Source organism: Flavobacterium sp. KH_035 (assembly GCF_057839565.1).
On sequence record NZ_CM174492.1, the window covers coordinates 1,555,920 to 1,613,590 of the forward strand.

Genomic DNA, 57,671 nt, shown 5'->3' on the forward strand with positions numbered 1-57,671 from the left:
CACGCGTAGTAATGAAAAGTCATTCCGTTGCTCATGGCTACAAACAGACCGTTTTTAAAATTGCCTCCCAAATTTATGCTGGTCATATCGGCACCATCGCATTCAATAGTCGATGTTGGGATTTCTGCTAATAGAGGATAGTTATTTGGGTTTCCATTTGCCCCTTCTCTCGGATAGACCATAAAGGTATTCGCTTGTTGGTTTGAAACGAGAATGTATCCGGTAGAATCCGTTTTTTTGTAAATTGCGATTCCTTCATTATCCGCTTTAAAACCTGTTTTACCAAAAAGAGCAAGTTCTTTGTTGTCGTTAAGAGCCGGATCGGCTTTGTATTTTCTGATTCCGAATTGTTCGTCACAATACAAAACAGTTCCTAGTTCATTGTCAACCGCAATAGCTTCGATTTCTTTCTTTCCGCTGTATGCGCCAAACTTTCGAACGACTTTTGCTGTAGCAAACTTTTCATTCCCCGAAAGTTCATATTGCCATAAGTAGCTTCCTGATGGTCCTGATTTTCGGCCTACGATAGCAAAAATTTTACCGTCGCTTTTTCGTGTATACAAAGCAATTCCCATTGGGTCGCGCAACGCTTCGCCTTCAAAAACAGAAATTCCGCCATTATCAATAGCTTTTAAATCTGGTAGACTAAAGATTCTTATTTTATTTGATTCCCGTTCTGTAGTTACGGCAACGTCAACTTTTTTTCCATCTACGACTAAACCGTAAGCGATATCAACATTATTCGGGCGTTTTAAAACTTCAGATTTTGCAATGATTTTTCCTTTTAAATCAAAAGCGTACAAAGCGCCGTCTGAATCTTTATCGGTGCCTACAATGATGCTTTTAGAAGGATCAGTTGGGTGAATCCAGATCGAAGGATCGTCGGTGTCGTGAGGTAAGGCCTCGGTAATAACGGTTGGTTTTACAGCATTTGCTGCAACGGGTGCCAGTTTATCCTCTTTACAGGCGATAAATAAAGTGCTTAAAAGCAAAAAGGCCAGTATCGTTTTATTTTTCATTATAGATTTATTTTAATAAAATTAGACAGAACCGTTAAGTTCTGTCCAATGTAAGGATTTTTAAATAGCGTATTACAAGTCGAGTTTCAAACCAAAATTGTATCGGGCCTGATAGTATTCGGCTTGTTTGGTATGTGCTTCAACACCCTGATAGTAACGTAATGGCTGATTGGTTAAATTATTCGCTTCAGCAAAAAGACGAAGCTTAGGTGTGATTTTGAAAGAAGCATTTGCATCTACAAAAAATTGTTTGTCATAGTAACTGTCTTTGTAAGATTCTGAACCTAATTCATCTAAATAATCGGAAGTGAAATTGGTTGAAACTCTGGCAGAAAAACGTTTGTTTTCCCAAGATAAAGAGCCGTTAAACATATGTGGAGTGGTCCCCGGAAGACTGATGTTGCTTCTTTCGTTTCCATCTTCATCTGCAATTCCTTTTGCTTTAGATTTGGTATAAGTGTAATTCAGATAGATACCAAATCCTTTAAGAAATTTGCCGGGAAGGAAATCTAATTGACGTTGAAAAGCGACTTCAAAACCATAAACATCAACGGTTTCTCCGTTTCTGGATTGTAAAAATGACCAGTTTTCACCCGTCGGAATTGGATTTACCTGATTTGGGAAATCAGCAGCAAATTCTGCAGCAGTGTATTGGTTGTCGCTGTAATTGTAAATAAAATTGTCTAGTTTTTTGTAGAAAACACCTCCCGAAATTAATCCAACCGACTTGAAATAGTTTTCGGCCATAAAATCATAATTATAAGAATAAGTGGCGTCAAGATCCGGATTTCCGGCCATAATTTCTTTTTCGGCAGCGATATTGTTTACATACGGAGCTAGTGCATAGTAGTCTGGTCTTGCCAAAGCTGTAGTAGCAGCCGCTCTTAAAACTAAATCTTTGGTGGCGTTGTATTGAAAAGAGATGCTTGGCAATAAATTAGTGTAAGAGTTGGTAGTATTGATTTGGCTTTCTAATTTTTCTTCATCCAAAACGCGGTTTCCGGTATAATCAATACGAGTGTTTTCTACACGAAAACCTAAAACCATAGATAGCTTATCGTTAAAATCCTGATCCCATCTTACATAAGCGGCATAAATGTTTTCTTTAGCATTATAATTTACAGCCAGAAATTCTGCGGGATCCGCTTTTTTGTTAAATAATGCAGTATTGTTTAAATCTAAACTTCCCAAAAAGTTAGCCGAAGCAAAACTTCCCGGTACATATTTGCTTCCCGGATTAAAGTTTTGACCGTCGTAATTACTATTTGAAATTTGCGACAGTAAAGCCATATCGGTGTTGATGGGTGTGTAAGCAAAGAAATTGTTGTTTCTTTCTTTTTCTTTCAATCGAAGTCTAACTCCGGTTCTCAATCTTCCTTTTTCAGACGGAATAATTGTAAAAGGGAAACGAATATTAATTTTTGCCCCAAATTCACTTTCGCTGGTTTCATCTGTATTTTCAGTAGCGGTTTGAAATTTGAATTTGTTTAGAGCCTCTCCGGTTGTTGAGATTAACGGAAATCTAATGTCTGATAAATCCTGAGTCATATCCAAACCTTTTTGACGGTATTCTATATAACGCTCTTCCGGACGGTATTCTCTGGCTTTTGCATAATTGGCAGACCAGTCTAAGTCCAGTTTAGAGTTGATTAAATGCTCTCCACGAATCGAATAATTCTGAACGCGCTGATCTTCTAATCTTCTGTTTTTGTTGCGGTCGTTATCTACTCCGCCTTTCGTCTGGCGTTTTACACGTCCTTTAAATGCAGTAATTTGCTGACCGTTATAAATTGGCTGAATATCGTCGTAAGTAGTTCTGAAACGGTTTTCTCTGTCGTCTCTCCAGTTGTAAATAGCGTTGGCAAAAATGGTATTATTTTCATCAAATTTATAGTCTAACGCTACAGATCCGCTGCGACGAATACGCTGTACATCGTACTTTCTAATCTCTGATGCCTGTAAATATTCATTTCCGAATTTATCTTTTACCCATTCGTTTTCAATATTATCAGATCCGTAATCTACATTGTTATATGATCCGCTAAAAACAGCTCCCAGTTTATTGTCTAAAAAACGATTTCCATAAACCAATCCAGCGGTATAGGAAGCGTGTTCGCGAATTGGTAAATAACCTCCTGCCAGTGTTGCTGAGATTCTCTCTCCATTTGGCGTAGCTCTTGTAATTAGATTTACAGAACCTCCAATAGCATCTGCGTCCATATCGGGAGTCAGGGTTTTGTTGACTTCAATTGTCGAGATCATATCAGACGGAATCAAATCCATTTGTACATTTCTGTTGTCTCCTTCTGCTGATGGAATTCGGTCTCCGTTCAAAGTAACCGAGTTCAATGATGGAGCAAGACCTCGGATAATGATGTTACGTGCTTCACCCTGATCGTTTTGCATGGTGATTCCCGGAACACGCTTTAAAGCATCTCCAACGTTAGCATCCGGAAAACGTCCCATTTGGTCAGATGAAATTACGTTTCCGATATTTTTGTTGTTTTTTTGCTGATTTAAAGCTTTTGCCTGACCTTTTAGGATGTCTCCAACCACTACTTCGTTCAACTCGGTTCCGGAAGTTTTAAGCGCAAAATCAAGTACATTATTTTTGCCCTGTTCAACCGTAATTTCTTTTGTGATGGCAGTGTATCCAATATATTTTACCTGTAACTGGTAGGTACCAGCATTAATGTTAAGCAGTTCAAAATGACCATTGTAATCTGAAACGGTATATTTATTTTCACCTACAATTTGAATCATTGCTCCCGGTAAAGGAAGCTTATCATCAGTATCTAATACTTTTCCTGAGATTATAGCCTTTTGGGCATAACCTGACAAGGCTAAAAACAGGAATGTTACTATTAAGTAAATCTTTTTCATTTGTGTTTTAGTTTGATTTGCTGCGAAACTAGAACCTAAATGTTATTAAAGGACTTGAAAAGAATTAACATAGTGTTATGATTCGTATCCAACATTAAAAATAGATTAATGTTAAAGTAACATTTATTGTAAAAATGTTTTTTAGGAAGCCAACTCAAAACAAATGAACTATTTAACTTAGAATTTAATTTTTTGGCGTTAAATTTGCCGTATCACACAAGTCCAAAGGACGAGTTGATAAAATAATCATCAATCAAAAATCATCAATCATGTTAAAACAATTTTTTATCCTCTGTTCAGGAGCCGATCGGGACCTGCTCGAAGGCTGTTCAGAAGGCGAACAAACCAAATATGTTGGTATTGGCGCCACCGTTTTTTTTACTGCAGTTATGGCTTTTCTGGCCAGTGCTTATGCACTTTTTACTGTTTTTGACTCTATTTATCCAGCTTTAATTTTTGGATTTGTGTGGAGTTTACTCATTTTTAATCTGGACCGATTTATAGTTTCGACGATTAAAAAAAGAGATCGTTTTATGGATGAGTTTATTCAGGCGACTCCCAGAATCCTACTGGCAATTATTATTGCAATTGTAATTTCGAAGCCTTTGGAGATTAAAATCTTCGAAAAAGAAATCAATACTGTTTTATTGAAAGAAAAAAATGAAATGGAATTGGCAAACAAAAAGCAGGTAGGTAATTATTTCAAATCGGATTTAGATAAAAATAAGGCTGAGATTGCAGTGTTGAAAAATGATATTGTCAAAAAGGAAAAAGAAGTAAATGCTTTGTATTCGACTTATATCACAGAAGCCGAAGGAACTTCAGGAACCAAAAAGCTTGGAAAAGGACCGGTTTATAAAGAAAAACGAGAGAAACACGATGCAGCTCTAAAAGAATTTGCAGCATTAAAGACTACTAACGAAGCCAAAATTGCTGAGAAAGAAAAAGCAGGAAAACAATTGCAGGCAGATTTAGATAAAAAAGTCACTCAAACGCAGCCCATCATTGAAGGCTTTGACGGTTTAATGGCGCGTATTAATGCACTGAATAAATTGCCGTGGCTCCCGTCTTTTTTTATAATGTTATTGTTTTTAGCAATCGAAACTTCCCCGATTATAGCGAAATTATTAGCCCCTAAAGGCGAGTTTGATTTTAAACAGGGAGAAGCCGAAACAGCAATGAAAGCCACTTTGGAGCAAAACAAATACCAACGTGAATTATTGGTTAGAACCAGCGCCGAAATGCACGATAAGGTTTATGCTGATATTGCCGGAGATAGAGGCCTCTACGATTTGCAGCGTAAAAACGCAAAGGAATTACTCGAATTGCAGTCTAATAGTTTTGTAGAGAAACAGAAAGCTACTTTGTAAAATGTGATCTGTAAGAAGTAAAATGTGAAAAGTAAGATGTAAAAATGATCTTTAAAACGTAAAAAAGCCTTAAGTTCAGATAGAACTTAAGGCTTTTTTATTTTGAGTAAGAAGTCAACTAATATCTTACAGTTTACTTTTCACATTTTACAAACTACATCTTACATATAGCTTAAAATTTCTTTCTTATAAGTGTCATATTCTCCCTGCATGATTAAACCATTGTCAAGCAGTTTTTTATAATTCTGCAGTTTGTCAAAAAGTTCCTCTTTAGACAAGTCGCTCAATTTACGATCTCCGGTGGAAGCCTGAGTAGGTTGAATAGGCTCAAAAGTTTCATAAGGAGTTGTTGCAGGTAAAATTTCGGCAAAACTGGTAACTTCTTCCGTTTCAACTTCTTCTACGTCGTCTTCAAAATCATCTTCGACGATTTGCACTGGTTCTACTGCAGGAGCTTCAGTAGCAACAGGGTTTTTCAATAAATCCAATTGTTCCTTAGCATAAGTATAAATTTTTCTTGCCTGAGTTTTCGGAATATAATCTATTGAAATTGCCAGATCTGTTTTGGTGCCAAATGAAAATTCAGAACCTAAAATGTTTTCTTTTACAAAAGTGCTTGCAATATCATCCCAGGTATAATCTGTAAAATCCATCGAAAGACCTAAGTTTTTAGGTTTGCAAATAATGATACGTTTATTGGTTAAGATTATGCTATCCGGAAAAACAGTAATTGCTGGTTTTTTTTGAACCGCGATGTACCCAACTTCTTCGTTTTTCATCAATAAATCATTGAGTTTTGAAGTGATTTTTTCAATCGCTTTAGGGTCTTGTTCTTCGTTCAGAAATTTTTTAAATTGTTCTTTCATGATTGATAAATTGCTAAGTTACACTGTAACTGTGTTGCTAAGTTTTTTGTCTTATGCTGCAAATGTAATGCCTAATTTTCTAATTCGATAATTTCATTCTGAATTTTCTTTGTCAAACTTTTGAAAACCAACTCATACGAGTGATCGATCAATTCTTTGATGAAAGAGGTCGGTAAATTGCCATTAAGAGCAATGGTATTCCAATGCACTTTACTCATGTGAAATCCGGGTTTGATCTCGTCATATTCGGCTCTTAGTTCCTGAGCGCGTTCCGGATCACATTTTAAATTAACCGACGGTTCGTTTTTTTCCCATTGTGATAAGGAGGATAATGCAAACATTTTTCCGCCAACTTTAAAAACCAAAGTGTCTTCGTCAAAAGGAAAATGTTCGCTAACACCTTTTTTTGAAAGACAATATTCGTAGTACGTTTCCAGATTCATATTATTTTTTATTTACCGATTTCACCTAAATGTGTATACTTAAAACCTTTTTGATATTTCAAACCATAACCAAAAAAACGATCCATTGCAGCATGCGAGAATAAAATAACTCCGATAAGCTGAATGTATTCAAATTTTAAATAACAACCCACTATATAAACTAAGATCGCGAGTCCTTTGTGATGGAATAAGTTGTACAAAAAAGCTCCAATTTTAGAATTAAATACATAGCCGATCATCGAAAGATCCGGAGCCAAAATGAAGACTAAAAACCACCACCACTGATAGTTTAAAAGGCTAAACAGATAGATTCCGAGAACGAACATTCCTAATTCTTCAAGTTTGATTATTGTTTTCATACTATTTTCTTTTCCATCATTTTTTCGGGATGCTGTAAGGCGGTAAAACCAAATTTCTCATATAAAAAATGAGCGTCAGTAGTCGCTAATCTCCATATTTGAATGTCTTTTAAAATAGGTTCATTCATCATCGCTTCTATTAAAACAGACGAATACCCTTTGCCACGCTGTTCTTCGGTAATAAAAACATCCATTACATATCCAAAAACCACATAATCTGTAATAACTCTTGCAAAGCCAATTTGTTTGTAGTTAAGGTAAATTCCAAAACAAACAGAAGCGGCTATGGTAGTTTGAACTTCTTCAATAGTTCTTCCGGCAGCCCAGTAAATATCCTTCAGGAAATTTTGTATAAACGGAACATCAAGTTTAGTTTTATCGGTCGAAACGGTTATCATAAGCTGTCGTTTTTTGCCATGAATTACACTAATTTTTATGCTTATCAAAAAAAGAATTAATTCGAGGGAATTTGTATAATTCGGGGCAAATTTTAAATTTTATATAAAATTGGTTTACTTGGACTTGCATCGTTTTCAAACGAAGCAATTTGAAGATTTAGTATATAGTCGCCATCTTTGATTTCATCAGAAACAAAAATCATTTCGGTAATCGTTGCATTTAATCTTGCGTCAGCGTTCAGATGAAGCGTATCTTTTACATTCCAAAAAGCTTTGTGAGCCAGTAATTTTCCCTCATCATGTTCTTTGTCCACACTTGGTAAGTCAATTAACAAATGCTGAATTTTGCTTTCGCGAATGAAAATTGCCGCTTCTTCAGATAAATAGGGCGGGTTTGTATTCGAGTATTTTCTTGATTTTTTATCTTTTTGGTTTGGAAGTGTTCTGATAAGTAAAGCCTCAGTTGTTCCACTAAGAACATCTAAAATCTGATTTTTGGTAATCACGAAATCATCACCAATTTTTTCAGGTTCAATGGTAATTAGTTGGGCCAAAAAGAAAAACTGTTTTAAGCACTCATTGATACTATAAAAGTCATTTGTGATATGCCCCAAACATTCCGTATGTGTTCCATGACCATGTGGATTGAAGAAGATATTGTTGAAATTAGTAGATGATTTTCCTTCCGAAACCTTTCCGATCCAATCGCCAAAAACTACGGGCTCAATAACTGGTTTTTCGATATACCAGGCAATTGGGTTTTCGTCTGTATTCGTTAACGGGATTGAAATATCAATGGGCTTTGATAAGTCGATTTCGAAGGTGTTTATTTTTGCTTTCATTTTACCGCAAGGTTCGCTAAGGTTTACGCAAAAGATCGCAAGGTTTTTTGCTTAAAATTATTGCGTTTTTAATTTTTATTCAAGAAATACTAAAGTTTGTTTACAACTCTGCGTATCCCATTTTTTATTAAAACTACATTAAAGTTTATTAATAAACCTAATTTAAAATTTGTTAATTTTAAATAGGTCAATAGTTGGGCGAAATGAATTTCATTTAAAGCATCGACGGATTTTATTTCCAAAATTACTTTATTTTCAATTATTATATCTAGTCGATAACCAATATCTAACTTTACTTTTTCGTGAATTAAAGGTAAAGGTTTTTGTTTTTCAATTTCTAAACCAGTCTTTTTTAATTCATAGACCAGACATTCTTCGTAAGCACTTTCCAAGAGTCCGGGACCTAAAGTTTGATGAACTTTTAAAGCACAATCAAACACAATTCTTGATAATTCATTTTCTGACATGAGTTTTAATTTTAAATAGTAAAACTCAAATGTAGTATAAAAAAATAAAAGTAATTTTATTCTTACATTAATTATGTTGTGCTCTTTGCGTAAACCTTAGCGAACCTTGCGGTTAAACTTCTTATTCCAAATTTAAGTAAAAGAGATCACTTGCAATTCCATCCGTTAAAAATTTTCCTTTTGCGGTTGGTTTTAGAATGTTGTTTTCAATAAAAAGTAAATCATCGTTTAGGAATTTCTGAGATTGTTTTTGGAGATAATCCAGATAATCTGAGCCAAATTCAGCATCAATCCGATCTAAGGAAACGCCCCAAATCGTTCTTAACCCCGTCATAATATATTCGTTATAACGATCAGATTTAGACAGAATTTCAGTTTCTATGGGAAGTTCGTCATTCTGAATTGATTTGATGTAAAGGGAATTGTTCGCCACATTCCAACCTCTTTTTTCACCATCGTAGCTGTGCGCCGAAGGGCCAATTCCGATGTATTTTTTACCGAGCCAGTAAGCCGAATTGTTTTTGGAGAAATAATTTTCCTTTCCGAAATTGGATAATTCGTAATGAATAAAACCATTTTTTTGAAGGGTGTCGACCAGAATCGTAAAATGATTGGATGTGGCTTCGTCTTGGGGTTCTGCAATTTTTCCCGTATCGATTAGTTTTTTTAAGGCTGTTTTGGGTTCTACCGTCAGAGCATAACTCGAGATGTGTGGAATGCCAAAGGACAACGCTGTCTCAATATTTTTTTTCCACATTTCGTCAGTAAGACCGGGAATTCCGTAGATGAGATCGAGTGAAATGTTATCGAAATATTTGGTCGCTTCTTTTAAGCAATTTATCGCTTCTGCGGAATTATGAGCACGGTTCATCATTTTTAGATCTTCTTCGTAGAATGACTGGATCCCAATACTTAAGCGGTTTATAGGGCTTTTAGATAATTCGAGAATTCGCTCGGGAGACAAATCATCGGGATTTGCTTCAAGTGTTATCTCCGGATTTTCAACAACATTATAATTGTTGTAAACGGTATCGATTAAAAAGTTTATCTCGTCATTACTCAAAACCGAAGGAGTTCCCCCTCCAAAATAAATAGTCTCAATCTGGTCGTCATTTTGAGCAGAGTCAATAAATTTCAACTCATTTTTTCGCATAATAATTTCTTTGGCTAAAGCCAAAACCATCTCGTCTTTCTTTTTCATTGAAGTCGAAAAATGAAAGTCGCAATAGTGACAAGCCTGCTTGCAAAAAGGAATATGGATATAAATACCGCTCATTTTTAGTCTCAGTTTTCGGTCCCGGTTTTCAGTCTCAGTATTTTTTTAGTTGTAAACTGTGACTGAAAACTATTTTTTAATTCGTTCTTCATTTTGTTTTACAAAGGCATCCCAACCCGAATAACTTTTGCCGGCAACGACTTTTCCGGAATTAAAAAAGTGACAAACGGCAGCTGCCAAACCATCTGTTGAATCGAGATTTTTAGGTAATTCTTTCAGTCCTAGAAGCTGTTGCAGCATTTTTGCTACCTGTTCTTTACTGGCGTTTCCGTTTCCGGTAATTGCCATTTTAATTTTTTTTGGTTCGTATTCTGTGATCGGAATATCTCTCGAAAGCCCTGCTGCCATTGCTACGCCTTGTGCGCGGCCTAACTTTAGCATTGACTGAACGTTTTTACCAAAGAAAGGAGCTTCAATCGCAATTTCGTCCGGATGGTGCGTTTCTATTAATTCGATCGTACGCTCAAATATGATTTTTAATTTTTGGTAATGATTGTCGTATTTAGAAAGTTGCAACTCGTTAAGCTGCAGAAATTCCATTTTTTTATTGGTGACTTTTATCAGTCCAAAACCCATAATTGTGGTTCCGGGGTCAATACCTAATATGATGCGTTCTTTTGTCAATTTTTTTGTTTTGGTTACATAAAGTCGCACTAAGTTAACACAGAGATTCACAAAGTTTTTTTGATTCTCTTTGTGTGTCTTTGTGGATGCTCAGAGAATCTTTGTGAAATAGCTTTTTCGTAATAGTTTGCTTTACTTTGCAGCATGATTTCAATTCCTCACAAAACTAAGCAATTCCTTGTTCTTCTAATCAAACTTTTGATTGTAGGTGGTGCATTTTACTTTATTTATAATCAGTTGGCACATAATGATAAGCTCGACTGGCAAAAATTCATTGTACTGTTTCGTAAAAATCAGTCCGTATTAGGAATTGGTTTTATCTTGCTTTTGAGCGTTTTGAATCGTTATTTTGAAATTCTGAAATGGCAGAATCTGGCTAAAGTAATTCATGAAATTTCTTTGGGAGAGGCGACAAAACAAGTTCTGGCGGCTTTAACAGCAGGAATTTTCACGCCAAACGGAGTAGGAGAGTACGCTGGAAAAGCATTGTATTATTCGAAATCTGAAGCTAAAAAAGTAATTTTTTTAAACCTTATTTGTAACGGAATCCAGATGATCTTAACGGTGATTTTTGGGATTTTTGGCTTGTTGTATTTTAATGCCAAACATGAGATTATTACGACGCAAACCGTTGCTGTTTTGTTTGGGATTTTTGTATTGCTTTTTATTGTTTTGTTTTCCCTGAAGAAAATAAAAATTAAAGGATATTCGATCGAGAAATTAGTACATAAGATTAACGAAATCCCTAAACCAATTCACCGTAAAAATATTCTTTTAGGAGTTTTGCGTTATTTGGTTTTTTCGCATCAATACTACTTTTTGTTTTTGGCATTTGATGTCGATTTGCCTTATCTTACTTTAATTGCTACCATTGCTGTAGTATACTTTTTGGCTTCGTCACTGCCTACTTTTCAGTTTCTTGATTTTGCGGTAAAAGGAAGCGTTGCGATTTATTTCTTTGGAATTTTAGGAGTAAACGAATGGATTGTAGTTTTTATCAGCACTTTGATGTGGTTTCTTAATGTGGTTTTACCCGTCGTTATAGGTGCTTATTACGTTTTGAATTTTAAAACCAGAACTGTCGAATGATTTTGGTTTTGTATACCATATTAGGGATTTACGTGATTACTATTGGTTGGCTTATTTATGGTTTTGCTAAAGTAAAAAAGTATCAAAGCACAGATTTAAAACCTCAAACGAGTTTTACAATTATAGTTCCGTTTCGGAATGAAGATGAGAATTTGCCTAACCTTTTAGAGAGTTTTTCAAAACTGAATTACCCTAATGATTTGTTTGAAGTTATTTTGGTAGATGATAATTCTAAGGAGAAATTTCAAATCTCACATTTCGCATTTCACATTTCACAAATTGATAATATTCGGGTTTCGAATTCTCCGAAAAAAGATGCTATTTCGACTGCTATGGAACAGTTAAAAACCGAATGGGTTATTACTACTGATGCCGATTGTTTGGTGTCTAAAAATTGGTTGTTAACCTTCGATAATTACATTCAGCAAAATAAGGTTTCGATGCTTGCGGGGGCGGTGAGTTATGCAGGTGAAGACTCATTTTTGCATCATTTTCAGCAATTGGATTTGACAAGTTTACAAGGAGCAACAATTGGAAGCTTTGGACTTCAAAAAGCCTTTATGTGTAACGGAGCCAATTTTGCCTATACTAAATCAATATTCGAAGTTTTAAATGGATTTGAAGGGAATGATAAAATTGCCAGTGGAGATGATGTTTTTTTATTGCAAAAAGCTGTTGAAGAATTTCGTGATGAAGTTCACTATTTAAAAGCAACGGAAGCAATTGTTACGACCAAACCAACGGAAGACTGGAAGACCTTATTTTATCAGAGAGTACGTTGGGCGGCCAAAACAAGTTCGTATCAAAGTCGTTTTGGAAAGATTTTAGGGGTAATCGTTTTCTTGGGAAACTTGAGTTTTGTAACAGTTTTTTTTTGGGTACTCTTTTCGATCTGGCCCTATTATTTTTTCGTTTGCTTTGCCTTTTTAAAATTTACAATCGATTTTATTTTACTCAGCTCTACCAATCAATTTTTGACAAAAGACCGTATAAAAAGTTTGTTTTTAAGTAGCCTGTTGTATCCCTTTTTTAGCTCGACTGTGGCTTTGTACAGTTTGTTCGGCTCTTATGAATGGAGAGGAAGAAAGTTCACGAAATAAACTATTTTTTTTCTTTAGCTTTAAGAATAACAGGTAGGATAAACTGAGTTTTTACGGGGATTCCGCGTTTAAAGGCCGGATTTATTTTTGGAAAATCGACTAAACGGGCATGTAGAATACTATCAATTTTAATCGTATCGTAAGCAACAGAATCGTTCGGAAATTGTGGTTCGAATTTCATGGTTGAATTAGGGAAAACCGTCACTTTTACTTCAATTGTGTCGAGTTCAGGATATAATATTGCAAGGGTGTCAATATCCAGTTTTTCTTGAATGAGCTGTGACATTACTTCAAAGAAGCACTGTTGGCGTTGTTTTTTATCGGCGATCTTTTCGCAATTGGCTACGGAGGGAAATTCGTCAACTTCTTTCCAGTTAATTGATTTTAGTTCTTTTTGAAGTAATTCTTTTTCAGAGGGAACCTGCTTCTCAAAATATTGACAAGAATTGAAAAATAGAACAATTAATAAAAGGAAAAATTGCTTCAAGAGTTTGATGTTGAATTGAACGATCATATTAAGGCATAAAAATACGATTATTTTTTTTGGGAAGCTTTGAATTGCAAATAATCTTCGTAGTTTTCTGACAACCATTTTTCTTTGTTTTGCGCTGCAACTTCTTTTTGCTCAGGATATAAAGAAGCCAGTCGATCAGAAAAAACAGCAATCCGGACGGTATAATTGTAGAATTCCGTTTTATTTAATACAATATTTGGATCATTTTTGCGATTAAAATATTCGAAGAATAGGGCGTCAAAATCTTTCATCGAAAAATTTAGTACTTTTTTCTTGTTACTTTTATAAATGCTGTCTTGCACAAGCTTGTCGTTGATGGATGGTTTTTTAGTTTGGGCATGTAAATTGCTATTGATTGCGAGGATCAAAAAACTACAGGAGATAAAGTGCAAAAATTGACGCATTAATTCGTTCCTTTAGAAAGTTTGTAGCTCAAATTTACAAAAAAAGATATGGATTTACTATTGTTACTACTTGGTTTTATATGTATGATTGTTGGGGTTTTTGGTAGTTTTTTACCTGTGTTACCTGGATTGTCATCTTGTTGGATGGGCTTATTATTGCTTTATCTGACAGAAGCAGTTGAAAATAATTATTGGGTTTTGGGAATTACACTTTTGCTAACCATTGTAATTACAGTTCTTGATTATATAATTCCGGCAAAAGGGACTAAGAAGTTTGGTGGTAGTTCGTATGGAGTCTGGGGGACGAACATTGGTTTAATCCTTGGTATTGTTGCTCCTATTCCGTTTGGGGTTATCATTGGACCTTTTGTTGGGGCTCTTGTTGGAGAATTGATTTATGATTCAGCCAACCACCAACGTGCATTAAAAGCAGCTACAGGATCAGTTTTGGGTTTTCTTGCTTCAAGTTTTGTAAATTTTTTATTCTGTATCATCTTTCTGGGCATTTTCATTAGCATTGTCTGGCAAAATCGCCTGTTACTGTTTTAAATCGCGTATTTATCCTTAAGCTTTTTCTTATTTTTTCATTTTTTATTAAAAATAACTGTATTTTTTTCTAACCAGTTTTTATTTGTTTTGATAACGAATGGGTTATGTTTACTGGAACTTCAGGATTTTTATGCTCAACAATTGTTAAAGCTACAATTGACTATTTAACTTATTTTTTGGAAATGTTAAAATATTTTATATTTTTATCCTGATAAACGATAAAAAGCCTCACTTTGTCGATTATTTTTAATGGATTTAAATAATTTTAAACAAGTTAAGTATGACTCCAAACCTACAAATTGAACTTAGACGTTTTATTTCTTCTAATGTTGTTTCAAAGTTGAACAAGTTTTATTTTGAAAATGATGCACTTTTAATTAAGGGAATTGATGTTTCGATAGGTACAGTTTTAATGGGGTTGTATAACAGGGCCGAGGAGTCGGATTTTTACAAAGGAATTGCTTCATTAATACAAGATGATTCTACTTTTTATCAGGAAGTTGATTTTACATCAGGACGTATTTTATCAGTTGATGATTGCTATCGTTTAGAAGGAAATGGTTTGTTGAAAGAAATTTTTACTAATAAAAAAGGCAGGATTTCTGAAATGATTTCTAACGAAGTCGGAATAAAAAGCGAAACTGCCAGGGAAATTCTTAATTTTTCAGCCTTATTAGTTGTCTCTTATCTTAAGAATAATATTCAAATAGTAGAGAGTTTAAAATTACTTTTGGAAGATCAAAAAAGAGACATTTTAAATAGTATTCCACCCGGAATCAAGATTATCCTGGGATTTTCATGCTACGAATCGGTAGAAGAAAAAAACCAATCTATAGGAAGATCTATTTTTACATTATTCGGTCATAACTTTTTTAGCTTCTAAATAAAAAATCCCGTCTTACAAAAGTAAAACAGGATCTATATTTAATTCAATTTGAATGGCTTCTTAAACATTTTTCAAGTTGATGATTTCCTGGTCGGTTAAAAAACGCCAGTTACCTCTAGGTAAATTTTTCTTGGTTAAACCTGCAAATGATACACGATCAATACGTAGTACATCATAATCAAAGTTTTCGAAAATAGCACGTACCACTTTTACATTCGAAGAACGTAATTTAAGACCTACTTCGCTTTTCGCTTCTTTTTCAATATAGCTGATCTCTTCAACAAAAACACGGTGTCCGTCAAGAACCAAGCCTTTGCTTATTTTTTCTAAATCTTCAAATTTTAAGTTTTTATCTAAAGAAACCTGGTAGATTTTAGATGACTTTTGACTTGGTAAAGTGAATTTACGAATCATGTCAGTATCGTTCGTAAACAATAATAAACCAGTTGTGTTTTTGTCCATTCTTCCAATCGGAGCAATTTTTGCCGTAGTAGAACCGCGAACTAATTCTAAAACATTACGATATTCCTGACCTTCGTCAAGAGCGGTTGTAAAGTTTTTAGGTTTGTTTAATAAGATGTATTCTTTCTTTTCAGGAGTCAAAGTAACACCGTCAAAATTCACAACATCATTTAATTTTACTAAATAACCCATTTCAGTTACCGGAACACCATTTACTTTGACATTTCCGGACTGAATGTATATATCAGCATCACGACGTGAACAAACACCTGAATTAGAGATGTATTTATTCAAACGAATTTCGTCTGCAGCTTTTTGTCTTTTTGGAGCCTGATTCTGTTTTTTGATTTTTTCTGCCTTTTCTTCTTCGGCAGCCTTCACAGCAGGTTTCACTTTTTTCGGCCCTTGAGCACGTTTTGCCATAGGAGGTTTTGGCTTGTTAGAGTTTGGCCTAGAGCTATTTGGTCTCGATCCGCCTCTTTTATTATTGCCTTCCTTATTGTTCATAAATTCTGTAATTTGTGCAAAGATAGTTTATTCTTGCTAAATAATCCTAAGTTCATTGTTCTTAGATTAATAGCTGTTATTTTTTAGAGTTGCCGAAGCATAACAATTGGCTTTTTTACAGGCATTTTTTCCCGCTTTTCGTTTCAATCTTTTATTTGAAAAAAATAAAAGGATTTCCACTTCAATCGGGGCTACTTTCAAACAATCGGCTTCTTTTGAGCATTTTGAAAAAAGTTATCCCCCAAAGATTTAAGAAAGAAAAAGCAAAAGGTAAAAAAAGACGTGAAAATCTGTATCATCTGTGTGCAGTCTTTTAAAACTTCAGTAGTAAGTTTTTTCCATGCCATAAAACACTCGGATTAATCAGTACGATGCAAAAAACACCCGAAACGATCAAAAATTTCAAAACATTGTGGAGTAATAAAAATTGTTCTTTCGAATTTGATTTCCATAAATAAATCAGGAAGAAAAGCAATACGACAAAACAGATATAAAAGTAAATATCCATATAGCCCACATCATAAATGTTGATTAGAATGTAAACCGGAACCACAGTTAAGAGGGTTAAAACGGTAATGATCTGTTTTGAGACTTTTTCATTGTAAAGTATCGGAATCGTTCTGTAATTATTCACTAAATCGCCTTTTAGGTTCTCTAAATCTTTGATCATTTCCCGAATCAGTAATAATAAAAACAGGAAAACGGCATGAGATGAAATAACCATAAAATGACTCATGTGGTCTTCGATTTCTTCAAATGAAATTTTGTTATAGAAATATAAGAGAATAGCAAAAAATGGGACTACTGCCAGGAAGGCTGCAGTAAGATTGCCTACAATGGGATACTTTTTTACTTTATGGGAATAAAACCAGATTAGGAAAATATAAACCGAAAAGAAAAGGAAAGCGCGCCAGGAAACAATCAGAGCCATTAAAGCGGCGATAAAATTGAGCGTGAAATAAACCGATAGTTTTGTTTTTTGGCTGACTAATCTGTCCAGCATTGATTTGTTAGGCCTGTTGATTAGATCTTTTTGGCTATCGTAGAAATTATTAATGATATAACCCGAGGCAATAGTGATCGCAGAGGCAAAAACGATTAGAAACAAATTAAAATCCAGTAAAATATCCAGTGCTCTTTTTTCAGGGGCGAGTATAAAAATCGCTGATAAGTATTGTGCCAAAACAATAATCGGAATGTTATAGCCTCTCACTACTGAGAACAAGCTAACAATTTTCATGACTAAAAGTTTGTGCTGTCTGCTTAACATTTTTTGATTTTGGTTTCGGATTTTAATTCTAGACTTGTTTGTAGGTTCTCGTTCTGTAAAACATAGAAAGGCTCCCTGTAAATTTGGAGCTTTAGGAGTCGAAAACAAAAAGTTTTGATCCGGTTGCAGAGCAGATAAAGACAGCAATCTCTTTAATAACCAGTCCTGAAAACTTTGCTTTTGTGGAGTGAACGGTAATACTAAAGCTTTTTTCTAAAAGTACGAATAATGAGATTAAAGGGGCTAAAAATAGAAAGCCTCCTAAAAAAGTCGCTTTGATAATCTTTAAAGTACTATTCATACGCCATAACTTTTAAGGTTCTTTTAAAGACTATCCAAATAAGACCGGTTTTTTGAGGTTGGCTTTAAAACTGGTAAACTACCTCTAATTTATAATCTTTTAAAGAGGCTTTAGCGCGTTCCAGATCCTCGGTAAAACCCAAAATATAACCGCCTCCGCCCGAACCGCAAAGCTTTAAATAATAGTCATTCGTATCAATTCCGTTCTGCCAGATTCCATGAAATTGTTCCGGGATCATTGGTTTGAAGTTGTTTAAAACGACTTTTGAAAGCTTTTTAGTATTGGTAAATAACGATTTCATGTCACCATGTAAAAAGTTTTCTACACAAGCATCGGTATATTTTACAAACTGATTTTTAAGCATGGTACGGAAACCCTTGTCTTTCAGGTTTTCCATAAAAATATTGACCATCGGAGCAGTTTCACCTACAATTCCTGAATCTAATAAAAATACAGCACCTTTTCCGTCAAAACTCTGAGTCGGAATTCCGGTTGCTTCAATGTTATCTTTAGAGTTGATTAAGATTGGAATGCTTAAATAGCTGTTTAAAGGATCTAAACCAGAACTTTTTCCGTGGAAAAAACTCTCCATTTGAGCAAATATGTTTTTTAACTGCAACAGTTTTTCACGAGTTAGATTCTCTAAAACAGTTATTTTATGAGTAGCGTATTTATCGTAAATAGCGGCGACAAGTGCACCGCTGCTTCCAACTCCGTATCCTTGCGGAATACTGGAATCAAAATACATTCCGGTTTCAACATCATTTTTTAAAGTAGTCAAATCAAAAGCAACCAGGTCCGGTTGTTCTGTTTGTAACGTTTCAAGGTAAGATGCAAAACGCTTTAAACTTGCATTGGATGCCATTGCTTCTGCTGAAGGATCTTCGGTTTTCTTTAAAGCTCCGTTGTAAAAATTATAAGGAATAGAAAGTCCTTTAGAGTCACGGATGATTCCGTATTCTCCAAAGAGTAATATTTTTGAGTAAAATAAGGGTCCTTTCATAATTGAAAATGAATAATTAACAATTGATAATTATATGTTTTTAGAAGTTTTTATGATACTCGTAAGTAGTCTTAATAACTCAATGATTTTAGGTTTAATATTTTGAAATTCGATATCGGAAAGATATTTTGTTTCATACAGCAAATCTAACCAATATTCTGTTTCGTTTGCTTCTTTTAATGAAATAGACAACTTATGGATAAAATCTGCTTTACTTTGGGCATGTTCAGATTCTCTTACATTTGCACCAATTGATGTTCCTGAACGCAAAATTTGTCTAGATAAAATAAATTCTTTTTTCTCACTTAGAGCTTTGTAAAGGTTTACAATATCAATTGCAAAAGCAAAGGACTTCTCTTTTATAACGTTTTTCTTTTCCATAAAGTTACTAATTATTAATTGACAATTGTTAATTATCAATTAATAAAGCACCTGCTCCAATTTTGTCGCAAATGTACTGACCATTCTGGCAAAATACAACTAATTCGTCCTGAATAAATTGTAGTACTTTGTCGGTAACATTTTCGGGATATAAAACGTGAACATTTGCTCCTGCATCAAGTGTAAAACAAACTGGTATTTGTGTTTCGTTTCTGAACTTCCAGATGGCATTGATGATTTGCAACGTGTTAGGTTTCATTAAAATGAAATATGGCATTGATGTCATCATCATCGCATGCAAAGTCAATGCTTCGCTTTCTACAACTTTGATAAATTCATTTAAATTACCATTTTCAAAAATGGCAATTAACTGGTCCAGATTGTTGTGTGCCTGAGCAAAACGTCTTTCAGCATAGGGATGGTCGTGCATCAAATCGTGTCCAACGGTACTCGAAACCTGTTTTTCACCTTTATCAACCAGTAAAATAGTATCCTGATAGTTGTTGAAATTCTCATGTAAAGTATATGGGAATTCTACGCCAAACAAATCCGAACTTCCTTCAATGTTGGCCTGGTTTCCCCAAACTACGACATTTCCTTTTACACTTCGACAGGCGCTTCCAGATCCCAAACGAGCTAAGAAAGAAGCTTTTTGATAAAAGTATGCATCACTCATTTCAGGGTTTAACATCTTCTCTAAACTCATAAAATTCATTGCCAAAGCAGCCATCCCTGAAGCCGAAGAAGCAATTCCTGAGCTGTGGGGAAATGTATTTTGAGTATCAATTGTAAAATGATATTCTTTCAGGAAAGGTAAATAAATTGCAATTCGTTCTAAAAACTTTTGAATTTTTGGTTTAAAATCTTCCTTTGGTTTTCCTTCAAAAAGTAAATCAAAAGAAAAAGAATCCTGATTTTTTTTCTTTGCAAAACCTAATTTCGTAATCGTTTTGCAATTATTTAAAGTAAAACTTACCGAAGGATTTGCCGGAATTTGATTGTCTTTTTTGCCCCAATATTTTACTAATGCAATATTGCTGGGAGCGCTCCATTCAAAGTTTCCGCTTTCGACGGATGAAGTATAGGTATTAGGAATAAAATCAGTTGCTGTAAACATGAAATATAAAATTTTGGCAAAGATAGTTTTTAAAATATTTCGCCATGTAAGTTATATCAGAAAATGTAAGTCAGATTCCAACTAAAATGAACTTGAGAGCGCTTATAGGATTTACATTTTCTTTTTGATTATTTTTGGACAAAAATCAAAGCAAAATGAACAAGATCGTCAAAATCGCAATTGCATTAGTTATTTGTTTAATGGTGGGGTATTCTGCAAGTGTAGTAACAAGGCCAAGTGTTGAAACATGGTATCCGACTCTTATAAAACCGGTTTTTAATCCGCCCAATTGGATTTTTATGCCTGTTTGGACTTTGCTTTATATCTTAATGGCGGTTGCAGCCGGATTGGTTTGGGATAAAGTAAAGGAGCAAAAAGAGACAGTGAAAATTGCCTTAGGCTTCTTTTTAATTCAGTTAATATTAAATGCGATCTGGTCGTATTTGTTCTTCGAATTGAAGAATCCGATGCTGGCCTTAATCGAAATTGTGCTTTTGTGGCTTATGATTTATGAGACGTATCTAAAATTTATAAAAATTAATAAAATTGCCGGATATTTATTGATTCCATACATGGCTTGGGTAGCATTTGCAGGAGTTTTAAATGCCAGTATCTGGTGGTTGAATAAGTAGTGTTTTTGTTTCAGGTTACAAGCTTTTTTTGTTTCAAGTTAATTCTATGATAAATCTGCTTTATGAATAAATTTAAGCTCACTTTAGTTGTTTTGTTTTTAATTTCATTTAAGTGTTTTGCCTGCTTGAATGGCGAGACTAAAACATTAAAAAATGGGTATTTAATTTACATCGATTACAGAGGAATTGTTCCTCGTGGTCATAATTTTGACGCAGGAGTTTCTTCCCGGTTGCTTTTTGAACTCGATAGTATCTATAAAAAGACAAAGGATATAGATTATTTATCTGATAAAGGGTATGTTTTAATCGTTCTGAAAAAGTATGAGGAAGCATTAAAATTGTATCTAAATATTGAAAAGATTAAGCCGAATAAGTATTCTACAGCATCAAATCTTGGAACGCTCTACGAATTAATGGGAGAAAATGAGAAAGCTTATGATTGGATTAAGAAATCAATTGAAATAAATCCCGAATCTCATGAAGGATCAGAATGGATACATTTAAAAATATTAGAGGCCAAAATTAAGAATTTAAGCAGTGTTTCCGGGGAGTTTTTAATAGGTACAAGTTTTGGTACAGCTGAGATTCCTAAAAGTAGTTTTTCAAAATCTGAATTAGAGAGATTAAGTAAATCTATTTATTATCAGTTGAATGAACGTATAACCTTTATAAAACCAAAGGACAAAATAATTTCGATCTTGTTTTTCGAATTGGCTAATATTGTCAAAATAATTGAAAAGAATAAAACGGCAATTGAAATATATGAACGTGCAAAAGAGTACGGACTAGATAATGAATTGATTAATAAAAGGCTGCAATATTGCTATCAATTTGAGATTAATTATTGTGAAAGTCGAAATCTAAGACTTTATGATGCAAATCGCGATTTAAGATCTAAAATGAATGGAATCGATAGAGGCTATGTAAATCAAATCGAAATAACTTTAATTATTTTATCTATTGTTATAGCAATCTTAATAATTGCTTTGGTTGTTTTTTATATTAAGTGGAAGAGTTTAAAAGATTACATTTTTCTGAATGATTCAAAAACGAATGTTTAATTCTTATTCTCCGTTTTCAGCTTTTTGAACATCTCATTTTTGGCATACATAAAATCCATTGTAGTGAGAATGTTGCTGTTTGTTAAAAGCGTTTTAGATCTGGGATCAGCATCACAAAATTCAATAAAAAGATCTTTCTCTTCCGGTTTTAGTTTTAAATTTTTGCTAAAAAAATCATCTGGAATTGATGTCGACACAAGTTTTTTGAAATTAGTTTCCGGAGTTTTAGTTTTGACAGGCTCATCGTCTTCTGTTTTAAATAAATTAACCAAACCTTTTCCCAACCTTGCAAAATCGATCCCATTTGGAATGGTTCCGTTATAAACACCCGTATATTTTTGTAAAGAGGCTGCATCTTTTGCCAATTTTATATCGTCTATTTCTTGTTGAGAGATTTTTACCGGATCAAATTTGATATTGGTAATAACGACTTCCTCTAATTCTTCCGGTTTTATAACCATATTCACGGTGATGTTGTTTTGGTCTATGTTTTCCTGGGTTATTTTTAGCCTGGTAAAAAAATAATCTTTGGAAAAAAACAGTAAACTATCCCGGCTTTTGACTAAAATAGAGAACTCACCCAGATTATTTGTCTGCGTACTTGTTTTGGCTGTTTTGTTTATGACTTCGACTTTGTTTAGTGGATAGTTATTGGATATTACTTTTCCGTGAAGTAATTTTTCTGATTGTGAAACAGACAGCTGATAGGTGAAAAAAGAAATTGTGGTAAGTAGTTTTACTTTCATTTAATGGTATTTAGTTGAAAGTAAAATTATTAGAATTGTCTTAACTAAAACTTAGTAAACCTGTAAATTCTTGTTAATTATAGTTTGCTTACAAAGTTTTTCCGAGCTAGTCCTTTAATAATAAAAAAGAGTTTGTTGTTGATTTTTGCAATAGAAATAAAGGCTGTTTTAGCATCAAATTTTTCATACTCAAAAAAAACAATTGCCTCCATTTCATTTTCAGAAAAAGAGGCAATTGCCGTGATTTGTTTTGTAATGAAGAATATCTTTTATCAATTAGATTAGATGTAATAGGTTATTGAGTACTTATTTTTTCTATTGCCCATTCTTTGGCTAAACCTGCTCCGGTTGCTTTTACAATTACAAATAAATTATTTCCGACAGAATTACTAAATACAAAAAAAGGTTCGGCATCGTAAAATACTTTATTTGATTCACTTTTTGATACAAGAAACTGCTCTAACGGTATCTTGTTTTTAAAAGTAAGATTTGAGTCATTATATACATAAATGTATGGAGGTTTCTTTTGATTCCAATTATCAGCTACTAGTAGTAGATATAGATTGTTTTTTACTGATGAATGATCTAACCATTGAATAGGAGAGTATGCGTTCGTTTCAGTATTGATTGTGCCGTTATATAACATATCCTGACTTTTAAGTTCGGAAGTTTTAAATACAGTTTTTCCTCTTGTAAATATTCTATTCCCATCTTCAGAAAACCATAGATTTCCGTTCATGATATAATCTCCATGATAGGGAGAATCGTAGCTATATTCTGCATTTCCATTTTGAATGTTGTATTTCTCTATATCCATTGGAGATAACCCATTTTCTGCGCCATATATATATTTGCCTGAAGGATGTAATCGTGCTTTATTTCCTTCGTAAATTTTTTCACCAATATGTTCATATTCATTATCATTCGCCAAGCTTAAATTTATAGATCTTATGAAGGTCGATTGACCTTTCGCAGGGAAAACGTATGCCCATTTATTATTTCCAAGCACAATATCATTTGCGTAACAAGATACAGGATATGTTTTTGTAATAGTTTTGTTAGTTAAATTGATGTAAGAAATATGTTTATCATGTCCAGCAACTGCTGTTTTTCCATCAGGAGATATTGAGATACATGTAGGGGCATATAATAATGGTATACTTTCAATCAAGCCTGTATTTGTAGATAGAATATTTACTGCAGCGGGACTTGCCGAGACATATACAAGCTGATCAGTAACTTTAGAAAACTCCGCATCGACAACATCAGAGTTTAAAACTACTTTCTGTTCTACAAAATTGGTTACACTTACAACAATTGAATCTTTTTTATTGTTGATATTTAGATATAATTTTGAATAAGATTTACCATTTGGCAAGGTCTTTTTATCAACAGTGACCATAATTCCATCATGATTTAGCGAAGTTACAACCCCTTCTTTCTTAGAAAGTTCGATATAGTTTTTTGAACTTACGAGAGTATAATTTAAAGAGGTTTCACCTTGATTCTCAATGTTAAGAACAAGTTTGTTATTGAAAACAGTAAAATTTAAGGTATCCGGTACCGAGTAATTTGCGTCTTTAATTTGTTCATTTGAATCGTTACTCGAACAGCCGATAAGTGTTAACAATGCGATTAATGTAAATGCAATTTTTTTCATATTATTTATTCATTTTGTATCTCATGACTTTTATAGTTTATCATAACTATAAAAAAGGAAATGTAAATAGTAAGTGGTTTTTATTAAAAGAAATAATTATTAGTTAATATTGATTTTTTGAATTGCCCATTTATTAACTAAATCAGAATCAAGTGCTTTTGTTACTACAAATAAACGATTCCCAGTTGAATTGCTAAAGACAAAATAAGGTACCGCATCATAAGTTTCTACATTGTTTTTTTTTGTTTGATTGAAATATTTTTCCAAATCAAATTTATTTACATAGCTAAGATCTGAATCGTTAAAAACATAAATGTTATTTGATTTTATCGGATTCCATTTATCGTCATTTGAAAAGATTACATATAATTTTCCTTTTGAAGAAGAATGATCCAGCCAATCAATTTTATAATTGCTTTCAGAAGGAATTTTACCATTATATACAGCATCTAAATTATTAAGTTCGGAAGTCTTTAAAACACTTCTCTCTCTAGTAAAGAGCCTATTGCCGTCTTCTGAAAACCATATGCTGGGGATAGTGTAGTTTTCTTCTTCAAAGTTGGATTCGTATTGATCGTCAATATCTCCTTTTTTAATTGTAAGTCGTTGAATTTTAGCTCTTGATAGTGGACTTTGTGAATAAATATATTTACCTGATGGATGTAGTCTTCCTTTAGTTCCTGCGCTTATTTGATTGTATATACTTCTGGGCATTTCGTAATTATATTCCAAATTCATATTTACGCTTTTTATATACGTCCACTGATCTTTTTCTGGAAAAACATATGCCCATCTATTATTTCCAAGAACAATATCGAGTGCAGAACAAGAAATATCATAGGTTTGGATTATGGATGGATTTTTTAAATTAAGATGTGTGATGTGACCATCATGACCTACTACAGCTGTATTACCATTTTGTGAAATGGAAATACATGTAGGGGTATACGCCAGCGAAATTTTTTGTAATGATTCGGTACTGGAATTAAAAATATTTACTTGGGAAGGATTTGATGATACATATACTAATTGATCCGTTTTTTTTGAATATTCAGCATCTATAACATTTGTTTGTAATGTTATTTTCTCTTCTTTGATTTTTTTAGAATTGTTAGAGTCATTTTCACAACTATAGATTGTAAATAAAAGTACAGCTCCTAATAATATTTTTCGCATTTTTTTTGTAAGTCTTGTCTTGTTTTTCGGGTGCAAATATAAAAAGTCTTTTAAAAAATTAACTATAGAATTTCAATTAATTCCGAAGCTTTGTTTACAACCAATTTTGCACCACTTGTTTTTAGTTCTTCTTCGGTTCTGTAGCTCCAGGAAACTCCAACTGGAAACATATTAGAGTTTATTGCTGTCTGCATATAAATATCTGAATAGCCAACAAAAAGAATTTCTTTAAATTTCATTTTATTAAATAGCATTCGCCAAAATAAACCCGCTTGTCCAGGCATTTTGAAAATTGAAACCACCTGTAATAGCATCAATATTGACAATTTCACCTGCAAAATAAAGATTTTGATGCAGTTTGCTTTCCATGGTTTTAAAGTTGATTTCTTTTAAATCGATTCCGCCTGCTGTAACAAATTCTTCTTTAAAAGTACTTTTTCCGTTGACCTGAAACGTTGCTTTCGTGAGTTGAGAAGCGAGTTGCTGCAATTGATTTTTAGACAAATCAGCCCATTTAGTTTCGGTGTCAATGCCCGAAGCCAGAACTAAACTTTCCCACAAACGATTCGGAAAGTCGAAAGGTGATTTTTTTGAAACGGCTTTCTTCGCATGTTCCTGTTTTATCTCTTTCAGTTTTTTTTCAGCATCTTCTGTGTCAACATCATTTAACCAATTAACGAAAATAGTGAACTGATAATTTTTATCGAACAGGGTACGGGCTCCCCAGGCCGAAAGTTTTAGAATGGCCGGGCCGCTCATTCCCCAATGTGTAATTAACAAAGGTCCGGTCGATTCAAGTTTGGTATCTTTTACGGTAACAGTAACTTGTGCTGCAACACCAGGTAATTCTTTTATTCGGGGATCTTTAATATTAAAAGTAAAAAGGGAAGGAACAGGGCTTACAACTGCATGTCCTTGGTTTTGCAGCATTTCCCATATTTTAGGATTGCTTCCGGTGGCCATTACTAATTTTTCGGCAGCGAAATTTTCATTTTGAGTATCAATTTTCCAGCAATCTTCTTTTTTAAAAATCGATTGTACACTTTGCCCTGTTAGTACTTTTATACCTAGTTTTTCGGTGGCATTTAAAAAACAATCAATAATCGTTTGTGAGGAATTGGAAACGGGAAACATTCTGCCATCTTCTTCGATTTTAAGTTCAACGCCATGTTTTTCGAACCATTCGATTGTATCTCCGGAACAGAATTGATGAAAAGGACCACGAAGTTCTTTTTCGCCACGCGGATAAAACTTAACCAGTTCGTTTGGTTCAAAACAGGCGTGGGTTACGTTGCATCTTCCGCCGCCCGAAACACGAACCTTAGAGAGTACTTCCTTTCCTCTTTCTAAAATGGCAATTTTCAGTTTGGTATTTTTCTCTGCAATATTAATCGCAGTAAAAAAACCTGCAGCGCCTCCGCCAACAATGATTATGTCGAAATTTTTGATCATATTATTTTGATTTGCCACGAATTACACGAATTGGCACTAATTTTTTTGCCACAGATTATAAGAATTATAAGAATTTTAAAATCTGTGTAAATCCTCTAATCTGTGGCTAAAATTTTAAACTTATATTTTATCTGGATTGTCAGAGATAATTCCGTTTACGTTATAACTTTTTACTTTTTGTATGTCTTCATCTGAATTTACCGTCCAGGGTAAAACTAAGAATCCTTTTTCCTGAATCTCTTTTACATTATTTGTATTCAATAATTGAAAATCAGGATGAATTGCTCTTGCTTTTATCGTTTCGGCAAAAGCCAAAGCAGTATCAAGATTTTCTTCTGTTAAAACACCAATTAAAATTTTTGGATTTAAACGGGATGTTTCCTGCAGCATATTCCAATCGAAACTTGAAACAATAAATTGATTGTAATTCCAGTTTTTTTCTGAGATATATTGTTCAATTAACGCGACAACTTTACTGGGTGTTCCTAAGCTTTTTAATTCGATATTGATCAGACATTCTTTGTCAACCAAATCAAAAACCTCGTTTAAAGTGGGGATTTGGTATTTTTCATCAATCAGAAACGATTTTAAATCAGCTAAAGAAAAAGTATTTACGAAACCTTTTGCGTTAGTCGTTCTGTCTATAGTTTCATCGTGAATGACAATTAAGTGCCCGTCAGCGCTCAACTGAACGTCAAGTTCGATTCCGTCAGCATTTAGATCTAACGCCTTCTGAAAAGCTTGCAGTGTATTTTCGGGTTCGTAAGCTTTTGCGCCTCTGTGTGCTATTTTTAGCATTTTGCCGTGTTTTTTCTAACCGCAAAGGTCGCAAAGTTTTACGCAAGGTTAGCAAGGAATTTATTAAAAATTAAATAGCCATAAATTCACGAATTTATATTTTCAAAGATTGTCAAAAAATAATTCGTGAATTGCTTCGCCTATTCGCTATCGCTCGGGTCGTGGCTAAAAAAAATGAACGTTCTGCTGTTAAGCTCTTAAATCTTTTCAAGTAAAACAATATCTAAATCGCTATCAATAATTACTTTTCCATTAATTACTTCAACTTTCAGGCTGGAGTAAGCGTCTTTTAATTTTGTTCCGTTTAGGAAGATTTCGCCAACAGTTAGCTCTTTTCTTCCTTTTGGTAAATCTAATCCAATTACAACTTTATCATTATAAGTATCTTTTGTAAAAACTCTCGAAAAAACGTAAGGTTGTGCACTAATCTGATTGTGAATTCCAGCTCCAACAGCGGGATGATTTCGTCGAAACTGACCTAATTTTTGCCAGTGCAATAGTGTTTTTTGTGTTTCGGGATTGTTTTGAATTTCGTCCCAATTCATGTTTGAGCGCAAAGTAGCATCTCCCTGGGTGCCTTCGATTACTAAAGGTCGGGCAGATTCATCACCATAATATACCTGTGACATTCCCGGTGATAGCAATAATTTAGTTCCGCTCTCTATGCTTTTTGTTCGGTTGGCATCGAAAGGCTGACCGTCATCATGTGATGACATATAGTTTAAAACCGAATATCCTTTTAGCTCATTAGTAAGGTGATTGGAATATTTTGAAAACAAACCTTCATAGTCATTTTGAGCGGCATTCCACTTGAATTCAAAATTAATCATGCTGTTGAAACCGTTTTGGAAATAATTTACTTTTCGATCTCCAAAATCATAGTCCTGCCCATCACTTATTCCGTATCCGTAAACTTCGGCAATCGTATAAAAGGGGTTTTGATCTAAAACTTCCAAAGGATGTTGTTTTTTCCAGACTTCGAAAGCATAGTCACATTCTTTTTTAAAATCGGCCCAGACACTTTCTTCGGTATGTTTTACGGTATCGCCTCTGTAACCGTCAATTCCGAATGCTGTAATATAATCAGTGAGCCATTTTATGATATAATATTTTGGACTTCTTGGATATCCTGTTCTTTTGAAGAATTCATCCAGTGAAGCGATTTCTTTTTCATAGCGGCCTTCTTTCTTCCACTTTTCGATTAAAAGAGGGGGTAATTCGACATTCTGTGTACTTTCTGTTTTTACATCCGGAAGGTTCTCAACTAAGGTACACATGGTTGTATTTTCAAATGATTTGTAATCACAAACAACTCCTGTTCGAACCCAGTCTGAAGGCCAAACGGGATCTTCCGGAGTTACCGGACCTGTATGGTTGATAACACCGTCCAGAATAATTCGGATGCCTTTTGCATGGGCTTTTTTGACTAAATTGGCTAAGTCTTCTTTAGTTCCGAAATTTGGATCCAGCGCTGTCCAGTCTTTTGCCCAATAGCCATGAAAACCATAGCTAAGTCCTGTTCCTTCGTCTACTCCACCGTGTATTTGCTCTACAATGGGAGTTAGCCAGATCGCATTGATTCCTAATTGAGTAAAATAACCGGACTCGATTTTTTTTGTGATTCCAATAATATCGCCACCTTCAAAACCACGTAATTTTCCCGGAGTCCTGGTTCGGTTGAAGTTGAGGTCGTTAGAAGTATCTCCGTTGTAAAAACGATCGGTAAGTAAAAAATAAACATTGGCTCCTTCCCAAACGAAGGGCACTTTTGAAGTATCGTTATTCATTGTAACTGATTTTGAGCCAGAACAACTCATGATTAAGGATACTAAAGGTAAAAAAAGGAAAATGTATTTTTTCATTATTCAGGAATTTTTTAGATATGGATTATGTTGAAAAAAAATAGCCACAGATTAAAAGATTAAAAATGATTTTTTTAAATCTGTAATAATCTTTTAATCTGTGGCAAAAAAATATTGCGAACTTTTGCGATTGTTCTTTGCGAACTTTGCGGTTAAGTTTTATTCCAATTCTAAAACCAAAGCAGATTTTGGTTCCAAAGTAATTTCAGAAGTTAAATCGAATGTTTTTCCGGTGATCACATCTTTACCTGTTTTAAAAGTTTTGACGTTTTCCTTAAAACGGTTTGTTTTTAAAACTTGCTCTTTTGCATTGTTATTGAAAACAACCATTACAGTTTTAGCATCCGTATATCTGAAATAAACATAAGTGTTGTTTTCCGGAATGTAATGTGTCATCTTTCCGAAATGAACAGCTTCGTTTGATTTTCTCCAGTTGAATAATTTAGAGGTGAAGTCAAAATATTTTGCTTGTTCAGCCGTTCTGCCTTCTTTGGTGAAAGCATTGTTTTTATCACCGGTCCATCCGCCTGGGAAATCCTGACGAATGTCGGCATCGCCTTTGCTTTTGTCACCGCCCATTCCAATTTCTGAACCGTAATACACTTGTGGGATTCCACGAATTGTAGCCAATAAAGTCATTGTTAGTTTGTATTTTGCTAAATCATATTTAAAATTATGATTGATACGGTCGGTGTCATGATTTTCGGCAAAAACTAAAATATTATCGGTGTTTGGATACAAATAATCCATTGCAAAATTGTTGTAGAATTTAATCAATCCATTATCCCAGCTTGGTTCATTTTCGTTGAAAGCAGAACTAATCTGACTTTGAAGCGTAAAATCCATCACACTTGGTAAATTTGAATTGTAATTTTCGATCGCACCAATTTTACTGTCTTTTTGCCAATAAGCTAAGTTCGCCTGATTGTGCATCCATATTTCTCCAACAATATTGAAATTAGGATATTCGTTCGTAACTGCTTTTGCCCAATTGGCCATTGCAGTTGGATCAGAGTAATTGTAAGTGTCAACTCTGAATCCGTCAAGATTGGCATATTCAATCCACCAGATCGCATTTTGAGTCAGGTATTTTGCTACTAAAGGATTTCTTAAGTTCAAGTCAGGCATAGAAGGTACAAACCAGCCGTCGACGCAAACTTCCTGATCTATTTTTGAAGCGTGAATATCGGTAATTACTTCGCGTCTGTGGTGCGTTTGGGTAAAAGTTTCAAATTGATTGAACCATGTTTTGGTTGGAATATCTTTCATCATCCAATGGGTAATTCCCCAGTGATTGGTCACATAATCCATAACCAGTTTCATGTTTTTTTTATGTATTTCTGTAGACAGACGAACATAATCTTCATTTGTTCCGTAACGCGGATCTATTTTGTACACGTCTGATTGTGCATAAGTATGGTACGAGTGCTGTTTGTCGTTGTCTTCACAAAGGGGCGTATTCCAAATAGTGGTTGCACCAAGAGACGAGATATAATCCAGGTTTTTAATGATTCCCTCGATGTCTCCACCGTGACGGCCACTTGGATCCTGACGGTTCCCTTTTTCGGTTAAAGCGGCATTGCTGTCATTTTTCGGATTTCCGTTTGCAAAACGATCTGGCATGATGAGGTACATTACATCTGATGCATCGTAGCTTTTTCGGTCTGCCGAGTTGGCTCTTCTTTCTTTAAGCGTATATTTTTGAGTAAAAGCGACTTTGTTTTGGGTTTTGAAGGAGAAAACCAATTCGGAAGCTTTTAGGTTTTGCGTATCGATGGTAACAAAAAGGTAGTTTGGATTTTCTGTTTTTTCAACGCTTTTAATCACCACATTATTTGAAACAGAAGTCTCGTATTGTGAAATGTCTTTTCCGTAGAACATAATCTGCAATTCCGGATTTTTCATGCCGGCATACCAAAATGGGGGCTCTGTTTTTTGGATTTGCGCTTTCGCGGAAGTGGAAAATAATAGAACTATTAGGATTAATTTATAGATCGAATGATTTATAAGTAATGTTTTTTGGTTTGTCATAGTTTTATTTTTAGTTCGATTTTCTACATGGTTTTTAAAACCTGTTAGGATAAAATATGTCAGATTAAAAAAAGACAAGTAATCTTGGGGGAATTACTTGTCTTTGAAAAAATTATTTAGTTTCGATAATGCTTATCGCATAACCGCCGCCAGGAGCAGACAACTGAGATAATTTTGATTTATTGGTTACAGCAATTTTCTTGATGGTGTAAGCTTGCGGATTTGTTTTGTAATGCGCGTCTTTTGCATCAGCATAAATTGTTGCTGTGTATTTTTTTCCTTTTTCAAGGAAGCTGAAATCGATGTTTGATGTACGTGAAGTTTCACCATTTACATTTCCAACGAACCAGTTGTTTGTTCCTTTTGCTTTACGGGCAACAGTGATAAAATCACCCGGCTCAGCTTCAATATATTTACTTTCAGACCAGTCTACCGCTACATCCTTAATAAATTGGAAGGCATCCGGAAAACGGTTGTAGTTTTCAGGAGTATCAGCAGCCATTTGCAACGGACTGTACATGGTAACGTATAATGCCAGTTGGTTTGCCAGTGTACTGTTTACATGAGACTTGTTATCAGGATTCATTTTGCTGATATCCATTTCGAAAATTCCCGGAGTGTAATCCATTGGACCTCCGATTAAACGTGTGAAAGGTAAAACGGTTACGTGATTTGGTTTAGAACCTCCAAAAGCCTGGTATTCTGTTCCTCTTGCCGCTTCATTTCCAATTAAGTTTGGGTATGTTCTGCAAATTCCTGTTGGACGAACTGCTTCGTGAGCGTTCACCATAATTTTGTAATCGGCTGCTTTTTCGATGGCATATTGATAATGGTTTATAATCCACTGATCATAATGGTTTTCACCACGAGGCAGGATGTCTCCAACATAGCCACTTTTTACAGCATCGTATCCATTGTCTTTCATGAATTGGTAAGCTTTGTCCATATGACGCTCGTAGTTACGAACTGAACCTGAAGTTTCATGATGCATGATGATTTTTACTCCTTTTGATTTTGCATATTGATGCAAACCTTTCACGTCAAAATCCGGGTAAGGTGTTACAAAATCAAAAACATAATCTTTAGAGTGTCCAAACCAGTCTTCCCAGCCTTCGTTCCATCCTTCTACTAAAACGGCATCGAAACCATTTGCAGCAGCAAAATCAATGTATTTCTTTACGTTAGCATTATTTGCTCCGTGAGTTCCGTTTGGTTTTGCTTTTGAGAAATCAGAAACACCCAATTGCACGGTTGGAAAATCGTTGGTATAAGACCATGAGCTTTTTCCAGTAATCATTTCCCACCAAACACCAATGTATTTTACAGGCTTAATCCATGAAGTATCATCGATTTTTGAGGGATCATTTAAATTTAAAGTCATTTTTGAAGCCAGAATTTCTCGGGCATCATCACTTACCATAATAGTTCTCCATGGCGAGTGGCTCGGAGCCTGCATATATCCTTTGTCTCCTTTTGCATCCGGTGTTAACCATGATTCGAAAATCATGTTTTTATCATCTAAATTCAGGTGCATACAAGAATAGTTGATCAAAGCGGCTTCGTGTAAGTTGATGTAGATTCCGTCGTTTGTTTTTAACATCAAAGAAGTCTGAACTCCTGTTGGTGAGAAAGACTTTTGCGAAACGTTAGCGGTATAAGCTTTTTCAGAAAGACCTCTGATTTCAGACAATTTTGATTTGGTGTAATCGTATTCCTGAGTGTCATAATCTCCCGGAATCCAGAACGCAGTGTGGTCGCCCGCCATTGCAAATTGGGTTCTTTCTTCCTTAATTACAAAATAGGTAAGGTTCTTTTGAGTCGGGAACTCATATCGGAATCCTAAACCGTCATCAAACAAACGGAAACGGATTACGATTTGTCTTTCTGTTCCTTTTTGATTTAAAGTTACAGCCAGTTCATTGTAATGGTTTCTGATGTTGTCGACTTCGCCCCAAACCGGTTTCCAGCTCTCATCAAAAGTGGTTGTTTTTGTGTCGACAACCGTAAAATCATTCAATAACGATTTTTTATCGTCTTTAAGCTCAAGGCCTAATTTACTGGTTTTAACAACCTCTTTATTTTTGTATTTTAAATTGTAAGTTGGAGTTCCGTCGTTTTGAAGCGAAAATTCCATTACGAACTTTCCTTCGGGTGATTTTAATTGTTGTGCTTTTGCTATCGAGCTAAAAGCAAACAGGATTAAACTTGCGAAAAATAAGTTTTTCATGTTTTTGAGTGTTTAAGTGTGTTGTGTTAATTTGTTTGAAACAATTTATCAGCAGTTACCGGATTTCCATTAAGAACAATAGTCAAATCCTGATCACCGTCTACCGTAAAAGTTGTTTCGTTATGATTTACAGCTACTTTTAAAATTTGATTTCTGAAATTAATTTTAAAAGAATAACCTTTCCATTCTTTTGGGATTTTTGGAGCAAAATGAAGCTGATCGTTTTTCACACGCATTCCGCCAAAACCTTCTACTATACTCATCCATGTTCCGGCCATTGAGGTAATGTGACAGCCTTCTTCAACTTCTTTGTTATAGTCATCAAGATCCAAACGGGAGGTTCTTAAATAAAAAGTATAAGCCATATCCATTTTGTCTAAAACAGCAGCCTGAATAGAGTGTACGCATGGCGATAATGAACTTTCATGAACTGTAAAAGATTCGTAAAACTCAAAATTACGTTTTAATTCTTCTTTAGAGAAATGATCTTCAAAGAAATAGAAACATTGTAAAACATCGGCTTGTTTGATATAAGGCGAACGTAAAACACGATCCCACGACCATTTTTGATTGATAGGACGCTGCGAGCGGTCTAAGTCTTTTACCGGAACTAAATCTTTGTCTAAGAAACCGTCCTGCTGCAGGTAAATACCCAATTCGTCAGAAGTTGGGAAATACATATTATTGGCTACGTTTTTCCATTCCTCGATTTCAGTAGTCGAAAGTGCTACTTTTTCGATGATTCGTTTGTGGTCTGATGGATACTCAGCAGCGACTTTTTTAATTTGTTCTTCGGTATAATTAATACACCATTTTGCAATATAATTGGTGTAGAAATTATTGTTGATATTGTTTTCGTATTCATTTGGACCTGTAACGCCCAGAATAACGTATTGATTTTTGTCTTTAGAGAAAGAAGCTCTCTGATGCCAGAAACGTGCGATCCCGATCAGTACCTCTAAACCTTTTTCAGGAATATAAGAATAGTCTCCAGTGAAACGATAGTAGTTGTAAATGGCAAAAGCAATCGCTCCATTTCTGTGAATTTCTTCGTGAGTGATTTCCCATTCGTTGTGGCATTCTTCCCCATTCATGGTCACCATTGGATACAAAGCAGCACCGTTTTTGAAACCTAAATTGTCTTTGGCATTTTCAATTGCTTTATCCAGTTGATTGAAACGGTAGGTCAGTAAGTTACGAGCCACCTGCTGATCTTTAGTTGCCATGTAAAACGGAATGCAGTAAGCCTCAGTATCCCAGTAAGTAGATCCGCCATATTTTTCTCCGGTGAAACCTTTAGGTCCAATGTTTAAACGGCTGTCTTTTCCTAAATAGGTTTGATTTAACTGGAAGATGTTAAAGCGAATTCCTTGTTGTGCTTTTACATCACCATCAATGGTAATGTCTGACATTTCCCAGATTTTACTCCAGGCCCCGATTTGATTTTGAAGTAAAGTGTCATAACCAAGAGCAACGGCAGTTTTAATGCATTTCTCGGCTGCAACCAGCGTATTTTCATGGTTTAAAGAAACCGTATAACCACCAATTTTCTGGATCGATGAGGTTTGACCTTTTGCGATTATTGTTCCGTATGTAAATTGAATTTTATCTGCAGTTGAATCGATTGTTGAAGGCGAAATGTTTACGTTTTCTCCGTTTGCAAAAATCGTATTGTGCATAAAAGTCGTTACTTTAAAATGCGTTTTAAAGGTTTGTGCGGTTACAAAGGCTTCATTTGCTCCCTTTTTAACTTCAAGAGGTTCCCAGAACTTCTCGTCCCAGTTGGCATCTTCATTGGTTACACCTGCATCGATATAAGGTTTGTAAACAATTTTGGCATCTTTGTTTAAAGGTGTGATTTCGTACTTTATAATTCCGGTTTCATCCAGATCTAAAGAGAGAAAACGACGAATGTTTACGGCAATTTCGGTTCCGTTTTTTAATGTTGCTTCAAAAGAACGATTGTACCAGCCTTCTTTCATATTCAATTCTCTGCGGAAATTTTTTACGGCAGTGCACTGGTTCAAGTCTAAGTTTTCTTCGTTGATCTGAATGTCAATTCCAATCCAGTTTGGAGCGTTTAGTACTTTGGCAAAATATTTAGGGTATCCATTTTTCCACCAGCCTACTTTTGTTTTGTCCGGATAATAAATTCCGGCGATGTAACTTCCCTGAAAAGTTTCACCTGAATAGGTTTCTTCAAAATTGGCACGCTGCCCCATAGCGCCGTTTCCGATGCTAAAAAGACTTTCTGATGATTTTACTCTTTCAGAATCAAAGCCTTCTTCGATGATGGACCAATTGTCTGGTTTAATGTAATCTTGATTCATTTTTGTGATTGATTGATTTATTTTGCGATTAATGATTTGATGAATTGAATATCCATTGAGGTAAAATCCTCAAAGATATACTGTGCCTCGTGCAGAATTGTTTTTGAACCAATTCCGATACTGGTCATTTTTCCAATATTGGCGGCTTGAACTCCGGCAACTGAATCTTCAAAAACAATGGCATCCTCCGGGCTAATATTTAGCAATTGAGCCGCTTTTAAGAAAACTTCCGGATCTGGTTTGGCATTGGTAACGTCATTTCCGTCTACAATAACATCGAAGTAGGAAAGAATTCCGGTTTTCTCGAGAATTGGACGCGCATTTTTACTGGCAGAACCCAATGCAATTCCCTGATTTTTTTCTTTTAAGAGTTGCAGAATTTTAAAAACTCCGGGAAGAATTTCACTTTCATTCATGTCAACCAAATAAGATAAGTAATCTTCATTTTTTTGAATGAGCCATTTGTCTTTGTCTTCCTGCGAAGCTTGGACATTTCCCAGTTCGAGAATTATGTCTAACGAACGCACGCGGCTTACTCCTTTCAGTAATTCGTTGTGTTCGTGTGTAAAATTTATGTTTAAGGCCTTTGCAATTTTTTGCCAGGCTAAAAAGTGGTATTTAGCGGTATCAACGATAACTCCATCAAGATCGAAGATGAATGCTTTTTTATTATTCATGAATTTCAATTTTAGTTCTGCTATTTACTCTAAGGGTAAGTAATCCGGCAAATATCATAGATACTCCTCCGATAATTAAGGCGTATATGGGTTCGTTGTGAAAGAATTGTTTGATGACAAATCCTAGGATAGTGGCGGCCACAATTTGCGGTATTACAACAAAGAAGTTGAAAACGCCCATGTAATATCCCATTTTTGCTGCCGGTAAAGCTCCGGATAACATGGCATAGGGCATTGACAGTATACTTGCCCAGGCAATACCAACGCCTAACATTGGAAGGATCAGCATTTGTTTATCAGCAATAAAATAGATAGAGATTAAACCAACACCTCCGGCACATAAAGCCAATAAATGTGTTGCTCTAACGCCTACTTTTTTGGCGATGACCGGCAATAAAAAAGCAACTGCTGCGGCAATTCCGTTATAAACGGTAAACAAAACCGAAACCCAGTCGGCGGCATCATTGTATACTTTAGAAGTAGTGTCTGTTGTGCCAAAAATATGCTGTGTAACTGCTTGTGTAGTATAAATCCACATGGAGAATAAGGCAAACCAGGAGAAGAACTGAACCCAGGCCAGTTTTTTCATAGTGGCTGGCATGTTCAATAGATCGGTCATGATTATCGTAAAACCATTATGAACTTTAGAAGTTCGTAATTGAGAAGCAATCATGAATAATACCCCCATGAAAACCAAACCGATAAAAAGAATGTAAAGTTCTTTCGCAAGACTGTTTTCGAAAATTAAGAAGGAAACTAACGCTCCAATTACGGTCAATAATATTCCTAAAAACAATTGTCTTTTGATGTTGCTTTCAGATTCTGTTTCGGGATTGAGAATAAGATCCTCCTTGTCTTTTTTGCTTTGAACTTCAAAAGCATGAAGCTCTTCCGGTGTATATTCTGTAGTTTTAAAAACAGTCCATAAAACAGAAAGCAGGAAAACAATTCCGCCAATATAAAAAGACCATTTAACAGAGTCCGGAATAATTCCTTCCGCGGCAGTATTGCTTACGCCAAAAACATTGGTAAAAAGATAAGGCAAAACAGAACCTACAACCGCACCGGTTCCGATAAAGAAACTTTGCATGGCAAAACCTAAAGTACGTTGTTTTTCGGGTAAATTGTCGCCAACAAAAGCGCGAAAAGGTTCCATCGAAACATTAATCGAGGCATCCATGATCCATAAAGTACCTGCAGCTATCCATAAAGTTGGAGAGTTGGGCATGATGAATAAGGCAATAGAAGACAAGATGGCTCCAATTAAAAAATAGGGGCGGCGTCGGCCTAAACGAGTCCAGGTTCTATCGCTAAAATAACCAATTACGGGTTGGATGATTAATCCTGAAACCGGAGCCGCAATCCATAAAATTGGAATTTCGTCAATTTTGGCACCCAGAGTTTCAAAAATTCTTGAAGTATTTGCGTTTTGCAGTGCAAAACCAAACTGTATTCCCAAGAAACCGAAACTCATGTTCCAAATTTCCCAGAAACTTAATTTACGCTTTTCCATTATCGTAATTAAAAAATTAATTAGACGATAAGCGCTTTGCTTATCAAAACTTACTTATTATTTCGAAGTAAAAGTAAAAGCTTTGAGCAGGCGTAAAAGTATTAATTATTTTTTTAAATACGCTAACAAAAAAGTCATAAATGTTATTTAAGACTTTATAAAATATTGATTTTTAGGTTTTTAGTCAGTGGATTCTCTTTTTATAAGATGTGTTTCAATGACTTCTGTGGTGTAATTTTCGTTTTCTTCTTCGTCGTCATCGTGTTCGGCTTCCAGTCTTTCGATCAGCATTTTAGCGGCTTTGTTACCCATTTTTTCACCACTCTGGCTTACGGTTGTAATGCTTGGAGTGGAGTATTTGGAAATAATTCCGTCAGTAAAGGCAATTACAGCAAGATCTTCGGGAACTTTTAGCCCCATTTTGCTGGCTGTTTTGATAATGGTCACGGCAAAAAGCTCATTTACAGCAAAAACGGCATCAAACGCACGGTCATGTAAAAGCTGGCTGATGGTGATTTCGCAAGTGTCTACATCTTCGATTTTGATGATTAAATCCTCATTAAAAGGCAATCCATTGTCGAGGAGCGCTTTTTCGTAACCGTCGGTTCTGAGTTTTCCCACACTTACATAATCTACGGTGGTGACCAAAGCGATTTTTTTTCGGCCATTGTCTATCAAACTTTGTACAGCTTCATAGGCAGCAGCTTTATCATCAATAATTACTTTGTCGCACAAGATGTCGTTGGTGACGCGATCGAACATGACCACTGGCATTCCCTGATTGATGACTTCGGTAATGTGGTGAAAGTCACCTTTGTATTGCGTTTCTTTAGAGAGCGACATGATAAAACCATCGATACTTCCGTTGGCCAACATCTCCATATTCAGTACTTCTTTATCAAATGAATCATCAGACAAACAGATGACAACACTATACCCATTTTCATTGGCTACCTGTTCAATTCCGTTGATCACAGTAGAGAAAAAATGATGTACAATTTCCGGAATGATAATACCAATACTTTTGGTTTTTCGATTTTTTAAACTAAGGGCAATATTGTTGGGCTTGTAGTTGTAAAACTTTGCAAATGCCTGCACTTTTGCACGCGTTTCTTCTCCTATCTCAAGGCTGTCTCTGAGGGATTTAGATACAGTTGAGATAGAGACGTCAAGTTCCTTTGCGATCTGCTTTAGGGTTATTTTACGTTTCATAGTTGTTATTTGAAAAAAATCTAATTGTTAATAAAGGTATCTTATATTTTTATAATCGACAATTTTTGACTTAAAAGATTACAAAAAATAGAAAGTTTTCAACACTACCACGTTTTCGTAAACCTATAAAAAAGGCAACTGGTTGAGCATGTTAATTAATTCCTAATTTTGAAATTCGAAGTAAAATTAAAAACTTAACTAACAATCAAAAACTCAAACTAATTTAAACAAAAAGTATGAAAACAATTTACAAAAAGTTGTTATTTTTATTCCTCTTGTTGCCGTTTACGGTGCTAGCTCAAAGCACTTTAACCGGAACAGTTGCCGACTTGGCAACGGGACAACCAATCCCGGGAGTAAATGTAAATGTACAGGGTGCTCCGGGCGGAGCATCAACAGATTTTGACGGTAAATTTATGTTATCTAATGTAAAAAATGGGGACAAAATTTTGGTTTCATTTATTGGATATAAGACGTCAACTGTAACTTATAATGGTCAAAAAACACTAAACGTTTCTCTGGAAGAAGATACGAATCAGCTTAAAGAAGTTGTGGTACAAGTAGGTTATGGTACCGTTAAGAAAAAGGACGCAACAGGTTCTGTATCTCAAATTTCTGCCAAAGAATTTAATAAAGGAATTAACGTTACTCCAGAGAGTTTAATCAGTGGACGTATTGCTGGTGTGAATGTTGTTGGGGGTGGTGCTCCAGGAGCTAAAGCAGATATCAGAATCCGTGGAGGATCTTCATTAAGTGCTTCAAATGAGCCATTAATTGTAATCGACGGACTTCCAATGAGTAACGCGGTTCCTAATGGTGCAACAAGTATATTGTCTACGATAGATCCTAATGATATCGAATCTTTTACAGTTTTGAAAGATGCATCTGCAGCTGCAATTTATGGTTCCAGAGCAGCAAATGGTGTAATTGTTATTACCACTAAAAAAGGAACTAAAGGTGGAGTGAAAGTTAACTTCAGTTCACAGGTTGGTATTAATACGGTAGCTAATACGGTAGATGTTTTAAGTGCAGATCAATATCGTGCATTAGTAAATGAAAAAGGAACAGCAGCTCAAAAAGCTTTGTTGGGTACGGCAAACACGAACTGGCAGGATGAAATTTTTCATACAGCCTTGACAACCAATAATAATATTTCTGTTAGCGGGTCTTTATTTGATAAATTACCAGTGCGTTTATCTGTTGGAAATGTTGATAATCCTGGAATTCTAAGAAACACTTCTTTTGAAAGAACTACGACATCGATATCGTTAAATCCGGTGTTGTTTGACAATCATTTAAAAATTGATATTAGCGGAAATTTAGCCTTTGGAAAAAATCAATTTCAGGATGAAGGTCCGGTAATTAATAGTGCTATTGGATTTGATCCTACGCAGCCTGTTTATCAGCCAGGATCTCGTTATGGAGGTTATTTCGAATGGTTAGAGCCGAATGGAAATGTACCATTATTGCCTGCAAGAAACCCTGTAGCCAGATTAAATCAGGACGATCGCAGAGCTACATCTACCAGAAAATGGGGTAATATTAGATTAGATTATAAATTTCATTTCTTCGAAGACTTAAGAGTTGTTGTTGAAGGAGGTATTGATAAATTTAACAGTAATGGTTACACAAGAGTGAGTACTGAAAGTATTTTAGGATATCAGCCAAATGTATTCAACAGTGGTAAATGGGTTAATTTAGGAGGAGATATACATTATACTGACAGCCGTCAAAATAAAAACTTAAATACTTATTTTAACTATAATAAAGATTTAGGTAAATTTAAGATTGATGCAACAGCAGGGTATAACTACCAGTTGTTTCAAAGAGTTGGATATGATTCTGGTCAGACCAAAGAGCCAAATCCAAAAGAAGATGTTACTACAGATCCGGATGTTAATTTACAATCGTATTTTGGTCGTTTGACTCTAAACTATGACAGTAGATATTTATTGACTTTAAATTACAGAAGAGACGGGACTTCACGTTTTTCTAAAGATAACAGATGGGGTAATTTTGGAGGAGCTGCTTTTGCATGGAATGTTGCTGAGGAGGATTTCCTGAAAGATAATGCAACTTTGTCTAGTTTAAAATTGAGAGTTGGATATGGAACTACAGGGCAGCAGGATATTCCGCCTGCATATGATTTCTTAAGAAGAATAACTTTAGGAACCATCAATACTCAGTATCTTTTTAATGGAGTTATTTATAAAGCTGCCAGACCTGAAGGGTACAATCCGAACATCAAATGGGAAGATTTGGCCGAAATGAACGTAGGGGTAGATTTTGGATTCCTTCACGATAGAATTACAGGTACAATTAATTATTTTGATAAAAAATCAAGTGACCTTTTGGCTGATATTCCAGTTCCGGACGGAGCGAATATTAGAAACCAGGGATACAATAATATTGGTAGTGTAAGAACAAAAGGGGTTGAATTTAATCTTCAGTCTGATATTGTTAAAACAGATAACTTAACCTGGAATGTTGCTGTGAATGCGACTTATATCGATCAAAAAATATCTGATTTAGGAACAACTGTTCCTGGGTTCCAAGGTTATATTACTGGAGATGTTATTTCAGGAGGTACTGGAAATCAGGTTTTAATCCACTCTCAGGGATTTGCTCCAAATTCGTTCTTTGTATTTGAGCAATTGTATGATGCAAATAAAAAACCAATTCAGGGTGCTTATGCAGACAGAAATGGTGATGGAGCTATAACAGATGCAGATCGTTATAAATTTCATAAACCAACAGCAGATTATACTTTTGGGTTGTTCACGACTGTGAATTATAAAAAGTTTGATTTTACAATGAACTGGAGAGGAAGTTTAGGAAATTATATTTACGATAATGTTAGTTCTGATAAAGGATACTTAGAAGCAGGTTTAAGAAGACAATCTGATTTAGCTAATATTAGTTCAGATTATTACAATACTGGTTTTACTACAGAAAGTAACTCAAACGGAACACAACGTAATTATTCAGATTATTTCGTAAAAGATGCGTCTTTTATCAAATTAGACAATCTTGTGGTAGGATATACTTTTGATAAAACATTATTAAAAGCAGCTTCATTAAGATTCACAGCGGGAGTTCAGAATGTTTTTGTTATTACCAAATACAAAGGTTTAGATCCTGAGAAATTTAACGGAATAGACAATAATGTTTATCCAAGAGCCAGAACATTCTTGTTTGGAGTAAATGCGAATTTCTAATAGTACATTGAATAATTAAATTTAAAAATAAACAAAATGAAAATATCATTTAAATATATATCATATTTTCTCCTATTCATTTTAGGATTAAGCATGACGCTTACTTCGTGTACGGGTGACTTAGATGTAACGCCAAAGGATGATGATGAATTTCTTTCTGATGTCTTTTTTCAGGATCCTGCATCATACAAACAAGTATTGGCAAAATTGTATGCGGGGTTGTATGTAGGTGGAAATGATGGAGATGGTACTCCAGATATTTCAGGTCTTGGCGGCGATTTTAGCAGTTATTTACGATTATTGTTTGTAACGCAGGAATTTCCTACTGATGAGGCTATTGTAGCTTGGAGTGATGATGGTTTACCAGCATTAAACGGACAAACCTGGAGCCCTAGTAATCAGTTCTTATACGGAATTTTTTCAAGAGCATTTTATGAAATTAGTGTAGCTAATGAGTTTCTAAGACAAACAACAGATGAGAAATTGGCTGAAAGAGGTGTTGACGCTAATTTAAAAGCTCAAATTGTAAATTTTAGAGCAGAGGCTCGTTTCTTAAGAGCTTTCTCTTATGTTAATCTAATGGACTTGTTTGGTAATGTGCCTATTACGACGGAGAAAGATCCTGTTGGTCTTTATTACCCGCAACAAAAAACAAGAACAGAAGTTTTTGCTTTTGTAGAATCTGAATTGAAAGATATTGATGGTGGTTTGGTAGCATCAAAAGTAAATGAATATGGAAGAATTGATAAAACAGCTGCTAAATTTTTATTAGCGCAGATTTATTTAAATTCTAAGGTATACACAGGAGTAGATAAAAATAATGAAGCCGCAGTTGTATGTAATGATATTATTACTGGCTCAGCTTATAAATTTGCAGATGTTGCTTATAAAAACTTGTTCTCTGCTAATAACGACAGAAATGGTGCTCAAAGTGAAGTTATTTTTCCAATTATTGGAGATGGTAACGCTATTAGAGCTACCGGTGGAGGGATGAGTTTTATTTTGCATGCCTCTATCGGAGGAAGTATGAATGCTGCTGATCAGGGAATGAATGGCGGATGGTCAGGAATTAGAACAAGAAAAGAGTTTGTTAAATTATTTCCAGATGCAACTGCAACTGCGGATAAAAGAGGTACTTTCTATACTAATGGACAAACTTTAGACATTGACGATTTTGGAGTGTTTACTAATGGATATGCCGTGACAAAGTTTACGAATGTAAATTCAGACGGTACTGCAGCACAAAGAAATGATATTCCTGATACTGATTTTCCAATGTACAGATTGTCAGATGTATATTTAATGTACGCCGAAGCAACAGTAAGAGGTGCGGCAGCAGGAAATATTGCTACATCGGTTGCATTAATAAATAAAATTAGAGGGAGAGCCGGAGCGGGTGTTATCACAGCTGCTGACTTAACACTTGACTTTATTCTAGATGAAAGAGCAAGAGAATTGTTCTGGGAATGTCATAGAAGAACAGATTTAATTCGTTTTGGTAAATTCACAGGAGGATCTAAAATTTGGCAATGGAAAGGCGGAGTTAAAAATGGTAGTGGAACAGATGCATTCAGAAACTTGATGCCTATCCCTGCAAAAACAATTCAGGCCAACCCAACTTTAAAACAAAATCCAGGATACTAACTAACCTTATAAAAAATAATAAAATGAAAAATATATATAAAATTTTAATCGCATTCATTGGAGTTTTAGCTGTGTCGTGTAATGCTGACGATGTAGAAAACAGACCAGTGATAGAGCCTGTTACGGCACCGGTTTTGTTAACACCTCAGAATAACTTTATCATTGTTCTTTCTAAAGAAACTGAGAAGAACGTTGCTACAACCGTGGTTTGGAATGATGCCAAATATGATGGTACACCAACAGTGGTAAATTATACTATTGAAATTGCAAAAGCCGGAACTAAATTTGCAGCTCCTATTGCAGTAACTACAACTACTGCACGTTACAGAGCTTTGACAGTGGCAGAACTAAATTCAGCTTTAGTTAATGGAGGTTTTGTTGAGAAAGAAGAAAATGATGTTGATATTCGTATTAAAGCTACCGTTGGTACTGGTGCAGAAGCACAGTTTTCTAACTTTTACACTTTTAAAGCTACACCTTATCATGTGCCACTTGCATCATCTCATTGGTTAGTTGGAGCAGCTACACCTGGAGGATGGTCTTGGGATGGAGATGCTGAAACAGAATTTCCTTTAGTAGTTGGCAAAAAAGATGTTTATCAGGTAACAGTTGTTCTTAAAAGTGGGGAAGCTTTTAGAGAATTTATAGCAAATGACTTCACAAGCGGAGGTAATTGGGGAGCTGCTAACAGTCGTAACTTTGAGTTTTATGCTAATGCAGGTTATACGATTGACTCTGAATTGCAAAATGCAAATGATGGAGATAAAAATTTCAAATATACCGGACCAACAGGTGCCAGAGTTTTTAAAATTGATAATGCTGCAAAAACTATAACAGTAGATTAATTTTAATAAGAATAAATATAAGGGCTATCAGTAAGATAGCCCTTTTTTAGTCAGACTAACTAACCAATCAACCACATTATGAAAAGAACTTTACTATTGATCACATTTTTGTGGTCTGTGGCTACTTTTGCCCAAACGCAAACCATAAGTCACTCCGTAAGTTCGTCAACTTTTGAAGAGACTACACCAATTACCATAACCATTAACGGCACAAGTGTTGATGAAAGCAGCTGGGGAATTACCGACCATTCCCTGTATATGTGGGCCTGGGCTTTTGATACCAACGATACTTCTCAAAAAGGAACTCCGGATAATGGTTCCTGGGATTCTTCAAGCGAGGCAAGTAAGTTTACCTACAATTCGGGTACAGATACGTATACCAAAACAATTACACCAACAACCTACTTCAGTACCACAGGAATTGGAAGAATTGGTTTTTTAGTAAAAGCCAAAAACGGAACAGGTGATAAAAAATCGCAGGATATTTTAGTAGAAGTGGGCAGTTTTCAGGTTTTGCTAACTTCGCCAACAGAAAACAGTGCATCAATTATAACATCGGGATCTAATTTTGATATTGCTGCTACAAATACAAACGGTGCAGCAAGTTATTCCTTAAAGGCAAACGGAACGGTTATCAATACAAATTCAAGCACTGCAAGTTATTCTTATTCTCATGTTGGAGTTGCTAACAATCAGAGTTACGAATTGAGTATCACTCAGACAGGAATTACGATTGTTAAAAAGTTTTCGGTTGTAATAAATCCAAATACTGTTTCGCAGGCAATGCCGACAGGCTTGGTTGACGGAATTAACTACAATTCGACTGATGCTACAAAAGCGACTTTGGTTTTGGATGCGCCTTTAAAAGACTTTGTATATGTTGCCGGAAGCTTCAATAACTGGCAGCCAACTTCGGCCTACACCATGAAAAAAGACCCTGCTTCGGGAAAATTTTGGATGGAATTAACCGGATTAGTTTCGGGAGTTACTTATACCTATCAATATTGGGTGGTAGATACTACGCCGCTGGCTAATTCCCCATCTTTAGTAAAAACGGCCGATCCGTATTCAACTTTAGTGTTATCGCCTTTTGATGATCCTTCCATTCCTACAACTTCTTATTCTAACATTCCTGTTTATCCGGCAGGACAGCAATTTGAAGTGACCGTTTTGAAAACCGGTCAAACTCCGTACAATTGGCAGGTAAACAATTTTGTAAAACCTCAAAAAGAAAAACTAGTAGTCTATGAGGTTTTGGTTCGCGATTTTGATGCGGCCAGAAATTACCAAAGTTTAATAGATCGGATGGATTATTTTAAAAACCTTAAAATAAATGCAATCGAATTAATGCCGGTAATGGAGTTCGAAGGCAATGAAAGCTGGGGGTATAACACCTCGTTTCATATGGCTTTGGATAAATTTTACGGTACTTCAGACAAGTTAAAAGAATTCATAGACTTATGTCATCAAAATGGAATCGCTGTGATCCTGGACGTTGCTTTAAATCATGCTTTCGGAAGAAATCCTATGGTGAGAATGTGGATGAACGATCCTGACGGAGACGGTTTTGGTTCGCCAACCGCCGAAAATCCTTATTTTAATACAGTTGCCAAACATGCGTATAATGTTGGGGAAGATTTTAACCATCAGGCCTTAAAAACACAAAATTATGTCGAACGTGTGGTTAAACAATGGATCGAAGAATATAAAATTGACGGTTTCCGTTGGGATTTGACCAAAGGATTTACACAAAATTGTACAGCTTCTGATGGAGCGTGTACTGATGCGTACCAACAGGACAGAGTAGATGTGTTAAAGAAATATGCTGATTATTCATGGAGTCTCGACCCTACACATTACACTATTTTTGAGCACCTGGGGTCTGATAACGAGGAGAAGGAATGGGCCAATTACAGAATTGCTGAAACACCGTCTAAAGGAGTAATGATGTGGGGGAAAATGACAGGACCGTACAATCAATTGTCAATGGGGTATGCGAGTGAGAGTAATATTTCAAGAATGGCCAGCAGCAGTCACGGTTTTACAGCCAACCGATTAATGGGATATGCCGAAAGCCATGATGAAGAACGTTTGATGTATAAAAACATACAATACGGAAATTCTGGCGGAGGATACAATGTAAAAACACTAGACACGGCATTGTCCAGAATGTCGGCAATTGGAGCAGTTTCACTATTGGTTCCGGGGCCAAAAATGATTTGGCATTTTGGAGAATTAGGATGGGAGAACTCTATTTTTACCTGTAACGATAATTCGGTCAACACCGATTTCGATGGTGTTGCGGGTGATTGTAAATTAGATGCAAAACCGCAGCCTCAATGGGTAAATAACTGGTTGGGCAATTCAGTGCGAAATAAAATTTACAACGATTGGGCAAAGATGATTGCGCTAAAAACAAAAGAGCCTGTGTTTTTGGGAGATCCTGTAATTGCAAACGCAAATTCACTGTCTGTAAACATAAAAATTACTAATAGTACTTTATCATCAACCGAGTTAAAAGATGTTTTGATTGTCGCTAATTTTGATGTTACATCCCAAAATGTTCCAACAGGTTTTCAATATGCCGGTGCATGGTACAATTTAATGGACAACTCTACTATTAATGTTACCGATATCAATGCGCCCTTAAATCTTCCGGCGGGAGAATTCAGAATTTATGGTAACAAACAGGCCAGTTTAGTCATAGCCGATTTCGAAAAAGAAAATTCAGTACGATTGTATCCAAATCCGGTTTCGAATTATTTTACCTTAAATGTGTCAATGTCAAAAGTTCAGATATATGCGATTTCTGGACAATTGGTAAAAAGTTTTACTACCAATGGAAATCCGGATTTTCAGTTTGTCGTAAGTGATCTGAAAACAGGTTTATACTTTGTAAAAGCGGTTGACCAGAAGGGGTTAACTCAGGTAATGAAACTGATTAAGAAATAATTTTATCGATATAAACGAAGAACATACTGATAAGTAAAAGATTTTTGGTTTTGTTAGTGGTGCGAAAGGGCTGTCTGTTTTTAGACAGCCCTTTCATTTTTCACCTCTTATTTTCCTTTATTGTACTCTCCGATTACAGAGAAATAGCCAAAAGTTCCCAGTCCTAAAACAATTAACGGTGTGAGGATGAAAAGAATAATGGTCCCAAAAACCAAGTCATCCTGTTTGTCGGAAAGCAGTTTAGGTAAGCCAAATTCAAAAATGCAAAAATAGGCCGCTGCAATAGCAAGTATAATCCATAAAACACCTAAAATTTGTTTGATCGTATTCATAGTTATAATATTAAAGGTGATTCGTTTTGTTTTTATTATCGATGTAAATCATTCCAATGACAAAGCAGACAGAGGCAATGATAATAGGATACCAGAGTCCGTCAAGATAAAAATCCGGTTTGCCGGCCTCTTTAGCGTGTGTGACAAAATAAGTTGAAATTGCAGGCAGTAAGCCTCCAAAAATTCCATTTCCTACGTGATAAGGTAGGGACATTGAAGTATATCTGATTTTAGTTGGAAACATTTCAACCAGGAAGGCCGCAATAGGACCATACACCATCGTAACAAATAAAACCTGGATGAAAACGAAAAAAATTAAAGTCCATTTGTCAGCAGAATTAATCGTAACAGTGGTGTTGATTTGAGTTTGATTCTTGTTTGTAAAATGTGTTTTCTTTTCCAGTAAAGCTGTGCCGTCGCTATATTCTTTATAAGTAGTGTAAATAGAGTCTTTACTTTTTGTTATTTCAATCGATTGCGTGGTTTTGGAAATAAGTTCGGTTTTGTGACTCAGATCAGTAGTGTTGTACATCGTTTTATAGATAGGCCTGTAAAATAAAATGGCAAGCAGCATTCCGCCCATCATAATATGTTTCCTTCCAATTTTATCGCTCAGCCATCCGAAAAATATAAAAAACGGAGTGCCAAGTAATAGGGCAATTCCCAATAATTCATCAACTTGAGAAGAGTCAACATTCATTACCGTTTTCATAAAGCTCATCGCATAAAACTGTCCGGTATACCAAACTACGCCCTGTCCCATAGTAGCGCCAAACAAAGCGAGTAAAACAAACTTCAGGTTGTATCGGTTTCCAAAACTTTCTTTGAGCGGATTGGTGCTTGTTGTTCCTTCTTTTTTTGCTTTGGCAAACACAGGAGATTCGTCCATGTTTTTACGTATCAAATACGAAATTCCCACCATAACAATAGAAACCCAAAACGGAACACGCCATCCCCAGGAGTCAAAATCCTCGGCCGAAAGAATGTTTTTCGTTGCTAATATTACCATTAAAGAAATAAACAAACCAACGGTCGCTGTAGTTTGAATCCAGGAAGTCCAATATCCTTTTTGATTAGCAGGAGCGTGTTCTGCGACATAAGTAGCTGCTCCGCCATATTCTCCTCCAAGGGCAAGGCCTTGCAGTAAGCGAAGAATTAAAACCAATAGAGGAGCAAGAAAGCCAATGGTTTTATAATCCGGAATACAGCCTATTAAAAAAGTAGAGCCGCCCATTAATAGCAGAGTAGCCATAAAAGTATATTTTCGGCCAATGATGTCACCAAGTCTTCCAAAGAACAATGCTCCAAAAGGCCGTACAACAAATCCGGCAGCAAAAGTGGCTAAAGTCGACAGAAATGCAGCAGTAGGATTGTCACTGGGAAAGAATTTGGTTGAGATTACGACCGCTAAACTTCCAAAAATATAGAAATCATACCATTCGATCATAGTCCCCATTGATGACGCCGAAATCACTTTCCAGATACCCTTTGTTGAAGTGTTGCTCATAAACAGACTTTAATAGACTTTGTGCACTTGATAAAAAATAAAACTTTAAATTATGGTTTTGCGAATATAGAAGATATTTTTTTATTTATTTAATACTTTTTTAACGAAAAATAAGTATGAGGATAATTGTAGTTTTTTAATCCTACTAATTGCGTTAAAATTAAAAAAGAAAGAAGTGTAAAAGTCCTGAATCGGTTGTAAGAGTAGGAGGTTTAGCAAAAGATTGTGTAAACGGAAAAAAAATAGTAGCAACGATTGCAGCTGTTAAAAGCGGCAAATTGTTAAAGCAGCTTATTCTTTGCGATAAGGTTCTGGAAAATTAGGGAGTTGGTGCCGATATAAATCAGGAAGAAAAGTATTAAAAACAGAAAACCCGAATATTGCTATTCGGGTTGTTGTGGTACCTCCAGGGATCGAACCAGGGACACATGGATTTTCAGTCCATTGCTCTACCATCTGAGCTAAGGTACCGTGCTGTGCACATTGCGGGTGCAAAGATAGAATCATTTTTCGTTTATCCAAAATATTTTTTTAAAAAAATCAATTCGTATCTTCGCAGGGCTAAAAAAACAAAAATGATTTTAACGGTTGATGTTGGAAATACCAGAATTAAAGCTGCTGTATTTGAGGGAGGTAGTGTTCTTGAAAATTTTATTTTTGAGAAAAAGGAGCTCGAAAAAAAAATTAAAAAAATTTTAGAAAAATATCAAAATTGCTCTGATTTGGTCGTGGCATCGGTCGGAAATATCGAAAAACAATCTTTTTTGACTTTCGAAAAAGAGTTAAATGTCCATTTTTTAACTCATGAGGATGTTTTTCCGTTCACCAATAAATATGCGACTCCAAAAACATTAGGGATAGACAGAATGGTTTTGGCAGCTGGAGCTACTTTAGAATTTCCCAAACAAAACAGATTGGTAATTGACGCCGGAACCTGTATTACCTACGATTTTATCGACGAAAAGGACAATTATCGGGGGGGGGCTATTTCTCCGGGCCTGAGACTACGTTATGAATCTTTGCATAACTATACGGCCAGGCTGCCTTTACTCGCTTTAGAATCCCCGGATTCCTATATAGGAGATTCTACAAAACAAGCGATTCATTCCGGAGTAGTCAATGGCTTCGTCTATGAGATTGATGGTTTTATCGATGAATATCGCGCAAACTTTTCAAATTTTATAATAATTTTAACGGGAGGTGATGCAGATTTTTTGGCTAAACGATTAAAAAATACCATATTTGCCAATTCAAATTTCCTTTTAGAGAGTTTGAACCAAACATTTCAATATAAAATCGACAATGATTAAAAAAATTATAGTAAGCGCTTGTTTGCTTATCTCGTTCGTTTCATTCGCTCAGCAAGGTACTGCGTCGCCTTATTCTTTTTTCGGAATTGGTGATGTAAGATTTAAAGGAACTCTTGAAAACAGATCTATGTCCGGAGTTGCAGTGGAACAGGATAGTATTCATCTGAATATTGAGAATCCTGCAAGTTACGCGAGTTTAAAGTTTACAACTTTTACAGTTGGGGGATCTTTTGGTACGTCTAATTTGAAAACCAGTGAGAAATCAGAAAAGGCACAAAGAGCCACTTTTGATTATTTGGCATTAGGAATTCCGATGGGAAAATTTGGTGCAGCGTTCGGTTTAGTCCCGGTAACTTCTGTTGGATATAAAATTCAAAATGACTTAACAGGTACAGAAGGAGCAACAAGTAACCAGCTTCAGGGAAAAGGTGGTGTTAATAAAGTATTTGTTGGTTTAGGATATAAAATTAAAAAGAACTGGAATATTGGAGCTGATGCACAATATAATTTTGGGAAAATCACGACCACAAGTTTAGAGCTGGTAACTGGTGTTCAAAATGCAACGAGAGAAACAAATGCTTCTGAACTGTCTGGTGTTAGTTTTAATATTGGTACGATGTATCAAACAAAAATTGATAAAAAACTGAGTTTATTTACAAGCTTGAATTATACTTTTGCCAGTACTTTAAATTCAAACAGCACAAGAGTTATCCAGGTAGATGGTGATCCTGATCCGATTACGGCTCCTGATCATGAAGATAAATTAAAACTGCCGAACAAAATAACATTTGGTGCCGGTATCGGAGAAGCCAGAAAATGGTTGGTGGGTACTACAGTTTCTTTTCAAGGAAATGGGCAGCTTGCAAACTATTACAACACAAGAGATAATGTTCGTTACGAAAAATATCAAAAATATGCTATCGGTGGGTATTACATTCCTAACTATGCATCATTTACAAGTTATTTAAGCAGAATGACTTATAGAGCCGGATTAAAATACGAGAAAATTGGTTTGGTGGTAAATAATCAGGAGATCAATGATCTGGGTATGACTTTAGGAGCTGGAATTCCGCTTAATAACGGGTCTTTTTCGAATGTTAACATTGGGATTGAGTTCGGAAAAAGAGGAACAGTGTCAGCTGGGTTGGTTCAGGAGAATTATTTCAACTTTAGCTTGAGCTTCTCTTTTAATGATAAATGGTTCGTGAAAAGTAAATTCAATTAAGCATAGGCTCTTATGTTTTTTTAAGCTCATTACAATTTACTACATTTGGCAAATGAATTTATCAAAGAGATATATAATAGCGGTTGTCACAGTTTTTACTGTGACACTGTTTTTTGGGTGCGAAAGTAATTTTAAAGAAGTTCAGAAAATTAACTTCTCAGAGTTCGTTCCCGGAAGTGATGCAGATACCGTTGATATAAAATATACAGATTCCGGACGTATAACTGGAGTTTTGAAAAGTCCTAAAATGTTGGACTATTCTAATCTTGACTTTCCTTTTACTGAATTCCCAAAAGGAATTGATGTTACTTTATATGATAAAAATCAAAAACGTACCTTTATAAGATCAAATTATGCTGTTTCGTACAAGCCAACCGGTATAATTGATTTGCAGGGAAAAGTAAGGATCACTTCAGAAGAAGGACAAATGCTGGAAACAGAACAGTTGTACTTCGATCAGAATAACGAGTGGTTTTATACCGAAAGAAAATTTAAGCTTACGGATGCAAAAGGAGCCTCAAACGGGCAAGGGATAGATTTTAGTAAGGATTTTAAAGTGATTAATTCGCAGCGTGTTAGCGGTGAAATAGAATCAAACGAATAAAAATACTGATTATGGGTTATTTAAAATATACACAATACGTTTACATCATATTTGCCATTTATTTTATTTATGATGGTTTTACAAAGATAAACGATGGAAACGATACTGCTGCTCTGAGTTTTATAATTGCTGGTATGGCAGTATTTATGTTTTTTTTCAGGAGGAAATTTGTCAAGAAATTTGACGATCGCAATAAAAAACAGTAAAAAATGGAAATTGGTATTATAATACTATGTTTAATACTGTCAGCCTTTTTTTCAGGAATGGAAATAGCTTTTATTTCCTCGAATAAGATTTATCTTGAAATCGAAAAGAAACAAGATAATTTTGCCTCACAAATTTTAACGAAACTTACCGGGAATCCTTCAAAGTTTATTGCCGCAATGCTTATTGGTAACAATGTGGCACTGGTTGTTTATGGGTTTTACATGGGAGATTTGATCCTGGAGTCTATTATCAATTTCGGATTTCATTTTTCAAATTTGACAAGTCTACTGGTTCAGACTGTTGTTTCGACTTTTATCGTTTTGATAACGGCAGAATTTTTTCCGAAAGTTTTTTTTCAGATTTATGCCAATACATTAATAAAATTCTTTGCCATTCCGGCCTATTTGTTTTACCGACTATTTTATTATTTTTCGACTTTTTTCATCTGGATTTCAGATTTTGTATTGCGAAAGTTTTTCAAAACAGAAGGAGATCAGATACAGTTGTATTTTAGTAAAATTGAACTTGGGAACTATATTGCAGAACAAATGAACGCTGTTGAAGATGATGCCGAAGTAGACTCTGAAATTCAGATTTTTCAAAATGCATTGGAGTTTTCAGGAGTGAAAGCCCGTGATATCATGACGCCGCGTACGGAAATTGTTGACATAGATTTATTTGACAGCGTTGCAGATCTTAAAGAATTATTTATAGAAACCGGGTATTCCAAAATTGTAGTGAGTCAAAATTCGCTTGATGATATTGTGGGTTACGTACATTCATTTGATTTGTTTAAAAAGCCGAAAACAATAAAATCGGTTTTAATGACAGTTGAATTTGTTCCTGAAACGATTTTGATAAAAGATGCGCTGAACTTATTGATTAAAAAGCGAAGAAATGTAGCTGTTGTTTTGGATGAATATGGCGGAACTTCGGGGATTATTACGATAGAGGATATTGTTGAAGAGCTTTTCGGTGAGATCGAAGATGAACACGATTTAGACGAGGAATTGATAGAACAGGAGCTGGGAGAAGGTAAGTATTTGTTTTCGACAAGATTAGATGTAGAGTATCTCAATGAAACCTATAAATTAACCATTCCTGAGGAGGATTCTTACGGGACTTTAGGTGGGTTTATCGTGAATTCGACCAAAGAAATTCCTCAAAAGGGAGAAGAAATAGTGATTGGGAACTATCATTTTGTGATCGAAGAAGCAACAAATAAGAAAATTGAATTGGTTAAATTGACGATAAAAGAGTGATTTTTTAAATTAATAAAAAAAATTGTGTAAAATAAAACGCTAGTTGTATTGTTATTAACTAGATAATTGTATTTTCGCAAACTGAATATAAAATTAACGATAATAAAAATGGCAGTTTTAGCAAAAATTAGACAGCGTTCCGCTTTATTGATAGGAGTTATTGCACTTGCATTATTTGCATTTATAATACAAGATCTATTCACAAGAGGAACATTTGGTCAAAGTTCAAAAGATGTGGGAAGCATCGATGGAAAAGATATTTCATTTGAAGACTTTAGAGTTAAAGTTAGTAATGTTGAAAAAAGTGGTCAAGGAATTACTTCCACTGAAGCTGCAAACAGAGTTTGGGACCAAGAGGTTTCAATCGCATTATTATCAGCACAGTTTGATAAATTAGGATTAAGAGTAGGTGAAAAACACTTACTTGAAGTTTTAAAAGCAGATCCGAATATTGGTAAAAACCCAATGTTTTTAAATGCAGCTGGTATTTTTGATGTAGCTAAATTTAAAGAATATTTTAAAACAAATCCTGAAGCAGCACAATTCATTTCTCAAAAAGAAAAAGATGCTGAACTAAATGCTAAATTCCAAATCTACAATACATTAGTAAAAGCTGGACTTTACACGACTGTAAGTGAAGGAAAGCTGAAATATGAAATGGAAGCTAACAAAGTTAACTTTGCTTACGTTGCGGCTTTATATTCTTCAATTAAAGATAGTGAAGTAAAAATTTCTGATTCAGAAATTGTAGATTATATGAAGAAAAACGAGAAGAAATTCAAAGCGGATGCTACTCGTGAAATTCAATATGTTTTAGTGGAAGACAAAGCTTCGAAAGAAGACGAAGCTGAAATTAAAGCTAAAATCACTGCATTACTAAACGGAAGAGTAGAGTACAATGCAAAAACAGGTAAAAATGATACTTTGCCAGGTTTTAAAAGTGCTACTAACATTGCTGAATTTGTAAATTCAAATTCTGATGTTCCTTACGATTCAACTTATGTGCCTAAAAATGCTTTACCAGCAGTTGATGCTGATAAATTATTCAGCTTACCAGCTGGGGCAATTTACGGACCATATGTTTTCGGAAGATACTATGCAATCTCTAAGTCTTTAGGATTTAAAGCTGGTGTTAATGCAAAAGCAAGTCATATCTTAATTGGATATGAAGGATCTCAAACTCCAAACGCAAAAGAAAAAAGAACAAAAGAAGAAGCTAAAGCTAAAGCAGAAGAAATTCTTGCTCAGGTTCAGACAAACCCAGACAGTTTCATGATGTTGGCTTTCACAAGTTCAGATGATTCTTCTGCACAACAAGGTGGTGATTTAGGATATTTTGGTCCAAACCAAATGGTGAAACCATTCAATGATTTTGTATTCAGTAACGGAATTGGAAAAGTTGGTTTAGTGGAAACTCCTTTCGGATTTCACATTATCAAAATTACTGACAAACAAGACGGAATTCGTTTAGCTACTATCGCTCAAAAAATTGAGCCATCTGAAGCTACTTCTGATAAAGTATTTACATTGGCAACTAAATTTGAAATGGATGCTGCTGATAAAGATTTCAATGCTACAGCAAAGGAATTAGGGTTAAAAGTTGCTGCTCCTGTAACAGCAAAAGCTATGGATGAAGCGTTTGGTCCATTAGGAAACCAACGTAACATTATCAGATGGGCATTTGACAAAGAAACGAACACTGGAGATGTTAAGCGTTTTGAATTGGCTAATATCGGTCACGTAATTGCACAATACAAAAGCGAAAACAAATCAGGTTTAGTATCTGTAACATTGGCAAGACCTTATGTAGAGTCAATTTTGAAAAACAAGAAAAAAGCAGAGCTTTTAAAAGCTAAAATGACAGGTTCATCACTAGAGGCTGTTGCTAAAAGTGCTGGTGTAGCTGTTCAGCAAGCTGCTAATGTTACTATGGATAATCCGGTATTACCTGGAGGAGTAGGACAAGAGCCAAAAGTAGTAGGTAATGCATTCGCATTAGCTGCAAATAAAATTTCAGCTCCAATTGAAGGTAACACAGGTGTATATGTAGTGAAAAACATCAGTACAGTTAAAGCTCCTGCAGCGGCTAACCATGCAGAGTATGTTGCTAAAGTGAAAGCGCAAAGTGCATCTGATGCAAGCAGAATTTTACCAGCGTTGAAAAATAATGCTAAAATTGAAGACAATAGATTACAATTTAACTACTAGGTTTTAGTAGCTAAAAGGTTTAAATATGAAAACCGAAACGTTCTAATGAATGTTTCGGTTTTTTTTGCTGTTTACTGAAGCGGCTGAGATGCGGTTTGTTGTGCGGTTTTGAGATTTTTGTACGGATTTTTGGTTAAAAATTTGCGACATTAAGAATATTATAGTTAATTTATTGGAATTTTGTTTTCGAATTTAAACAAAGGCTACTTAAAGAACCATGGGCAAATACTGTAATAATCTAGCATTCAAATTTTATGTTTAAGCTGTTGAGAAGAAAGCCAAGAGTGTATTCTAAAATAGAGAATCATATTTTTGGAATAATAACAGAGCTTTTAAAACTTAGCAGCACCGAAATTAATGGTGATGAATTAGGAGGGAAGTATTACTTAAGTAATGAAGAACAGCATTTTAAAGTGACCATATTGGGTAATGATTATGTAATTAGGCTTACCAATACCCGGGATTCTGTTGCTGAAAAATACGATAAAGCTTTTGTGGAAGATGTTTTAAGAGCAGTAAAAGAAGAAAAGCATCGCAGAATGGAAGAGGTTTATGATTCTATAACCAATAACATCGAAAAAATGGCCGAACGTTTGCATAACACGCTTAGGGAGTCTAACGAGCTGGAAACTCAAAAAGTTCGTAGACTCGAAACTAAAGAAGGGGAAAGTAAGAAAGTAAATTAGCGTCTCGTTTCTTTTATTTTAGATTGGTTGACGCTCTATTGCTTTATTTTTGCAGGATCATTTCTTCGTAAGTCAGGATGGTTTCGTACCCTTTTGAAGTAAAATAAGATCTGGGATCTTCTTTTGAAATGACCATTACAAAGTCTCCTCCCCAGGCTCCAAGA

52 protein-coding genes and 1 tRNA gene (2 of these 53 cut by a window edge) are annotated in these 57,671 nt (G+C 35.1%); 18 read left to right on the top strand and 35 right to left on the bottom strand.

Features of this window, described 5'->3' with window-relative positions:
- Both AC3IS6_RS06880 and AC3IS6_RS06885 read right to left on the bottom strand, forming a co-directional pair.
- On the bottom strand, positions 1 to 1,019 hold the 5' portion of the coding sequence (locus AC3IS6_RS06880) for a phytase (protein WP_489164229.1). It extends 37 nt beyond the left edge of the window; the window shows 1,019 of its 1,056 coding nt (coding positions 1-1,019); its start codon is at positions 1,017 to 1,019; its stop codon lies off the left edge, out of view.
- A 72-nt stretch (positions 1,020 to 1,091) separates the two neighbouring features.
- Entirely contained in the window at positions 1,092 to 3,902 is a 2,811-nt protein-coding gene (locus AC3IS6_RS06885) for a TonB-dependent receptor (protein WP_489164230.1), read from the bottom strand.
- Between the two features lie 269 nt (positions 3,903 to 4,171).
- On the opposite strand from AC3IS6_RS06885, the gene AC3IS6_RS06890 reads away from it, so the two are divergent.
- Positions 4,172 to 5,272, top strand: a complete 1,101-nt coding sequence (locus AC3IS6_RS06890) for a DUF4407 domain-containing protein (protein WP_489164231.1) — start codon at positions 4,172 to 4,174, stop codon at positions 5,270 to 5,272.
- Positions 5,273 to 5,433: 161 nt separating this feature from the next.
- Here the strand turns inward: AC3IS6_RS06890 and AC3IS6_RS06895 are convergent, their stop codons facing one another.
- The 8 genes from AC3IS6_RS06895 to ruvC form a co-directional block, all read right to left on the bottom strand.
- Positions 5,434 to 6,138 carry a PH domain-containing protein gene (locus AC3IS6_RS06895; RefSeq protein WP_489164232.1) on the bottom strand — a complete coding sequence of 235 codons (705 nt, stop codon included), beginning with the start codon at positions 6,136 to 6,138 and terminating at the stop codon, positions 5,434 to 5,436.
- Between the two features lie 71 nt (positions 6,139 to 6,209).
- On the bottom strand, positions 6,210 to 6,581 hold the full coding sequence (locus AC3IS6_RS06900) for an MmcQ/YjbR family DNA-binding protein (protein ID WP_173964799.1): 372 nt from the start codon (positions 6,579 to 6,581) through the stop codon (positions 6,210 to 6,212).
- 8 nt (positions 6,582 to 6,589) lie between these two features.
- The gene (locus AC3IS6_RS06905; RefSeq protein WP_489164233.1) at positions 6,590 to 6,940 is read right to left on the bottom strand and encodes a DUF4260 domain-containing protein; all 351 of its coding nucleotides are present in this window, start codon (positions 6,938 to 6,940) and stop codon (positions 6,590 to 6,592) included.
- On the bottom strand, positions 6,937 to 7,338 hold the full coding sequence (locus AC3IS6_RS06910) for a GNAT family N-acetyltransferase (protein ID WP_489164234.1): 402 nt from the start codon (positions 7,336 to 7,338) through the stop codon (positions 6,937 to 6,939). Before AC3IS6_RS06910 ends, AC3IS6_RS06905 begins: the two co-directional genes overlap by 4 nt.
- A gap of 92 nt (positions 7,339 to 7,430) precedes the next feature.
- Positions 7,431 to 8,180: a cyclase family protein gene (locus AC3IS6_RS06915; protein ID WP_173964796.1), complete on the bottom strand. Its 750-nt coding sequence runs from the start codon at positions 8,178 to 8,180 to the stop codon at positions 7,431 to 7,433.
- An 89-nt stretch (positions 8,181 to 8,269) separates the two neighbouring features.
- Positions 8,270 to 8,647 carry a GxxExxY protein gene (locus tag AC3IS6_RS06920; protein ID WP_489164235.1) on the bottom strand — a complete coding sequence of 126 codons (378 nt, stop codon included), beginning with the start codon at positions 8,645 to 8,647 and terminating at the stop codon, positions 8,270 to 8,272.
- A 121-nt stretch (positions 8,648 to 8,768) separates the two neighbouring features.
- The gene (gene hemW, locus AC3IS6_RS06925; RefSeq protein ID WP_489164236.1) at positions 8,769 to 9,923 is read right to left on the bottom strand and encodes a radical SAM family heme chaperone HemW; all 1,155 of its coding nucleotides are present in this window, start codon (positions 9,921 to 9,923) and stop codon (positions 8,769 to 8,771) included.
- Between the two features lie 69 nt (positions 9,924 to 9,992).
- The gene (ruvC, locus tag AC3IS6_RS06930) at positions 9,993 to 10,547 is read right to left on the bottom strand and encodes a crossover junction endodeoxyribonuclease RuvC (protein ID WP_489164237.1); all 555 of its coding nucleotides are present in this window, start codon (positions 10,545 to 10,547) and stop codon (positions 9,993 to 9,995) included.
- Between the two features lie 144 nt (positions 10,548 to 10,691).
- Between ruvC and AC3IS6_RS06935 the strand changes: the two genes are divergently transcribed.
- Both AC3IS6_RS06935 and AC3IS6_RS06940 read left to right on the top strand, forming a co-directional pair.
- Positions 10,692 to 11,636 carry a hypothetical protein gene (locus AC3IS6_RS06935; protein WP_489164238.1) on the top strand — a complete coding sequence of 315 codons (945 nt, stop codon included), beginning with the start codon at positions 10,692 to 10,694 and terminating at the stop codon, positions 11,634 to 11,636.
- A complete protein-coding gene (locus tag AC3IS6_RS06940) occupies positions 11,633 to 12,736 on the top strand; it encodes a glycosyltransferase family 2 protein (protein ID WP_489164239.1) in 1,104 nt (367 codons plus the stop codon). The genes AC3IS6_RS06935 and AC3IS6_RS06940 overlap by 4 nt, the downstream gene beginning before the upstream one ends.
- A 1-nt stretch (position 12,737) precedes the next feature.
- Here AC3IS6_RS06940 and AC3IS6_RS06945 read toward each other — a convergent pair whose 3' ends face one another.
- Positions 12,738 to 13,223 (bottom strand): hypothetical protein, encoded by a 486-nt coding sequence (locus AC3IS6_RS06945; RefSeq protein WP_489164240.1) that lies wholly within the window; start codon positions 13,221 to 13,223, stop codon positions 12,738 to 12,740.
- Positions 13,224 to 13,270: 47 nt separating this feature from the next.
- Positions 13,271 to 13,654: a hypothetical protein gene (locus AC3IS6_RS06950; RefSeq protein WP_489164241.1), complete on the bottom strand. Its 384-nt coding sequence runs from the start codon at positions 13,652 to 13,654 to the stop codon at positions 13,271 to 13,273.
- Positions 13,655 to 13,702: 48 nt separating this feature from the next.
- Here AC3IS6_RS06950 and AC3IS6_RS06955 point away from each other — a divergent pair, with 48 nt between their 5' ends.
- Positions 13,703 to 14,203 carry a DUF456 domain-containing protein gene (locus AC3IS6_RS06955; RefSeq protein ID WP_489164242.1) on the top strand — a complete coding sequence of 167 codons (501 nt, stop codon included), beginning with the start codon at positions 13,703 to 13,705 and terminating at the stop codon, positions 14,201 to 14,203.
- A 280-nt stretch (positions 14,204 to 14,483) separates the two neighbouring features.
- Positions 14,484 to 15,086 (top strand): DUF937 domain-containing protein, encoded by a 603-nt coding sequence (locus tag AC3IS6_RS06960; protein WP_173967149.1) that lies wholly within the window; start codon positions 14,484 to 14,486, stop codon positions 15,084 to 15,086.
- Between the two features lie 63 nt (positions 15,087 to 15,149).
- Here the strand turns inward: AC3IS6_RS06960 and AC3IS6_RS06965 are convergent, their stop codons facing one another.
- From AC3IS6_RS06965 to AC3IS6_RS06990, 6 genes are all read right to left on the bottom strand, one after another.
- Positions 15,150 to 16,058 carry a pseudouridine synthase gene (locus AC3IS6_RS06965; RefSeq protein ID WP_173967148.1) on the bottom strand — a complete coding sequence of 303 codons (909 nt, stop codon included), beginning with the start codon at positions 16,056 to 16,058 and terminating at the stop codon, positions 15,150 to 15,152.
- Positions 16,059 to 16,371: 313 nt separating this feature from the next.
- On the bottom strand, positions 16,372 to 17,328 hold the full coding sequence (locus tag AC3IS6_RS06970; protein ID WP_489164243.1) for a geranylgeranylglycerol-phosphate geranylgeranyltransferase: 957 nt from the start codon (positions 17,326 to 17,328) through the stop codon (positions 16,372 to 16,374).
- Positions 17,329 to 17,419: 91 nt separating this feature from the next.
- Positions 17,420 to 17,629 carry a hypothetical protein gene (locus tag AC3IS6_RS06975; protein WP_489164244.1) on the bottom strand — a complete coding sequence of 70 codons (210 nt, stop codon included), beginning with the start codon at positions 17,627 to 17,629 and terminating at the stop codon, positions 17,420 to 17,422.
- 64 nt (positions 17,630 to 17,693) lie between these two features.
- Positions 17,694 to 18,632: a mevalonate kinase family protein gene (locus tag AC3IS6_RS06980; protein ID WP_489164245.1), complete on the bottom strand. Its 939-nt coding sequence runs from the start codon at positions 18,630 to 18,632 to the stop codon at positions 17,694 to 17,696.
- Positions 18,633 to 18,662: 30 nt separating this feature from the next.
- Positions 18,663 to 19,013 carry a four helix bundle protein gene (locus AC3IS6_RS06985; protein ID WP_489164246.1) on the bottom strand — a complete coding sequence of 117 codons (351 nt, stop codon included), beginning with the start codon at positions 19,011 to 19,013 and terminating at the stop codon, positions 18,663 to 18,665.
- Positions 19,014 to 19,041: 28 nt separating this feature from the next.
- On the bottom strand, positions 19,042 to 20,130 hold the full coding sequence (locus AC3IS6_RS06990; protein ID WP_489164247.1) for a diphosphomevalonate decarboxylase: 1,089 nt from the start codon (positions 20,128 to 20,130) through the stop codon (positions 19,042 to 19,044).
- A 155-nt stretch (positions 20,131 to 20,285) separates the two neighbouring features.
- Here AC3IS6_RS06990 and AC3IS6_RS06995 point away from each other — a divergent pair, with 155 nt between their 5' ends.
- Both AC3IS6_RS06995 and AC3IS6_RS07000 read left to right on the top strand, forming a co-directional pair.
- On the top strand, positions 20,286 to 20,762 hold the full coding sequence (locus AC3IS6_RS06995; protein ID WP_263362507.1) for a TspO/MBR family protein: 477 nt from the start codon (positions 20,286 to 20,288) through the stop codon (positions 20,760 to 20,762).
- 62 nt (positions 20,763 to 20,824) lie between these two features.
- Positions 20,825 to 21,823 carry a tetratricopeptide repeat protein gene (locus AC3IS6_RS07000; protein WP_489164248.1) on the top strand — a complete coding sequence of 333 codons (999 nt, stop codon included), beginning with the start codon at positions 20,825 to 20,827 and terminating at the stop codon, positions 21,821 to 21,823.
- On the opposite strand, the gene AC3IS6_RS07005 is transcribed toward AC3IS6_RS07000, so the two are convergent.
- The 13 genes from AC3IS6_RS07005 to AC3IS6_RS07065 form a co-directional block, all read right to left on the bottom strand.
- A complete protein-coding gene (locus AC3IS6_RS07005) occupies positions 21,820 to 22,569 on the bottom strand; it encodes a hypothetical protein (protein ID WP_489164249.1) in 750 nt (249 codons plus the stop codon). The genes AC3IS6_RS07000 and AC3IS6_RS07005 overlap by 4 nt on opposite strands.
- A 295-nt stretch (positions 22,570 to 22,864) precedes the next feature.
- A complete protein-coding gene (locus AC3IS6_RS07010) occupies positions 22,865 to 24,229 on the bottom strand; it encodes a YncE family protein (protein WP_489164250.1) in 1,365 nt (454 codons plus the stop codon).
- A 99-nt stretch (positions 24,230 to 24,328) separates the two neighbouring features.
- A complete protein-coding gene (locus AC3IS6_RS07015) occupies positions 24,329 to 25,405 on the bottom strand; it encodes a hypothetical protein (protein WP_489164251.1) in 1,077 nt (358 codons plus the stop codon).
- A gap of 62 nt (positions 25,406 to 25,467) precedes the next feature.
- Positions 25,468 to 25,644, bottom strand: a complete 177-nt coding sequence (locus AC3IS6_RS07020; protein WP_489164252.1) for an HAD family hydrolase — start codon at positions 25,642 to 25,644, stop codon at positions 25,468 to 25,470.
- A 4-nt stretch (positions 25,645 to 25,648) separates the two neighbouring features.
- Positions 25,649 to 26,857: a BaiN/RdsA family NAD(P)/FAD-dependent oxidoreductase gene (locus AC3IS6_RS07025; RefSeq protein WP_489164253.1), complete on the bottom strand. Its 1,209-nt coding sequence runs from the start codon at positions 26,855 to 26,857 to the stop codon at positions 25,649 to 25,651.
- 120 nt (positions 26,858 to 26,977) lie between these two features.
- A complete protein-coding gene (locus tag AC3IS6_RS07030) occupies positions 26,978 to 27,655 on the bottom strand; it encodes a glycerophosphodiester phosphodiesterase (RefSeq protein ID WP_489164254.1) in 678 nt (225 codons plus the stop codon).
- Positions 27,656 to 27,852: 197 nt separating this feature from the next.
- A complete protein-coding gene (locus AC3IS6_RS07035; RefSeq protein ID WP_489164255.1) occupies positions 27,853 to 29,517 on the bottom strand; it encodes an alpha-amylase family glycosyl hydrolase in 1,665 nt (554 codons plus the stop codon).
- A gap of 159 nt (positions 29,518 to 29,676) precedes the next feature.
- A complete protein-coding gene (locus AC3IS6_RS07040; protein WP_489164256.1) occupies positions 29,677 to 31,548 on the bottom strand; it encodes a glycoside hydrolase family 13 protein in 1,872 nt (623 codons plus the stop codon).
- Positions 31,549 to 31,660: 112 nt separating this feature from the next.
- Positions 31,661 to 33,775 carry a glycoside hydrolase family 97 protein gene (locus tag AC3IS6_RS07045; RefSeq protein WP_489164257.1) on the bottom strand — a complete coding sequence of 705 codons (2,115 nt, stop codon included), beginning with the start codon at positions 33,773 to 33,775 and terminating at the stop codon, positions 31,661 to 31,663.
- Positions 33,776 to 33,801: 26 nt separating this feature from the next.
- The gene (locus AC3IS6_RS07050; RefSeq protein WP_489164258.1) at positions 33,802 to 36,105 is read right to left on the bottom strand and encodes a glycoside hydrolase family 65 protein; all 2,304 of its coding nucleotides are present in this window, start codon (positions 36,103 to 36,105) and stop codon (positions 33,802 to 33,804) included.
- Positions 36,106 to 36,122: 17 nt separating this feature from the next.
- Complete coding sequence (gene pgmB, locus AC3IS6_RS07055; RefSeq protein ID WP_489164259.1) at positions 36,123 to 36,782, bottom strand: beta-phosphoglucomutase; 660 nt, start codon at positions 36,780 to 36,782, stop codon at positions 36,123 to 36,125.
- A complete protein-coding gene (locus AC3IS6_RS07060; RefSeq protein WP_489164260.1) occupies positions 36,775 to 38,295 on the bottom strand; it encodes an MFS transporter in 1,521 nt (506 codons plus the stop codon). The genes pgmB and AC3IS6_RS07060 overlap by 8 nt, the downstream gene beginning before the upstream one ends.
- A 180-nt stretch (positions 38,296 to 38,475) precedes the next feature.
- Positions 38,476 to 39,507, bottom strand: coding sequence for a LacI family DNA-binding transcriptional regulator (locus tag AC3IS6_RS07065; protein ID WP_489164261.1), 1,032 nt, complete (start codon positions 39,505 to 39,507; stop codon positions 38,476 to 38,478).
- Positions 39,508 to 39,743: 236 nt separating this feature from the next.
- On the opposite strand from AC3IS6_RS07065, the gene AC3IS6_RS07070 reads away from it, so the two are divergent.
- From AC3IS6_RS07070 to AC3IS6_RS07085, 4 genes are all read left to right on the top strand, one after another.
- A complete protein-coding gene (locus tag AC3IS6_RS07070; protein WP_489164262.1) occupies positions 39,744 to 42,725 on the top strand; it encodes a SusC/RagA family TonB-linked outer membrane protein in 2,982 nt (993 codons plus the stop codon).
- A 36-nt stretch (positions 42,726 to 42,761) separates the two neighbouring features.
- Positions 42,762 to 44,369, top strand: coding sequence for a RagB/SusD family nutrient uptake outer membrane protein (locus tag AC3IS6_RS07075; protein WP_395338167.1), 1,608 nt, complete (start codon positions 42,762 to 42,764; stop codon positions 44,367 to 44,369).
- 23 nt (positions 44,370 to 44,392) lie between these two features.
- Complete coding sequence (locus AC3IS6_RS07080) at positions 44,393 to 45,214, top strand: SusE domain-containing protein (protein WP_489164263.1); 822 nt, start codon at positions 44,393 to 44,395, stop codon at positions 45,212 to 45,214.
- A 78-nt stretch (positions 45,215 to 45,292) separates the two neighbouring features.
- The gene (locus tag AC3IS6_RS07085; protein WP_489164264.1) at positions 45,293 to 48,166 is read left to right on the top strand and encodes an alpha-amylase family glycosyl hydrolase; all 2,874 of its coding nucleotides are present in this window, start codon (positions 45,293 to 45,295) and stop codon (positions 48,164 to 48,166) included.
- A gap of 107 nt (positions 48,167 to 48,273) precedes the next feature.
- Here the strand turns inward: AC3IS6_RS07085 and AC3IS6_RS07090 are convergent, their stop codons facing one another.
- From AC3IS6_RS07090 to AC3IS6_RS07100, 3 genes are all read right to left on the bottom strand, one after another.
- The gene (locus tag AC3IS6_RS07090) at positions 48,274 to 48,498 is read right to left on the bottom strand and encodes a DUF6814 family protein (RefSeq protein ID WP_173967121.1); all 225 of its coding nucleotides are present in this window, start codon (positions 48,496 to 48,498) and stop codon (positions 48,274 to 48,276) included.
- 10 nt (positions 48,499 to 48,508) lie between these two features.
- Positions 48,509 to 50,005: an MFS transporter gene (locus tag AC3IS6_RS07095; RefSeq protein ID WP_489164265.1), complete on the bottom strand. Its 1,497-nt coding sequence runs from the start codon at positions 50,003 to 50,005 to the stop codon at positions 48,509 to 48,511.
- Between the two features lie 398 nt (positions 50,006 to 50,403).
- Positions 50,404 to 50,476, bottom strand: a tRNA-Phe gene (locus AC3IS6_RS07100).
- Between the two features lie 104 nt (positions 50,477 to 50,580).
- Here AC3IS6_RS07100 and AC3IS6_RS07105 point away from each other — a divergent pair.
- From AC3IS6_RS07105 to AC3IS6_RS07135, 7 genes are all read left to right on the top strand, one after another.
- On the top strand, positions 50,581 to 51,315 hold the full coding sequence (locus tag AC3IS6_RS07105; protein ID WP_489164266.1) for a type III pantothenate kinase: 735 nt from the start codon (positions 50,581 to 50,583) through the stop codon (positions 51,313 to 51,315).
- Positions 51,308 to 52,540, top strand: coding sequence for a BamG family beta-barrel-assembly machinery protein (gene bamG / locus AC3IS6_RS07110; RefSeq protein WP_489164267.1), 1,233 nt, complete (start codon positions 51,308 to 51,310; stop codon positions 52,538 to 52,540). The genes AC3IS6_RS07105 and bamG overlap by 8 nt, the downstream gene beginning before the upstream one ends.
- Before the next feature lie 52 nt (positions 52,541 to 52,592).
- Positions 52,593 to 53,144 carry an LPS export ABC transporter periplasmic protein LptC gene (gene lptC, locus AC3IS6_RS07115; RefSeq protein WP_173967117.1) on the top strand — a complete coding sequence of 184 codons (552 nt, stop codon included), beginning with the start codon at positions 52,593 to 52,595 and terminating at the stop codon, positions 53,142 to 53,144.
- 11 nt (positions 53,145 to 53,155) lie between these two features.
- Positions 53,156 to 53,350 (top strand): hypothetical protein, encoded by a 195-nt coding sequence (locus AC3IS6_RS07120; protein WP_173967116.1) that lies wholly within the window; start codon positions 53,156 to 53,158, stop codon positions 53,348 to 53,350.
- A gap of 3 nt (positions 53,351 to 53,353) precedes the next feature.
- Positions 53,354 to 54,613 (top strand): hemolysin family protein, encoded by a 1,260-nt coding sequence (locus tag AC3IS6_RS07125; protein ID WP_489164268.1) that lies wholly within the window; start codon positions 53,354 to 53,356, stop codon positions 54,611 to 54,613.
- A gap of 108 nt (positions 54,614 to 54,721) precedes the next feature.
- Entirely contained in the window at positions 54,722 to 56,821 is a 2,100-nt protein-coding gene (locus AC3IS6_RS07130; protein ID WP_489164269.1) for a peptidylprolyl isomerase, read from the top strand.
- Between the two features lie 254 nt (positions 56,822 to 57,075).
- Positions 57,076 to 57,507 carry a hypothetical protein gene (locus AC3IS6_RS07135; RefSeq protein ID WP_489164270.1) on the top strand — a complete coding sequence of 144 codons (432 nt, stop codon included), beginning with the start codon at positions 57,076 to 57,078 and terminating at the stop codon, positions 57,505 to 57,507.
- 43 nt (positions 57,508 to 57,550) lie between these two features.
- Here AC3IS6_RS07135 and AC3IS6_RS07140 read toward each other — a convergent pair whose 3' ends face one another.
- Positions 57,551 to 57,671: the final stretch of a GYDIA family GHMP kinase gene (locus tag AC3IS6_RS07140; RefSeq protein ID WP_489164271.1), read on the bottom strand. The gene runs 794 nt beyond the window's last position; the window shows 121 of its 915 coding nt (coding positions 795-915); its start codon lies beyond the right edge, outside the window; it ends in the stop codon at positions 57,551 to 57,553.

What these genes read in the sequence shown, in the direction of transcription:
- AC3IS6_RS06885 (WP_489164230.1), bottom strand. Translation starts at nt 3,902, where the DNA reads ATGAAAAAGATTTACTTAATAGTAACATTCCTGTTTTTAGCCTTGTCA.
- AC3IS6_RS06890 (WP_489164231.1), top strand. Translation starts at nt 4,172, where the DNA reads ATGTTAAAACAATTTTTTATCCTCTGTTCAGGAGCCGATCGGGACCTG.
- AC3IS6_RS06895 (WP_489164232.1), bottom strand. Translation starts at nt 6,138, where the DNA reads ATGAAAGAACAATTTAAAAAATTTCTGAACGAAGAACAAGACCCTAAA.
- AC3IS6_RS06900 (WP_173964799.1), bottom strand. Translation starts at nt 6,581, where the DNA reads ATGAATCTGGAAACGTACTACGAATATTGTCTTTCAAAAAAAGGTGTT.
- AC3IS6_RS06905 (WP_489164233.1), bottom strand. Translation starts at nt 6,940, where the DNA reads ATGAAAACAATAATCAAACTTGAAGAATTAGGAATGTTCGTTCTCGGA.
- AC3IS6_RS06910 (WP_489164234.1), bottom strand. Translation starts at nt 7,338, where the DNA reads ATGATAACCGTTTCGACCGATAAAACTAAACTTGATGTTCCGTTTATA.
- AC3IS6_RS06915 (WP_173964796.1), bottom strand. Translation starts at nt 8,180, where the DNA reads ATGAAAGCAAAAATAAACACCTTCGAAATCGACTTATCAAAGCCCATT.
- AC3IS6_RS06920 (WP_489164235.1), bottom strand. Translation starts at nt 8,647, where the DNA reads ATGTCAGAAAATGAATTATCAAGAATTGTGTTTGATTGTGCTTTAAAA.
- hemW (WP_489164236.1), bottom strand. Translation starts at nt 9,923, where the DNA reads ATGAGCGGTATTTATATCCATATTCCTTTTTGCAAGCAGGCTTGTCAC.
- AC3IS6_RS06935 (WP_489164238.1), top strand. Translation starts at nt 10,692, where the DNA reads ATGATTTCAATTCCTCACAAAACTAAGCAATTCCTTGTTCTTCTAATC.
- AC3IS6_RS06940 (WP_489164239.1), top strand. Translation starts at nt 11,633, where the DNA reads ATGATTTTGGTTTTGTATACCATATTAGGGATTTACGTGATTACTATT.
- AC3IS6_RS06950 (WP_489164241.1), bottom strand. Translation starts at nt 13,654, where the DNA reads ATGCGTCAATTTTTGCACTTTATCTCCTGTAGTTTTTTGATCCTCGCA.
- AC3IS6_RS06955 (WP_489164242.1), top strand. Translation starts at nt 13,703, where the DNA reads ATGGATTTACTATTGTTACTACTTGGTTTTATATGTATGATTGTTGGG.
- AC3IS6_RS06960 (WP_173967149.1), top strand. Translation starts at nt 14,484, where the DNA reads ATGACTCCAAACCTACAAATTGAACTTAGACGTTTTATTTCTTCTAAT.
- AC3IS6_RS06965 (WP_173967148.1), bottom strand. Translation starts at nt 16,058, where the DNA reads ATGAACAATAAGGAAGGCAATAATAAAAGAGGCGGATCGAGACCAAAT.
- AC3IS6_RS06970 (WP_489164243.1), bottom strand. Translation starts at nt 17,328, where the DNA reads ATGTTAAGCAGACAGCACAAACTTTTAGTCATGAAAATTGTTAGCTTG.
- AC3IS6_RS06975 (WP_489164244.1), bottom strand. Translation starts at nt 17,629, where the DNA reads ATGAATAGTACTTTAAAGATTATCAAAGCGACTTTTTTAGGAGGCTTT.
- AC3IS6_RS06980 (WP_489164245.1), bottom strand. Translation starts at nt 18,632, where the DNA reads ATGAAAGGACCCTTATTTTACTCAAAAATATTACTCTTTGGAGAATAC.
- AC3IS6_RS06985 (WP_489164246.1), bottom strand. Translation starts at nt 19,013, where the DNA reads ATGGAAAAGAAAAACGTTATAAAAGAGAAGTCCTTTGCTTTTGCAATT.
- AC3IS6_RS06990 (WP_489164247.1), bottom strand. Translation starts at nt 20,130, where the DNA reads ATGTTTACAGCAACTGATTTTATTCCTAATACCTATACTTCATCCGTC.
- AC3IS6_RS06995 (WP_263362507.1), top strand. Translation starts at nt 20,286, where the DNA reads ATGAACAAGATCGTCAAAATCGCAATTGCATTAGTTATTTGTTTAATG.
- AC3IS6_RS07000 (WP_489164248.1), top strand. Translation starts at nt 20,825, where the DNA reads ATGAATAAATTTAAGCTCACTTTAGTTGTTTTGTTTTTAATTTCATTT.
- AC3IS6_RS07005 (WP_489164249.1), bottom strand. Translation starts at nt 22,569, where the DNA reads ATGAAAGTAAAACTACTTACCACAATTTCTTTTTTCACCTATCAGCTG.
- AC3IS6_RS07010 (WP_489164250.1), bottom strand. Translation starts at nt 24,229, where the DNA reads ATGAAAAAAATTGCATTTACATTAATCGCATTGTTAACACTTATCGGC.
- AC3IS6_RS07015 (WP_489164251.1), bottom strand. Translation starts at nt 25,405, where the DNA reads ATGCGAAAAATATTATTAGGAGCTGTACTTTTATTTACAATCTATAGT.
- AC3IS6_RS07020 (WP_489164252.1), bottom strand. Translation starts at nt 25,644, where the DNA reads ATGAAATTTAAAGAAATTCTTTTTGTTGGCTATTCAGATATTTATATG.
- AC3IS6_RS07025 (WP_489164253.1), bottom strand. Translation starts at nt 26,857, where the DNA reads ATGATCAAAAATTTCGACATAATCATTGTTGGCGGAGGCGCTGCAGGT.
- AC3IS6_RS07030 (WP_489164254.1), bottom strand. Translation starts at nt 27,655, where the DNA reads ATGCTAAAAATAGCACACAGAGGCGCAAAAGCTTACGAACCCGAAAAT.
- AC3IS6_RS07035 (WP_489164255.1), bottom strand. Translation starts at nt 29,517, where the DNA reads ATGAAAAAATACATTTTCCTTTTTTTACCTTTAGTATCCTTAATCATG.
- AC3IS6_RS07040 (WP_489164256.1), bottom strand. Translation starts at nt 31,548, where the DNA reads ATGACAAACCAAAAAACATTACTTATAAATCATTCGATCTATAAATTA.
- AC3IS6_RS07045 (WP_489164257.1), bottom strand. Translation starts at nt 33,775, where the DNA reads ATGAAAAACTTATTTTTCGCAAGTTTAATCCTGTTTGCTTTTAGCTCG.
- AC3IS6_RS07050 (WP_489164258.1), bottom strand. Translation starts at nt 36,105, where the DNA reads ATGAATCAAGATTACATTAAACCAGACAATTGGTCCATCATCGAAGAA.
- pgmB (WP_489164259.1), bottom strand. Translation starts at nt 36,782, where the DNA reads ATGAATAATAAAAAAGCATTCATCTTCGATCTTGATGGAGTTATCGTT.
- AC3IS6_RS07060 (WP_489164260.1), bottom strand. Translation starts at nt 38,295, where the DNA reads ATGGAAAAGCGTAAATTAAGTTTCTGGGAAATTTGGAACATGAGTTTC.
- AC3IS6_RS07065 (WP_489164261.1), bottom strand. Translation starts at nt 39,507, where the DNA reads ATGAAACGTAAAATAACCCTAAAGCAGATCGCAAAGGAACTTGACGTC.
- AC3IS6_RS07070 (WP_489164262.1), top strand. Translation starts at nt 39,744, where the DNA reads ATGAAAACAATTTACAAAAAGTTGTTATTTTTATTCCTCTTGTTGCCG.
- AC3IS6_RS07075 (WP_395338167.1), top strand. Translation starts at nt 42,762, where the DNA reads ATGAAAATATCATTTAAATATATATCATATTTTCTCCTATTCATTTTA.
- AC3IS6_RS07080 (WP_489164263.1), top strand. Translation starts at nt 44,393, where the DNA reads ATGAAAAATATATATAAAATTTTAATCGCATTCATTGGAGTTTTAGCT.
- AC3IS6_RS07085 (WP_489164264.1), top strand. Translation starts at nt 45,293, where the DNA reads ATGAAAAGAACTTTACTATTGATCACATTTTTGTGGTCTGTGGCTACT.
- AC3IS6_RS07090 (WP_173967121.1), bottom strand. Translation starts at nt 48,498, where the DNA reads ATGAATACGATCAAACAAATTTTAGGTGTTTTATGGATTATACTTGCT.
- AC3IS6_RS07095 (WP_489164265.1), bottom strand. Translation starts at nt 50,005, where the DNA reads ATGAGCAACACTTCAACAAAGGGTATCTGGAAAGTGATTTCGGCGTCA.
- AC3IS6_RS07105 (WP_489164266.1), top strand. Translation starts at nt 50,581, where the DNA reads ATGATTTTAACGGTTGATGTTGGAAATACCAGAATTAAAGCTGCTGTA.
- bamG (WP_489164267.1), top strand. Translation starts at nt 51,308, where the DNA reads ATGATTAAAAAAATTATAGTAAGCGCTTGTTTGCTTATCTCGTTCGTT.
- lptC (WP_173967117.1), top strand. Translation starts at nt 52,593, where the DNA reads ATGAATTTATCAAAGAGATATATAATAGCGGTTGTCACAGTTTTTACT.
- AC3IS6_RS07120 (WP_173967116.1), top strand. Translation starts at nt 53,156, where the DNA reads ATGGGTTATTTAAAATATACACAATACGTTTACATCATATTTGCCATT.
- AC3IS6_RS07125 (WP_489164268.1), top strand. Translation starts at nt 53,354, where the DNA reads ATGGAAATTGGTATTATAATACTATGTTTAATACTGTCAGCCTTTTTT.
- AC3IS6_RS07130 (WP_489164269.1), top strand. Translation starts at nt 54,722, where the DNA reads ATGGCAGTTTTAGCAAAAATTAGACAGCGTTCCGCTTTATTGATAGGA.
- AC3IS6_RS07135 (WP_489164270.1), top strand. Translation starts at nt 57,076, where the DNA reads ATGTTTAAGCTGTTGAGAAGAAAGCCAAGAGTGTATTCTAAAATAGAG.